Source organism: Pseudomonas plecoglossicida NBRC 103162 = DSM 15088, assembly GCF_000730665.1.
In the GTDB taxonomy this organism is placed as follows: Bacteria; Pseudomonadota; Gammaproteobacteria; order Pseudomonadales; family Pseudomonadaceae; genus Aquipseudomonas; species Aquipseudomonas plecoglossicida.
Window position 1 is genome coordinate 110,838 of record NZ_BBIV01000014.1, and the last position, 48,200, is coordinate 159,037.

General features: G+C 58.2%; 48 protein-coding genes (1 of these 48 only partly in view). 22 read left to right on the plus strand and 26 right to left on the minus strand.

What is annotated here, in order from left to right:
* The 4 genes from flgE to flgB all read right to left on the minus strand — a co-directional run.
* Positions 1-1,053 carry the 5' portion of a flagellar hook protein FlgE gene (gene flgE, locus PPL01S_RS10895; protein ID WP_028624989.1) on the minus strand. 135 nt of this gene lie to the left of the window's left edge, so 1,053 of the gene's 1,188 nt are visible here — the first part of the coding sequence; it begins with the start codon at positions 1,051-1,053; the stop codon falls past the left edge of the window.
* Between the two features lie 75 nt (positions 1,054-1,128).
* Complete coding sequence (locus PPL01S_RS10900) at positions 1,129-1,767, minus strand: flagellar hook capping FlgD N-terminal domain-containing protein (RefSeq protein ID WP_028624990.1); 639 nt, start codon at positions 1,765-1,767, stop codon at positions 1,129-1,131.
* A complete protein-coding gene (flgC, locus tag PPL01S_RS10905) occupies positions 1,767-2,195 on the minus strand; it encodes a flagellar basal body rod protein FlgC (protein WP_028624991.1) in 429 nt (142 codons plus the stop codon). The genes PPL01S_RS10900 and flgC overlap by 1 nt, the downstream gene beginning before the upstream one ends.
* A 5-nt stretch (positions 2,196-2,200) precedes the next feature.
* A complete protein-coding gene (gene flgB, locus PPL01S_RS10910; RefSeq protein ID WP_028624992.1) occupies positions 2,201-2,557 on the minus strand; it encodes a flagellar basal body rod protein FlgB in 357 nt (118 codons plus the stop codon).
* Positions 2,558-2,654: 97 nt separating this feature from the next.
* Here flgB and flgA point away from each other — a divergent pair, with 97 nt between their 5' ends.
* The 3 genes from flgA to PPL01S_RS24300 all read left to right on the plus strand — a co-directional run bounded on the left by flgA (position 2,655) and on the right by PPL01S_RS24300 (position 5,883).
* Positions 2,655-3,464 (plus strand): flagellar basal body P-ring formation chaperone FlgA, encoded by an 810-nt coding sequence (gene flgA, locus PPL01S_RS10915; RefSeq protein ID WP_156042649.1) that lies wholly within the window; start codon positions 2,655-2,657, stop codon positions 3,462-3,464.
* Positions 3,465-3,576: 112 nt separating this feature from the next.
* Positions 3,577-4,578, plus strand: coding sequence for a flagellin N-terminal helical domain-containing protein (locus tag PPL01S_RS10920; RefSeq protein ID WP_028624994.1), 1,002 nt, complete (start codon positions 3,577-3,579; stop codon positions 4,576-4,578).
* A 519-nt stretch (positions 4,579-5,097) separates the two neighbouring features.
* Positions 5,098-5,883 (plus strand): winged helix-turn-helix domain-containing protein, encoded by a 786-nt coding sequence (locus PPL01S_RS24300; protein WP_050483638.1) that lies wholly within the window; start codon positions 5,098-5,100, stop codon positions 5,881-5,883.
* Between the two features lie 47 nt (positions 5,884-5,930).
* Here the strand turns inward: PPL01S_RS24300 and PPL01S_RS10930 are convergent, their stop codons facing one another.
* The 17 genes from PPL01S_RS10930 to PPL01S_RS11015 form a co-directional block, all read right to left on the minus strand.
* On the minus strand, positions 5,931-6,839 hold the full coding sequence (locus PPL01S_RS10930) for an OmpA family protein (RefSeq protein ID WP_028624995.1): 909 nt from the start codon (positions 6,837-6,839) through the stop codon (positions 5,931-5,933).
* The gene (motA, locus tag PPL01S_RS10935; protein WP_028624996.1) at positions 6,836-7,708 is read right to left on the minus strand and encodes a flagellar motor stator protein MotA; all 873 of its coding nucleotides are present in this window, start codon (positions 7,706-7,708) and stop codon (positions 6,836-6,838) included. Before motA ends, PPL01S_RS10930 begins: the two co-directional genes overlap by 4 nt.
* A 2-nt stretch (positions 7,709-7,710) precedes the next feature.
* Positions 7,711-8,445: a FliA/WhiG family RNA polymerase sigma factor gene (locus tag PPL01S_RS10940; protein WP_016393573.1), complete on the minus strand. Its 735-nt coding sequence runs from the start codon at positions 8,443-8,445 to the stop codon at positions 7,711-7,713.
* A gap of 7 nt (positions 8,446-8,452) precedes the next feature.
* The gene (locus tag PPL01S_RS10945) at positions 8,453-8,920 is read right to left on the minus strand and encodes a flagellar basal body-associated FliL family protein (protein ID WP_016393572.1); all 468 of its coding nucleotides are present in this window, start codon (positions 8,918-8,920) and stop codon (positions 8,453-8,455) included.
* Between the two features lie 63 nt (positions 8,921-8,983).
* Positions 8,984-10,051 (minus strand): flagellar hook-length control protein FliK, encoded by a 1,068-nt coding sequence (locus PPL01S_RS10950; protein WP_050483639.1) that lies wholly within the window; start codon positions 10,049-10,051, stop codon positions 8,984-8,986.
* 3 nt (positions 10,052-10,054) lie between these two features.
* Complete coding sequence (locus PPL01S_RS10955) at positions 10,055-10,372, minus strand: hypothetical protein (RefSeq protein ID WP_016393570.1); 318 nt, start codon at positions 10,370-10,372, stop codon at positions 10,055-10,057.
* Positions 10,356-10,739 (minus strand): flagellar export chaperone FliS, encoded by a 384-nt coding sequence (gene fliS / locus PPL01S_RS10960; protein WP_016393569.1) that lies wholly within the window; start codon positions 10,737-10,739, stop codon positions 10,356-10,358. The genes PPL01S_RS10955 and fliS overlap by 17 nt, the downstream gene beginning before the upstream one ends.
* Before the next feature lie 9 nt (positions 10,740-10,748).
* Positions 10,749-12,074, minus strand: a complete 1,326-nt coding sequence (fliD, locus tag PPL01S_RS10965; RefSeq protein ID WP_028624997.1) for a flagellar filament capping protein FliD — start codon at positions 12,072-12,074, stop codon at positions 10,749-10,751.
* 742 nt (positions 12,075-12,816) lie between these two features.
* Entirely contained in the window at positions 12,817-13,251 is a 435-nt protein-coding gene (flgN, locus tag PPL01S_RS10975; protein WP_016393566.1) for a flagellar export chaperone FlgN, read from the minus strand.
* Positions 13,248-13,529: a flagellar biosynthesis anti-sigma factor FlgM gene (flgM, locus tag PPL01S_RS10980; protein WP_033743035.1), complete on the minus strand. Its 282-nt coding sequence runs from the start codon at positions 13,527-13,529 to the stop codon at positions 13,248-13,250. The genes flgN and flgM overlap by 4 nt, the downstream gene beginning before the upstream one ends.
* A 75-nt stretch (positions 13,530-13,604) precedes the next feature.
* Positions 13,605-14,042: a flagellar FliJ family protein gene (locus tag PPL01S_RS10985; RefSeq protein ID WP_028624998.1), complete on the minus strand. Its 438-nt coding sequence runs from the start codon at positions 14,040-14,042 to the stop codon at positions 13,605-13,607.
* A 24-nt stretch (positions 14,043-14,066) separates the two neighbouring features.
* On the minus strand, positions 14,067-15,386 hold the full coding sequence (locus PPL01S_RS10990) for a FliI/YscN family ATPase (RefSeq protein ID WP_028624999.1): 1,320 nt from the start codon (positions 15,384-15,386) through the stop codon (positions 14,067-14,069).
* Between the two features lie 3 nt (positions 15,387-15,389).
* Positions 15,390-16,070, minus strand: a complete 681-nt coding sequence (fliH, locus tag PPL01S_RS10995) for a flagellar assembly protein FliH (RefSeq protein ID WP_028625000.1) — start codon at positions 16,068-16,070, stop codon at positions 15,390-15,392.
* A gap of 10 nt (positions 16,071-16,080) precedes the next feature.
* On the minus strand, positions 16,081-17,136 hold the full coding sequence (locus PPL01S_RS11000) for a FliG C-terminal domain-containing protein (protein WP_028625001.1): 1,056 nt from the start codon (positions 17,134-17,136) through the stop codon (positions 16,081-16,083).
* On the minus strand, positions 17,108-18,769 hold the full coding sequence (fliF, locus tag PPL01S_RS11005) for a flagellar basal-body MS-ring/collar protein FliF (protein WP_028625002.1): 1,662 nt from the start codon (positions 18,767-18,769) through the stop codon (positions 17,108-17,110). The genes PPL01S_RS11000 and fliF overlap by 29 nt, the downstream gene beginning before the upstream one ends.
* A gap of 19 nt (positions 18,770-18,788) precedes the next feature.
* A complete protein-coding gene (gene fliE, locus PPL01S_RS11010) occupies positions 18,789-19,121 on the minus strand; it encodes a flagellar hook-basal body complex protein FliE (protein WP_028625003.1) in 333 nt (110 codons plus the stop codon).
* Positions 19,122-19,168: 47 nt separating this feature from the next.
* On the minus strand, positions 19,169-20,566 hold the full coding sequence (locus PPL01S_RS11015; protein ID WP_169740060.1) for a sigma-54 interaction domain-containing protein: 1,398 nt from the start codon (positions 20,564-20,566) through the stop codon (positions 19,169-19,171).
* A 450-nt stretch (positions 20,567-21,016) separates the two neighbouring features.
* On the opposite strand from PPL01S_RS11015, the gene PPL01S_RS11020 reads away from it, so the two are divergent.
* Genes PPL01S_RS11020 through PPL01S_RS11050 form a run of 7 tightly spaced genes read left to right on the plus strand, consistent with a single transcriptional unit; the run spans position 21,017 to position 27,284 of the window.
* Positions 21,017-21,856, plus strand: a complete 840-nt coding sequence (locus tag PPL01S_RS11020) for a FliM/FliN family flagellar motor switch protein (protein ID WP_028625005.1) — start codon at positions 21,017-21,019, stop codon at positions 21,854-21,856.
* Positions 21,853-22,224 (plus strand): flagellar motor switch protein FliN, encoded by a 372-nt coding sequence (gene fliN / locus PPL01S_RS11025; RefSeq protein ID WP_016393555.1) that lies wholly within the window; start codon positions 21,853-21,855, stop codon positions 22,222-22,224. The genes PPL01S_RS11020 and fliN overlap by 4 nt, the downstream gene beginning before the upstream one ends.
* Positions 22,221-22,988, plus strand: coding sequence for a flagellar type III secretion system pore protein FliP (gene fliP, locus PPL01S_RS11030; protein ID WP_016393554.1), 768 nt, complete (start codon positions 22,221-22,223; stop codon positions 22,986-22,988). Before fliN ends, fliP begins: the two co-directional genes overlap by 4 nt.
* Positions 22,988-23,260 carry a flagellar biosynthetic protein FliQ gene (locus PPL01S_RS11035; RefSeq protein ID WP_028625006.1) on the plus strand — a complete coding sequence of 91 codons (273 nt, stop codon included), beginning with the start codon at positions 22,988-22,990 and terminating at the stop codon, positions 23,258-23,260. Before fliP ends, PPL01S_RS11035 begins: the two co-directional genes overlap by 1 nt.
* Positions 23,261-23,285: 25 nt before the next feature.
* Entirely contained in the window at positions 23,286-24,065 is a 780-nt protein-coding gene (fliR, locus tag PPL01S_RS11040; RefSeq protein WP_033743039.1) for a flagellar biosynthetic protein FliR, read from the plus strand.
* Positions 24,055-25,185 carry a flagellar type III secretion system protein FlhB gene (gene flhB / locus PPL01S_RS11045; RefSeq protein ID WP_028625007.1) on the plus strand — a complete coding sequence of 377 codons (1,131 nt, stop codon included), beginning with the start codon at positions 24,055-24,057 and terminating at the stop codon, positions 25,183-25,185. Before fliR ends, flhB begins: the two co-directional genes overlap by 11 nt.
* A 2-nt stretch (positions 25,186-25,187) precedes the next feature.
* The gene (locus tag PPL01S_RS11050) at positions 25,188-27,284 is read left to right on the plus strand and encodes a flagellar biosynthesis protein FlhA (protein WP_028625008.1); all 2,097 of its coding nucleotides are present in this window, start codon (positions 25,188-25,190) and stop codon (positions 27,282-27,284) included.
* A gap of 42 nt (positions 27,285-27,326) precedes the next feature.
* Here the strand turns inward: PPL01S_RS11050 and PPL01S_RS11055 are convergent, their stop codons facing one another.
* The 5 genes from PPL01S_RS11055 to PPL01S_RS24630 all read right to left on the minus strand — a co-directional run bounded on the left by PPL01S_RS11055 (position 27,327) and on the right by PPL01S_RS24630 (position 34,372).
* The gene (locus PPL01S_RS11055; protein ID WP_016393549.1) at positions 27,327-27,596 is read right to left on the minus strand and encodes a hypothetical protein; all 270 of its coding nucleotides are present in this window, start codon (positions 27,594-27,596) and stop codon (positions 27,327-27,329) included.
* Between the two features lie 91 nt (positions 27,597-27,687).
* A complete protein-coding gene (gene tssM, locus PPL01S_RS11060; protein ID WP_028625009.1) occupies positions 27,688-31,365 on the minus strand; it encodes a type VI secretion system membrane subunit TssM in 3,678 nt (1,225 codons plus the stop codon).
* Between the two features lie 15 nt (positions 31,366-31,380).
* A complete protein-coding gene (gene tssA, locus PPL01S_RS11065; RefSeq protein WP_016393547.1) occupies positions 31,381-32,817 on the minus strand; it encodes a type VI secretion system protein TssA in 1,437 nt (478 codons plus the stop codon).
* Positions 32,805-33,488, minus strand: coding sequence for a type VI secretion system-associated protein VasI (gene vasI, locus PPL01S_RS11070; RefSeq protein ID WP_248694055.1), 684 nt, complete (start codon positions 33,486-33,488; stop codon positions 32,805-32,807). The genes tssA and vasI overlap by 13 nt, the downstream gene beginning before the upstream one ends.
* Positions 33,485-34,372, minus strand: coding sequence for a Clp protease N-terminal domain-containing protein (locus tag PPL01S_RS24630; protein ID WP_081833280.1), 888 nt, complete (start codon positions 34,370-34,372; stop codon positions 33,485-33,487). The genes vasI and PPL01S_RS24630 overlap by 4 nt, the downstream gene beginning before the upstream one ends.
* A gap of 401 nt (positions 34,373-34,773) precedes the next feature.
* Here PPL01S_RS24630 and tssB point away from each other — a divergent pair, with 401 nt between their 5' ends.
* From tssB to PPL01S_RS11140, 12 genes are all read left to right on the plus strand, one after another.
* Positions 34,774-35,274, plus strand: a complete 501-nt coding sequence (tssB, locus tag PPL01S_RS11085) for a type VI secretion system contractile sheath small subunit (RefSeq protein WP_016393544.1) — start codon at positions 34,774-34,776, stop codon at positions 35,272-35,274.
* 133 nt (positions 35,275-35,407) lie between these two features.
* Entirely contained in the window at positions 35,408-36,889 is a 1,482-nt protein-coding gene (gene tssC / locus PPL01S_RS11090) for a type VI secretion system contractile sheath large subunit (RefSeq protein WP_042155882.1), read from the plus strand.
* A gap of 10 nt (positions 36,890-36,899) precedes the next feature.
* Positions 36,900-37,328 carry a type VI secretion system baseplate subunit TssE gene (gene tssE, locus PPL01S_RS11095; RefSeq protein WP_028625013.1) on the plus strand — a complete coding sequence of 143 codons (429 nt, stop codon included), beginning with the start codon at positions 36,900-36,902 and terminating at the stop codon, positions 37,326-37,328.
* Positions 37,329-37,348: 20 nt separating this feature from the next.
* Positions 37,349-39,115, plus strand: a complete 1,767-nt coding sequence (tssF, locus tag PPL01S_RS11100) for a type VI secretion system baseplate subunit TssF (protein WP_028625014.1) — start codon at positions 37,349-37,351, stop codon at positions 39,113-39,115.
* Positions 39,079-40,098: a type VI secretion system baseplate subunit TssG gene (gene tssG / locus PPL01S_RS11105; protein WP_028625015.1), complete on the plus strand. Its 1,020-nt coding sequence runs from the start codon at positions 39,079-39,081 to the stop codon at positions 40,096-40,098. The genes tssF and tssG overlap by 37 nt, the downstream gene beginning before the upstream one ends.
* The gene (gene tagH, locus PPL01S_RS11110; RefSeq protein WP_016393539.1) at positions 40,095-41,462 is read left to right on the plus strand and encodes a type VI secretion system-associated FHA domain protein TagH; all 1,368 of its coding nucleotides are present in this window, start codon (positions 40,095-40,097) and stop codon (positions 41,460-41,462) included. Before tssG ends, tagH begins: the two co-directional genes overlap by 4 nt.
* Positions 41,459-42,181, plus strand: a complete 723-nt coding sequence (tssJ, locus tag PPL01S_RS24305; RefSeq protein ID WP_016393538.1) for a type VI secretion system lipoprotein TssJ — start codon at positions 41,459-41,461, stop codon at positions 42,179-42,181. The genes tagH and tssJ overlap by 4 nt, the downstream gene beginning before the upstream one ends.
* Positions 42,178-43,515: a type VI secretion system baseplate subunit TssK gene (tssK, locus tag PPL01S_RS11120; RefSeq protein ID WP_028625016.1), complete on the plus strand. Its 1,338-nt coding sequence runs from the start codon at positions 42,178-42,180 to the stop codon at positions 43,513-43,515. The genes tssJ and tssK overlap by 4 nt, the downstream gene beginning before the upstream one ends.
* Before the next feature lies 1 nt (position 43,516).
* Positions 43,517-44,422, plus strand: a complete 906-nt coding sequence (gene icmH, locus PPL01S_RS11125) for a type IVB secretion system protein IcmH/DotU (protein ID WP_028625017.1) — start codon at positions 43,517-43,519, stop codon at positions 44,420-44,422.
* A gap of 134 nt (positions 44,423-44,556) precedes the next feature.
* Complete coding sequence (locus PPL01S_RS11130; RefSeq protein WP_016393535.1) at positions 44,557-45,075, plus strand: Hcp family type VI secretion system effector; 519 nt, start codon at positions 44,557-44,559, stop codon at positions 45,073-45,075.
* A gap of 94 nt (positions 45,076-45,169) precedes the next feature.
* The gene (locus PPL01S_RS11135) at positions 45,170-47,299 is read left to right on the plus strand and encodes a type VI secretion system Vgr family protein (RefSeq protein WP_016393534.1); all 2,130 of its coding nucleotides are present in this window, start codon (positions 45,170-45,172) and stop codon (positions 47,297-47,299) included.
* Positions 47,296-48,171 (plus strand): DUF4123 domain-containing protein, encoded by an 876-nt coding sequence (locus PPL01S_RS11140; RefSeq protein WP_016393533.1) that lies wholly within the window; start codon positions 47,296-47,298, stop codon positions 48,169-48,171. Before PPL01S_RS11135 ends, PPL01S_RS11140 begins: the two co-directional genes overlap by 4 nt.
* The last annotated feature ends 29 nt before the right edge of the window (positions 48,172-48,200 follow it).

The window sequence follows — 48,200 nt, forward strand, 5'->3', positions numbered from 1 at the left end:
CCCGCTCCTCAGCTCCCCCAACACACCCGTACCCGGTGCACCGATCAGTGGCTTACCGGACTCGCCAGTGGCACTCCAGCGGGTGGCGTCCTCGTTTTTCAAACTGTTGGCATCGGCGAAACTGGCCAGCGCCACCTGCCCTTGCAGCAGGCGTTCGCCGTTGCTGAACGTGGCATATACCTTGCCGTCTTTTTCGATCGACACACCGGTGTTTTCCCCGGCAGCGTAGCCGGACGCATCGTTGGCCGACACGACGAAGCCCGAGGCACTCTGAGTGCTGCGCTGGTAGTCCATCGCGATTCGCAGTGGAGCAGCTCCATCGAGCGCGAATTCGATATTGACCGCCGCCATTGGGGCGGTCAAACGGCCCTGCATATCGAACCGAAGCTCGTGCGGTCCCGCGTCACGCCCATCAACGCGGTAATGGACTTGCCAGGTATCTGCATCTGTCTTGACAAAGTACTGGCTCAACGCGTGCTGCTTGCCTTTGGAGTCGTACACCGATGTGGTGTAGGTGTCGCTGTAGGTTGCAGGGTTTTGAGGGCCGAAGTTTCGGTTGACGATCCCGGGCTTGGTGTCATCCAGGTTGGCCACAAAGGTGACGGCGTCGGTGGCTTTGGCCGGCAGGTTGCCGCTTTGCAAACGCAAGTCATCGAGCGCCCCCACCTTCAGGTTCCAGTCAGCATCCACCGGGTAGCCCTGCAGGCGATGGCCGCTGGCATCGACCAGAACACCCTCACGATTCTTGCTGAAGGCACCGGCACAGGTGTAGGTGGTATCACCATTGCCGCTACGGGTGACGAACAGGCCTGAGCCGCCGGAGATGGCAAGGTCCAAATTGTTGCCGGTCAGCTCCAGGGCACCGCGCACACCCATGGACTGGGATTTGCCCAGCACGCTAACGCCCATCGCCTGGGCGCCAGCGTACAGGCTGCCGAATTCGGTTCTTGATGATTTGAAGCCGGTGGTACCGACGTTAGCGATGTTGTCACTGATGCTGTTGAGTTGTTCCGTGACCGCGCTCAGGCCGGTCTGGGAGATGCTGAAGCTCATGGTGTTGGCCTTGTGTAAATTGGCTGAGGGCAAGCCCGGACGGTCAGCGCCCGGCGCGTTGGCAGATGCGGGAACCTAGCTGAATCCGCTGATACGACTGAACGGCACCCGGCCGACTCCGGCCACATCGAGAACCGACTCGCCATTGTCCTGACGGACATTGCCGACTTTGCCTTTGACCAGAAGGTCAAAGGCTTCGCCACTGCTGGAATCGACCCTGATGTCGTATTTGCCTGGCGCGAGGCCCAGCTTCCGTGGATCGATCGCGAACGCCAACGGGCCTTTACTGCCGGCGGGTAATAGCATTTCGGCGCTGACGCCGTTAACGTCGGTCAATACCGCGCGCAGGTCATTGGTCGCCTGCCGCAGCTCGATCTCGGCGTGCACGGGCTCACCTTGAAGGTCCAGATGATCAGCGCATACCTTGACGGTCTTATCCACAAGGCCAACGGCGCTCATGTGGCGCAGATTTTCCAGCACCGCGTTGTTTTGCTTGGTCAGCGCAGCCATGTTTTCCAGGCTTTGCACCTGGGACATCGACGCGAACTGATTGAGAAACTCGCTACTGTCCACTGGTTTGGTCGGGTCCTGGTTACGAACCTGCGCCACCATCAATTTAATGAAGGTGTTTTGCATCTCACCAGCAGCCGAGTTGGGTTTGATCCGCTCATTGGCCTGGACATTGTTCGACGTGTCGTTATGCACTGCACTCATTACGCCTCTCCCAGCTTCAGTAAACCTTGCTGCATGCTTGTGACCCGATTGAGCACCTCGATAGCCGTCTCGAAACTGCGCGTAGCCGACATCATGTCGGTCATCTCTTCAATCTCGCTGATATCGGGGTAGTACACATGGCCGCTGCGATCGGCCAGCGGATGTTCCGGCTCATAGCGCTTTTTCGCCTCACGCCCGGAAGCCACCACATCCAGCACCTGCACATTCGCCCCGCCCAAACCAGTACCACGACTGAGCTGATGGTTCTGATAAACCGCGGCGAACACAGGCTTGCGCGCCTGGTAAGCCGTGCGGGTGTCAGCGGCTGCCGAATCAATATTGGCCAGGTTGCTGGCCACCGTCTCCAGGCGCACCCTCTGCGCATACATCGCCGAACTTGCGATTCGATAGATAGCGTCGAAAGCCATTGTCGTCAGCGCCCCTCTATGGCTTGCTTAAGGCCACGAAACCCTATGTTGAGAAAGGTCAGGCTGACCTGGAAATCCGCGCTGTTTTTGGCAAAGGCCGCCTGCTCCACGCTCAACTCAACCGTATTGCCATCCAGCGACGGCTGAGCGGGTACCCGATACTGGAGCGGGGCCGGCCGGGCATCGGCAGATGCCGGTGACGACTGGTATCGCGCCATTTGCGCGGCGAAATCCAAATCACGCGCCTGGAAGCCCGGGGTGTCTTCATTGGCCAAGTTGGCCGCAAGGATTTCGCTACGCTGCAGATGCAAGTCGAGGGCGCGCATATGCACCCCCAATGCTTCATCCATCCGTATACTCATCGCCATATACCCCTTGATCAAAGTTCGCTTCACCCCTTGATAGCAGCATTCATGCCAACGCCGAAAAAAAATTAACCTACTGATTTAAAAGAACTTAATGAATCGAAAGCCAATTAAAGAAGCAATTTCACTTCCGCTTTTTGCAATCATCAGAGCATGCCGGGGAAGTAACTTTTCCGCATCGCGCGAATTGATGGCCCTGCTGCTCATTACCCTGCCGACAACAACATGGGGTGACAGCGAACTCAATGTGCAGATCGAAGAGGCCACCAGAGGACACCTGGAGCAACGTCTTGGCGCCCAGGCGCAACGCGAGCACTGGCAAGGCATGCGCTTCACCCAGAAACTGCTTGCCTTACCGCCTGATGCGCCTACAGCGGCCTGTACTGCCCCCTTGACGGTTCGTGCGACCACTGAGAGTGCAACGCTCGCCGAGCGACAGCGCCTGGACCTGCTGTGCACGGCGCAGCCGGGCTGGCGCTTGACGGTAACAGTGCAGGTCAGCGTATTCGTTCAGGCGGTCGTTGCAGCCAAAATCCTGGAGCGAGGGGGGGTAATCACAGCCGACATGCTTGAACGGCGGGAAGTGAGCGTGAGCAAAAACAGTCGAGGCCTTTTCAGTCAAGCCGATGAAGTCATCGGCCTGAGCGCCAAGCGCCGGATTCGCAGCCAGCAGGTGCTCAATCAGGGCATGCTGGTCTCGCCCTGGCTGGTCCGGCGCGGCGAGCGCGTCAGGATGGTTGCCCGCCATGGCGAAATTCAGGCTGTCACTCAGGGCGAGGCACTAAAGGACGGACGCAGTGGCCAAGTGATCCAGGTGAAGAACCTTGCCAGCGGCAGCATCATTGACGCCCAGGTCACCGAGCCTGGCACGGTAACCAGCACCTTCATCCCTTCGCAAAAATAAATTCCGACAGCTATTTAAGTCCACCGCACAGCATGTCGCCTTGGGTAGTCAGGGGGGAGTGAACCTCTTCCCCACAACCCACTTACTGATTGACTAACAAGGGACACACCTCATGCCACTTTCGATTCATACCAACCATGGAGCACTTACCTCCATCAACGTTCTCAACAGGACCAGCCACGACATGGTCATCAGCCAGCAGCGCCTGGCCACTGGCTATCGCATCAATGGGGCAGCTGATAACCCCGCCGGCCTGCAAATCGCCAGCCGTCTAAACGCACAAAGCCGTGGCATGGAGGTCGCCGGGCGCAACATCGCCGATGCCACGTCCATGCTGCAAACCGCCGACAGCGGACTCGAAGAAGTCGGCAACATGCTGCTCCGCATGAAAGACCTGGCCACCCAGGCTGCCAACGGCACGAACGGTACCTCAGACCGCAAAGCGATGCAGAAGGAATACGACGAGCTGGGTAAAGAGTTGTACAACATCCTGGAGAATACCCGCTTCAACGACGAGCAGCTATTCGGCACTAAAGGCGGGGAAAGCAAGCTCAGTAAGGCGATCGATTTCCAGACTGGCGCCAGCGCTGACGAGAAACTGAAATTCGACGCTAGCGCTTTGCTTACTAATCTGCGCGAGACTTTGCTCCAAGCAACCGAGAAATTCGATCCGCAAAAGGTAGCCAACGACCTTCAGGCAAGAAAAACCCCGGCTGAGAATGCACTCGAAGCAGCGAGGCAGAACCCGAATCCAGATCCGGCAGCTATAGCCGCACTGGAAAAGGCACTGAAAGAGGCGAGCGCAGAAGCCGGCAACGAAATCAGCGACAACGTGAATGCCTCCAATTCGATCAGCACACTGACGAAGGCACTGGATTCTGTCGGCGAGATGCGCGCCTCGTTCGGTGCCAATCTCAACCGTCTGACGCACATCGACAACAACTTGAGCAACGTTAGAGATAAAACCGACGTCGCCCGTGGCCGTATCATGGATACCGACTACGCCCAGGAAAGCGCCAATAACGCCAAGAACATGATGCGGGCCCAGGCCACCATGTCAATGCTGCAAAATGACAGGCAGATGTCAGGCATGGTCCTCAACCTGCTTCGATAAACGCAGCCCATACGCCCTCGACGCGACTCGGGGGCGTTTTGAGCAAGGTGATCTACCACTACTTGCTCCTTCCAGCCTTAAATTCAGACCTCTGGCACCCTTAGTCCGTATTAAGAGCTACGCCACCGCTCCCTTTTCATAATTAGATGGGAGCGATACTGTACTTGCTTCTCCTCTCGCAACGCCAAGCGCGCCCCCCCAAAAAAGATCGACGCCCATCATGCATCCGGGTTTCTGGCCGCCCGTCCGTTCCGAGGAGGAAAAGAGCACGTCAGGCGAGGTGCGCCTTTTGAAACGGTCACTCGGTTATCCAGTACACAGGGCTCCGCCTCTATCCGCCACACGGAACCGCTACACAACAGCGCCCTGCCCGCCAGGCTCGCTGTACCCTCGAAAGCTCAAGAATTGCCTTGCAGTAAATTCAGCCAATTCAATAGGTAATTAAGAATTTCCTTGCATCAACCTCAGGCCATCCAATAAAAAAATAAGGCTCTTCCTACAACCATCTCGAACTTTTCCATGACCACATTTTTTCCGAACATAAGGACCGGTCACAGCGAGCACGCCGCTATTTTCTGCCCGGTGTTTCACACACTGACAGTACTCAAAGGAGAGGAAACTGAGAAAATCGAGCTGGGATATGCCGGCGGCCGTTTGCTGGCTCGGCTGATGCAGGAGCCCGGGCAGTTAGTACCTCGCGCAACACTGATCGCCCATGCCTGGAGTGACCGTATTGTCGGTCAGGGCAGCCTTAACCAACAGGTGTATACGCTGCGCAAAATACTCGGTGATGAAAAGAGCCGCCAGATCATTCAAACCGTCCCCAGGCGCGGCTACCTGCTCAACCCTGCCTTTCTGGTCGCCGCTGCTCCAGCGCCTGCGCCGGTTACTGAAACGTTCGAAAACCCGCTTGATGGCACTGCGCAGCGGCCAGCGCCAAACAATCAACCCGCGGTACGATCGAACACACGGCGCACGCGGACAGTGGCCATCGTATTGGCCACGCTCCTGCTGGGCTATTTGTACGCTGCATTGCCAAGCCAACACTTCCCCGAGCGCCTGCAGGGCACTGAGAATACGAACAATCGCCCACCCCAGACGCCGAAGCTGATCAGCCCCCCACAGACACTCACCGAACGCCTGATCAAACTTCAAACGGAGCGAAAAACCGGTCGCATTGGTGATACGTCGACAGGGAAGCCGTTAAATACCCCCGGGCAACCCAGCGAGAACTGCACCATCACCCTGCATGATAGCGTCCCCCCTGATCTGAGCGACAACCGGCTGCGCGAATGTGTCTATTGATGCACCCCGCCCAGCCTGCTTACCCAAAGCAGCGCGCATCGATCGCACTATTCAATTTTTTGCGCCCTGGGCGCGCCAGGTTCGACAAAATCGGCCGCATGGCCGGTGTAGCGTACATACCGCTCACTGAACAATTGCCGATACAAGGCCTCTGCTTGGCTGGTCAACAATAGCAATTCAATCCGTCGATTGGCACCGCTGAGCGGCTCATCGCTACGCAAGAGCATCTGATCGGCCTGGGCTGACACTTGCAGAATACCGGTCGCGGGCAAGCCGGCTGCGACCAGTACGGCGCGCGCCGACAAGGCCCGCTCGCCTGACAAATTCCAGTTGTCATAACCACCAGCGCCTCGATAGGGTGTGGCGTCGGTGTGTCCACTGATAATCAGTTTGTTCTCGACCTTGAGCAACTCCGTGGCCAAGGCAGCCAGCAGGGCACGAAAATGAGGATTTAACTGGGCACTGCCACGCTCGAACATGAAGCGTCGTTCGTCGTCCTTGATCAGGATACGCAAGCCCTGGGGTACCACCTGCACCTGGACGTTGGCCAGGGCGTCTGCGCGCTCGGCCAACAGACTCATCAGCCTGGCCAGTGTCTGCAACTCGGCTTCGCTGTCGTAGCGTTCTGCGGCCTGCCCGGCATCCTCAATATCATGGGGCTCTCTGGACCGCTCGGGATTTTGCACCAGACCGACGAAGTCGATCGGCTCTCGGCTGACACTGTCAAAAATACCAAGACCACCCTGCACAACCGTAGCGCCATGTTCAACCGTCGGTGTTCTGAGTTGCTCATCGATCTGCGGCTGGATGATCCACAACACCATGAACAGCGCCATCATCGCCAGGGTAAAGTCGGCAAATGCGACCTTCCAGGCACCAGACTGCTGCTCAGCATGGCCACGCTTGCTACGGCGCTTGACGATAACCCGTTCGCCTTGCTCGGCACGTAGGCTCATAGCGGCCCCCGCTCGTCTTCATAACTGGTGACCCATTTTTCCAGGTGTTTGAACGCTGGCTTGACATCCTGTTCAATCAGTTTCCGACCAGCATCCACAGCCAGCAGGGTCGGCTTGCCGGCAACATGGGCCACCAACGTGGTGCGGACACATTCAAGGGCCGAGAGCTCAGTGCGAATGCGCTGCGTCATGGCATTGCTCATGGGTTCCATCAGGCAATAGCAAAGGAAGATGCCCAGGAAGGTTCCCACCAGCGCAGCGGCCACATGAGTCCCGATCTCTGCAACTGACCCGCCGATGCTGTCCATGGTGGTGATGATGCCCAGAATCGCCGCCAGGATACCGAACCCCGGCATGGCCTCACCAACCTTGTGCAGCGAGCGCGACGGCAACAGCAGAGTGTCATGCATGGCATCAAGCTCCTGCTCCAGAAAGCCTTCCAGTTCGTGGGCTTTGATCTTGCCCATGGCCATCAGGCGGAAGTTGTCGGCGATGAACGCCATCAGGTTTTTTTCCTGAAGGATGAGCGGGTACTTGGCAAACAGCTCGCTTTGATCCGGCTCCTCGATGTGCGCATCCAACGCCCTGAGGCCACCGATCTCTACGGTTTCAAGCAGTTCATACAGCACCATCAGCAACTGACGCTGAAACTCTTCGCCGCGCCGCTTGAATGAGAAAATGCCTTTGATTTGCGAGCACATTTCCAGCAGTACTTCCTTCGGATTGCCGATGATCAGACTCCCCAGCGCCGCCCCCAGTACAATGATCACTTCTGCGGGCTGCCATAACACCGATACACCTCCCCCGCTCGTAACGAAACCGCCCAGCACGCAGCCGATAATAATTAAAGCGCCCAGAATTTTTTGCACGTTCAGTTACTCTTGGTTAGACAAGCACAAGCCTTTTCGATGGCCTGCTTACTCAACTGACAGACCCGGGCGTCACTGACGTTCAGCACCAAGCCAATTTCTTTAAGATTCAGTTCATGCTGGTAGTACAGCGTCAGCACCAAACGCTCGCGCTCATCGAGATGGTCCAGCGCCTGCGCCAACAAACGCTCGCCAAGTACCAGGTCCTCAACACTGGTACCGCTCTGAAGAAACCCTCGATCGGGATCCAGGAGCAGTGTATCGAGGCTTTCGATGGCTTCCGCCGCCTCGGCTTGCAGATAGGACTGGTACTGCGCATGGTTCAAGCCGGTGGCCTCGAGCACCTCTACATCCTTAGGCTGGCGGCCTAATCTGCGACTGAGCTGGCGTACTGCGTCGCGGACCTTGTGCGCCTGTTGCCGCAGCCGCCGTGGACGCCAGTCCTGCCGACGCAGCTCGTCGAGAATGGCCCCACGAATGCGCATCGCGGCAAACCGGGCAAACTGCTCATCGGGCACGCCATAGCGACGCAGCCCCTCGAGCAGCCCCATCAAGCCAATCTGCTCCATGTCGTCACGGTCGAGGACTTGGCTGGCCTGTATCGATAGCTGATTGACAATGCGCTTGACCAGCGGTAGGTAGTCCATCAACCAACGCTGCTCGGCGCCTGGCAACAATGGGGGCGACAAAGCGTCGCGGGGATCTGGACCGTAAGCGACCAACCAGTTGTCGTCCATGGTCGCTTTACTGCGCCAGCCACTTGCTGACCAGCACTCCACTGAAGGGTATCTGCATTCCCTTGGCGGTGAAATCCCTGGCCAGCTCAGCGTTCAAACGTTGCTGAACTTCATTGATCCGCATGGCTTTCAATTCGCCGAGCGGGAGGCTCGACAGCGAGGCGATCACCGAATGGCGCACCAGTGGCTCAAGCTGTTTGAACAGGCCGGCCTGCTCGTTCTTGTCCACCTGCAGCGCGAGATCAAGGACGAAGTAATGCTCGCGGTCCTCACCTGGCAGGTTCAACACGATTTTTTCCACAGGGTAGAACGCGTACTCGGAAATATCTCGCTGAGCAGGTTTGACGTCGCCCAACTCAGCCAGCGAAACCGCTGCAGGCATAGCGTTCAGATACAGGTAGACGAAAACTCCGCCGCCCACGGTAATTACCAGGTTCAGCCCGACCACTAACAAAATGACACGCGATATTGACATGAGTGTTTCTAATCCATTTAAAACTGAGTGGTGAATTTGGTGTACGGCTGACAATTACGCGTACTAAACCGTGACGAGCACATCGCTAGGCCGTTGCCTGTCCGTTACGGTCGAGGGTTGTTCCTCCGCACGGGCTGCGGAAATGGTTGCGTCGCGACGCGACTGACGCGGCTGGTCGCGCGACTGACGCCCCTGGCTATCGGAAACCTGCACGCTGACTGGCAGCGAACTCTGTTCCAGCAGATCCAGGCGCAAGCGCTCGCTCGTGGCATTCAGCAGACGCACAACATCACTTTGAGCTGCCGACAGATGAACGCTCAGGCGACCAGACTCATGAGTGATGAAAATCTCCAGGCTACCCAGTTCCGGTGGATCCAGGCGAATGGTCGCCTGTTGCAGCCGTTGTTGAAGCTGGACCTCAACCGTTTCGCGAAGCGCGTGCAGCATTTGCTCACCCCAACGCGCCTGCGGCGCGGCAAGCTTGAGCTGGCGGTCAAACACCTGCTCGGCAAGTGCATCGACAGTTGGCGCTCGGGCATCCACACTGACCGACTCAACGTTGAATATCGCGTCCATGTGCATAGCTGCCCTCGCCGGCGCCGGCTGAATGGACACTGATGACGCCAGCGTCGTCCGTGCCTGCTTGTCCGTCAGCTTGCCGAGCAGAAACCCCATGTGCACGTTTTCGTGCCCCTCGACCACCTCATTATCTGCAGCCTGGTCAGCAACCTGCAGCGTTGTTTCAAGCTGGGTCAGCGCCTGCGGGCCACCCCGCGCAAGAGGTGTTGAAGGCGGAGAGTCCCGGGCCTGCACCTGCAACGACTGCTGACTCAACATCATGGCCAACCAATGCTGCGGGCTCACTACCGGCACCGGTTCAGGTTCTGACTCAGCCTCAGACTCAGACTCAGCCTTACGCTCGACCTGCACTTGACCTTCATCGCTAGCGTCCATACTGCTGCTCACCAACCTCTGCGTTTCAAATGGCGCCGATGGCTCAGCAGAGACAGATATCTGGGGGTCTTGCAGCAACAACTCAAAGCTGTCGCCCGGCAGCGTCGTCTTCGGTAACACCTCGAACAATGGTTCGACCGGGGCGACGCCACCCATCAGCGGGAGTGAAACGCTCATGACCTAAGCCACTCCCTGGTCGCTGCCGGCCAGAAAGTAAGCAGTACGCCCTTCGCTGTGCTCGATATGCCGGTTGAGGACGCTGCGCAAACGCTCAGACTCGACACGACCGGCCTCCAGCACTTGCGTATACCGCTGTCTGAACAGCGCCAGTTGACTGACGACCTCGCCTGCAATTGCTCCGCGGCCCTGCAACTGCTGCAACTCCAGGCGTATCACGCCATCGAGTTCGCCGATCGCTGCCCAGTCACGCGCGAGCCACAGCTGACCCAGCCGAGACTGCAACAATGCGAGTCGATTACGATCATTTTCGGGCAGCATTGACACCCTCCCAGCCCTCGCGTAACTGCTCCAGCAGGTACACCACCTCATCCAGCCCCGGCAGCGACAGCGATACACTGACATCCACCAAACGGTGCAAACAGTAATCGTATAGTCGCGACAGCGACTGCACGACCTCGCCCCCCATGTCGTAATCAAGGCAGCTGTTGAGTGCAGAGAGGATGTTCATGCATTTCTCCAGCGATTTCCCTTTTTGGGCGTAACGCTGGGCCTCGATATGCCCACGCGCGCGACTCAACTCATCGAGCAGGCCGTCGAACAGCACCAGAACCAGCTCATAGGGCGACGCTGAGCTGGCCCGGACTTCCAGATCGACCGTGCGATAGCTTTCATAGCTCTCATTCATTTCTTGGGCTCAAAAATACATGGCAAAAGTTTGCGTCATTGCGTTGAGGGCCTGCTCCGTTGCAACCAATTGCTTGAGCTTGCGCCCATAAGAGGCGTTTTGTTCTGCTTCGATGCTTGTTCGCTTGTGCTGGAGTTCCTTCAGCCGTGTGGTGATGCTGTCTTTTTGCGCTTTCATGGAACCGCTGGTGCGATTGGTGTAGGGCGCAAGTGACTCGCTCAAGCGGTCGAGCAACTGGCCTTTACCAGTGATCAGCTTGTCCAGTGCTTGTGGGTGGCTATCCACCATCCTGTCGAGGACTTTGTCATCGAGGCTGAACTTGCCGTCGCGGGTCGCCCGCAGGCCGAAGTCCAGCAAGCTTTTGTTTTCTGCATCGGGGAAACTCTTGCGCACCTCGGTTCCGAGCAGATATTTAACCGCACGGATGATGGGGGTTCCGGCCAGCACCCCACGCCGCCCCTTTTCACCCCCTGGAGCCGACAGGCTATCAACGTCGCTCAACAGTTTGTTGATGGCGGTGATGAAGTCCTTGACCTTTTCCTTGGTGGCCGGCTTGTCACGACAAATATCCAGCATCAAGGGTGTCTCGCCAGCCTCATGGGCCTTGCTGACCGTCACACTGACACCCTCGACCAGGTCCTTGAACGTGTTCGAGTCTTGCTGGAACCTCAAGCCATTTTCATTGCCTAGGTAAACAACTGCATCTGCGCCTTCAGATAAAATCCGCCGCCCTTCAAGTGAAGCGATCAACTGCTCGCCTGCATTTGAAGACCTCAAAGTGAACTGTGAATCTGCCCCTGTTTTTTGCGACGTCAATACCACTGACACTTCACCCTGACTTCGAGCCAGAGTAGCCTTTACACCGCGGTTGTCAGGATGTTTATTAATAGCTGCGGCAAGTGCTTCCTGAGAGACTTGACCGTTACCTTCACTACCTACCGCTGCTAAATCAACCTCAAATTCCGCGCCATTTTGGCTAATCCACAAACTACCGCTGTCGCCCACATTTTCTCCCAGACCGCTGAGTGAGAGCTGATGGACGCGAGCGATCTGTCCGATGAATAATGAATAGGAGCAATCTTGCGCATTGGCACCGAGCGTCGCGCTGGCCATGCCGTCTTTGCTGAATGCAGCAGTGCTTACCAGCAGGCTTTTGCCCGGCCCCTGCATGCCCTTAACAACGCCCTCGAATGACTGGAGTGCATTGTCTAGTTCTAAGACAGCAGACTGCTCTGCCTTGCACCGTTCCGACTGTCGATTTACCTGGTCCTTGTTTATCTGGACCTGTTTCTTTACACAGTCCCACGCCTGCTCTTGGATTGACTGAATTGGCATATTGAATTCCTCCTCGCCATGCCAAATAGCAAAACCAATGCCAACATTTAAATCATTGTTTTTAAAGGAAATTATCTGATAACGAACGAAATAAGATTTCCCCTATTGCCTTGCTCATGATGGGTCGGCGGAAACACCTCTTCCGCACCACTGCTGTGCAACGCATGCCTTACAGACGCGAGCGGATTGAATTCATTAACTACGCCTCTTCACGGGCAGATAGACGCCGCGCTGAAACAACTTGATCATTTGAGCAGCGCTACAGGCAGGCGAACATGCGCTCGATGATTTTGCGCCGACCACGCTGGCTCGCTGGAGTACTGCCCTCGCTCAGGAGGGGTGGGGCATAGCTGATGTCACTGGCCTGGCCGCCAGGAACGAGGAAGAGCAACGGTGTTCCGTTGGCGGCGCAGAGCATGTGGATTTTGGTTATTAGGCCACCGCAACTGTGGCCTGGAGGGTGATCAGCAGGCTCGTCAACCCGCTTTTTGGCGACCGCCAGATGAGGCTCGGATTGCACGCAGAGCTGGCGAGCCAATCAGGCCTTGATCATTGAGCTTGCGATGGAATCGAAAGCACCCCACAGAACACCCGCAAGCATCAGCCGATCACTGGCGCGCGACCTGCCTGTAATGCGGGTTCCAGTGAGAAGTTCAGTGCCCCACCCTATGCTTCGCCCGAGGACTCATGAACCTCGATTCTTAAGCGGCGCAAGCGCAATGCGCGGGATTTCGTGAAGCACCTAGTAGGAAGGCTGGTAAATATGCGCAGGCTCTCGATCAAGTACCCGCTGGAGGATTTCACTCTGCATCGCGAGTAATTTGCCATTTCGCTCATTGAGGACGCGACAGCGTTCGACCTGCGCCCGCAGACCCGACCAGGCACTCAGCAACGCGGCCCGACGACCGGGCTCGAACAACCCGAAGAGTTTCTCCATCGCCTGCTCATCGACCGGCAAACGAAAGGCTTCCATGACCTTTCTCCGACGCTGAACACGCACTACTGCCGCATCCAGCAACGCGGTGATCTGCTGGTTGCTGATGTCGATCTGCACAGCGTCGCGCACAAGCAACAAACCATGAAGCCGATTCATAAGCTCGACCAATCGGTTATAAGCCTGGAAGTCCTCGCCCACGTCCCGCTCAATGACGCGCAGCAGTTGCTCGCGTCGACTCACCTGTCATCACCGCGATGAAAGGCCACCATCGCTGCTGCCAAGGATGAATTGTCGAGCGTCAACTCACCGGCCGCCAGCTCGCTCTGGATTCTCCCGACCTTTTCCAGGTCTACTTGCGGCATCCGAGCGAGCTCCTGCTGGATTTGCCCGAGCGCGGCCTGGGTCGACGCCCGCGGCACAGCCACAACCGGAGAAGCACTGGCGTGCTCGCAATGACTCGTCGCCCGCGCTTCATTGGTGTTACTCAAACGGATAGTGGGCTGCCCGGTGACTTTCATAATGACGTCCAGAATTGGGTATGAATGGAATAGGCGACCACTCGGACCGCGACTTAAATCGAATTTTCCATATTCTCAGAATTCGGATGAAGCCTTGAGGTTGCGCCACCAGACCTGGGAAGCCAAGCCATCCTGTCTGCCCTGTTCCTGACGACCCAACTCCGTTTGCCTGTCGCGCACCTTGACCTCAATGACCTGGGTGAGCACTTTCGCAACGCGCACCGCTTGCATCAGTTGGTTCTGCAAATGCGCCAGGTGTTCTTGCGCCACCGCCAGCTCCCGCACCTGAAGGTTGATCATGCCATGCAGAGTAGCTTTGTATTGCTGCTGATTCTGGCGCTGCACCGCCGAAGTGACGGTATTGTCGTACCCGCACAGGCGGTTCAAGCCGACGATATTCTCGCGATAACGATGACAAAGCATCTGCTGATAATCGACCCGTCCCTTCGCCTGGCGCACCTCAATACCGCGCAGTGTGGCAAGCCGGCTCAAGACATCTATACGATCTTTCATAGCCCACTCATTTTCAACGGCTGATTATTTAACGATGTGCTGCAAGGCCTCGATACTCAACGACAGTTCCGCCCTCGCATTGACGTCCTGGCGCAGAAAGCGCTCCATGCCGGGCCAGAGTTTGACGGCACGGTCGGTGCCTGGGTCCATGCCCGGCGTGTAGCCGCCAAGGGGAATCAGGTCTTGGATGCGCTCATAGATCCCGACATACTCCTTGAACGCTCGCGCCGCCTTGAGGTGCAGATGACTTCCCACCTGGTTCATGCAGCGACTGACTGACGCGGCAACATCAATCGCCGGATAATGGCCGATATCCGCCAGCTTGCGCGACAGCACGATGTGCCCGTCAAGAATGGCGCGGGCGCAGTCGACGATTGGGTCTTGCTGGTCATCGCTTTCGGCCAGCACCGTGTACAGGGCACTGAGGCTACCTTGAGCGCCTTCACCATTACCTGCGCTTTCTACCAGCTCCGGCAACATGGCGAACACCGAAGGCGGATAGCCTTTGGTCGCTGGCGGCTCACCGAGCGCCAGGGCGATTTCACGCTGAGCCATGGCATAGCGCGTCAGGGAGTCGACCAGCAACAGCACGTCCTTGCCCTGATCACGAAAATAAGCAGCGATGCTGTGGCACAGTTCCGCAGCCTTGAGGCGCATCAGCGGTGACTCGTTGGCCGGCGCGACAACCACCACCGCCTTGCGCAGCCCCTCCGGACCAAGCGATTGCTGAATAAATTCCTGCACCTCGCGGCCGCGCTCACCGATCAGCCCAACCACCACCACATCAGCCTTGGTCTGCCGGGTGATCATGCCAAGCAGGACACTCTTGCCCACACCACTTCCGGCAAACAGACCAACCCGCTGGCCCTTGCCCATGGTCAGCAATGCGTTGATCGCCCGCACGCCAACATCCAACGCTTCCGTCACCGGCTGACGCTTAAGCGGATTGACCCTGGGCAACTCGGTCAACAGTTCGTCACGCCCGGTCAGCTTGCCCAGGTCGTCCATGGGCTCCCCCAGACCGTTGAGCACCCGCCCCAGCCACGACTCATCGATTTGCAGCAGCGCCTCGTCCTTGACCGGAAAAACCCGTGAACCGGAGCTGAGCCCCACCGGCTTTTTGAACGGCATCAGATAGGTAATCTCCCGATTGAAGCCGACCACCTGGGCATCGAGCATACCGCCGCCCGCCTGCTCGACCTGGCAGCGCCGCCCGCTCACTCGCTGGCAACCCAGGCTTTCCAGAAGCATTCCCGACATGCGCACCAGCCTGCCGCTGACCGTGGCCAGCTGTACCGCATCCAGCGAACGCAGGGCTTCATCCAGTTCGAAGCGTTTGAACACGGACTACTCCTCGGTCAGTTGCAAATGACCGGACAAGGTTTTGACGCAAGCGTCCAGGCGCTGCTGACAACCGACGTCGACCTCAGCCTGGGGCGTGACGATGCGGCACTCACCCAACGCCAGGGTTTCATCAGCCACCAATCGCCAGGCCTCGGCACGGTCAGGCGCCAGGTCTTTGATTTGCGCATATTCCTGAGGGTGCAGCTGGATATACATGTCATCCATCTCCACCGCCATCCCCGCCAGCGCTTCTTCGACCAGGGCTAACAACTGTGCGGGATTGAGGGTCAACTCGCAGCGAATGACCTGTTCGGCGACTTTCTTGACCAGCGCCAACAATTCCTGGCGACGCTTGAGTTCGAAACTCTCGAAAAAGACGCTGAACTGGCGAGTGATCGCCTCCAGAGGCGCACTGGCCTGATCGAAGGCCTGACGCCCCTCCAGCCGCCCCTCCCGCAAACCATCCTCACGACCCGATTCAAGACCATCGCGCTGTCCCTGCTCGCGTCCTTGAGCGAGACCTTCCAGATAGCCCTTTTCGTTACCTTCCTGAAAACCGTCGGCGACAGCCCGCTGTACGGCGACCGGATCGTCCACCCACGCCTGTCCCTGGCGGTCCGGCAAGGGCGGAAAACGAAATGGCCGCCACTCACGGCACTTGTTCTTTACCACTTTGATCGACACGTGGTGCACCTCACTCGACGGTTTGTTCGCGGAACAGTTGTATGGCCAGACCACCGTCAGTCGCCATCTCACGAACCACGGCCATGATTTCTTTGCGTACCTGCTCAATCCGACTCAGCGGCACGGGCCCCTGGCGCCGATTCTGCGCTTCCATCTGCTGCATCTGGCGCCGCGGCATGGCCCCTTGTATCGCCTTGGTTAAGGCTGGCTCAGCCCCCTTAAGGGCCACGACCCACTCACTCAGCGGGATAACCTCCAGAAGGGTCTGCAGCACTTCCTGGCTCTGCCGCGACAGAATGAAGAAGTCGTACATCTCGTCTTCGATTTTTTCCACCAGCGTGTCATCGTGCCCGCGCAACATCTCGAACATCTGCGCCCGATCACCTTTGAAACGATTCATGATATCGGCAGCTTGCTTGACCCCCCGCACCTGAGAACCCTGGCTAGAAAGTACCGACACGCTGCGCTCGATCAATTGCTCGAGCTCCTTGATCACATCGCCGTTAACTTCGTTGAGGTTGGCGATCCGGTACAGCAGCTCGTCCTGACGCCAGCTCGGCATGCTTTCCAGCACTTCACTGGCCATGCCCGGCGGCAAGAAAGCCAGGAACACGGCCTGCATCTGCGCATGCTCTTTGGCAATCAGCGTGGCGAACTGTTTGGGGTCAACCCATTCGAGCTTGACCATCTTGGTACGGATTTCTTCGCCATAGATGCTATCGAGCAAGCTGCGGGTAATGTCGCTGCCCAACGCCTTGCCTAACATGCCTGCCAGGTAGCTGCGCGAAGCCCCCTTGATGCTGCTTTGCTCTTTGTAATCTTCGAAGAAACGCAAGATCACTTCCGAGACCATCGGTTGCTTGACGTTACTGAGCCTGGCCATGGTCTGGCTGATGATGACGATCTCTTCCCGCGAGAAGTGCCGCAACACACCGGCAGAGGCGCAGTCGCCCATGCTCAACATGAGAATCGCAGCCTGCTCAGTCGAACTCATCGATCGGGTTTGTGCTGTTCGCGCACGCAGCTGCTGCACGGCATCAACTGGACGGAGTGAGGGTACTTTCATTACGACCTATCCACTGCTTGATCACTTCCGAAACACGTTCGGGATCGTTGTTGGCTAACATCTGCAGGTGCTCGACCTGTAGCTCAAGACCTGAGCCCGGCGCCGGCAGACTGACTTCCGAGAGCGGGTTGAATCCGTCGAGCATGCTGGCAGCATTACGGCCAGTTTCACCCGCAGGCAGCAAATGCTCTTCGGTGCTTGGTTCGACCTTAACTTCATGCGCCAATGCAGGGGTAGATTCAGCAGTCCGCCCCATCAAGCGCGCGAGTGCCGGACGCACAACGAGCATCAGCAACAGCAAACTGATTAGGCTGAACACTCCGAGCTTGATAAGCGCGTAAATGTGTTCGTCCTGCCACCAGGCAGGTTGCACTACTGACAGGTCCGCGGCAGCAAACGGGAACACACTCAAGGTCAGTACGTCGCCACGGCTGGCATTGAAACCGGCTGCGCTTTTGAGCATTGCTTCAAGCTCGGCCCGCGCCGCAACAGGCCAGCCACCATCAGCTTCGCTCGTGGCATTAAGGACCACGGCGATACTCTGGCTACGCAATTTGAACGGCGAGTGTTTGACATGGGTAACGCTCTGATCGTAGTCGATCTTGCGCGTCGACTCTTTACGCAAGGAGGTGGCGCCCTTGTCGGCGACCGACAACTCGCTCCCTTGTTCAGGGCCCTGAGCAGTCTGCGGAATCGGACGATTGCTTAGTGATCCCGGCACCCCCAGGGCCAGTTGGTCCATTACGCTTTCATCCTGGAGGATCTCATTACGCAGGCGCGGTGTATCACCGAAAGCCTGAACGGTTTCCTCCTTTTGGCTGAAATCGATGTCGGCGGTCACGCTAATACGGTAGTTACCCAGACCTAGCAAAGGTGCAAGCACCTGCTCGACATTGGTCACGGTCTTCTGCTGGTAATCATCCACCACTTGCCAGCTCTGTACCGGTCCACCCGTGGCAGTGATGCCACGGGACAGGAGCGCGCCATACTGGTCGACCACGCTGACATCACCGACTTGCAACCTGGTTACGCTGTTAGCCACCAGGTTGATGATGGCCCCCACCTGCTCCGCACTGAGCTTTTTCCCCGGACTCATTTGCAATATGACCGAGGCCTTGGCGGGATCACGGTTGCTGATGACGAATGAGCTGTTTTCTTGCATCGCCAGATGCACGCGTGCACTGTCGATCCCCTTGAGGGTCATGATGGTACGGGCCAACTCGCCTTCCAGGCTTCGCTTGAGGCGCACATCCTGGACAAATTGGCTAGTGCCCAGCGGCTCTTCCTTGTCGAACACCTCATAGCCAGCTGGGACCGCCACCTGTACACCCTTAGCGCTGAGCAACATGCGTGAGCGCCCCAGATCGGTATCGCGCACCATGATCTGGCCACTTTGCGGGTGCACCTGATAAGGGATTCGCTCCGCATCCAACACCTGCATCACTTCGGCGGCCGGGTATGGCTCGCCAGCGCCATACAGCGGGCGAAGCGCCCCTTGGTCGCGCCACAGATATAAGACCACGCTGATAGCCAGCACAGCGGCTGAAGCCGCCATCAGGCCCAACGCCACACGCTGGTCCAGCTTAAAGCTGTCCCGCAGCATTAGAAATCGGTTATTGATCGCTTGCAGCACGTTAAGCACCTACTCTCAGTCACACCGGCATTCTCATCACATCATCGAAAGCCTTGGCAAATTGGTTGCGCACTTGCAGCAAGGCACTGAATTCAACATCGGCCTTCCGGCTCTTGATGATCGCCCCGGCCAAGTCGTCGCTCTGACCGCTATCGACCGCAGCCATGGCATTGCTGGCCAGGTGCTGCTGAGCATCAACCTCGCGCATCACCTGGTTGAAAGCCACGCTGATCCCACCCCTGACAGGCTGGTCAAACACGGCAGCCTGTCGAATGACGGGGGTGTGCATCTGATGCTTGGCTTGTTCCATCTGACCCAGCATCTGCTGCTGAACACTCAGGATTGAACTCATGGGCAATTCTCCACAGGGGTTGCCAAAGGAATGGTGGGTAAAAAGATTCAGAACGCGGGTAGTTGCACGCCTTGCTCGCGCATGGCGCTCAGGCGATACCGCAAGGCACGTGGCGTCATGCCCAGACTTTGCGCAGCCTTGCTTTTGTGCCCATCGAACTTGCGAATAGTGTCGAGGACATGTTGGTACTCAGCGCACTTGCCCGAAGCCCGCAACGCTGCCCTGCCGTCGAACGGCGCCGATCGCTCCGTAGGGGCCGCGCGCGCCCCTGCCGGCAAGCCCAGATCCTGAGCCTGGATAAACAACCCCTTGCGCATGACCAGCGCACGCTGCAGGGTGTTTTCCAGTTCGCGGACATTGCCCGGCCAGTCGTGCAATAACAGCGCACGGCTAGCCGCGTCGGTCAACAGATCGTCAGCCTGTTCTTGAGGCGCATAACGGGCAATAAACCGCCTGCTCAACGGCAGGATATCGTCCGGGCGATCCCGCAACGGCGTAATGTGTAAAGGCAGCACGTCCAGGCGGAACATCAGATCGGCGCGAAACCTTCCTTCGGCTACTTCCAGTGTTAAATCCCGGTTAGTGGCTGCGATAACGCGGACATCCAGCTTGATCTGCTTGTGCCCACCCAGGCGCTCGACGCACTGCTCCTGCAGCACACGCAGTAACTTTGCCTGCAGGCCCAACGGCAGCTCGCCGATCTCATCGAGCAACAGCGTGCCGCCATTGGCCATTTCGAACTTACCCGACTGGGCACTGACCGCCCCTGTGAATGCGCCACGCTCATGACCGAACAACAGTGACTCGAGCATTTGTTCGGGGATGGCTGCGCAATTGACAGCCACAAAAGGCGCTTTGTCTCCGGTGGCAAATTGATGGATGTAACGCGCCATCATTTCCTTACCCGTGCCGGTTTCACCCGTAATCAGAATCGGCGCCCTGGTGACTGCCACGCGTTGCGCCATCGCCAGCAATCGACGTCCGGCCTGGGAGCACGAGACAAAGCTTTCCTGGACGGCAACAGACGCCTCCTGACGCTTTAACAGGCCAGTGATTTGTGACTCGCTGAACGGTGCCAGCAGATAGTCCACACAACCATTGTCCAATAATGCGGCAGCACGACTTTGCTCGGCATATGCGACGATCGGAACCACACTGACATGCGGTACCCGGCCAATCAAAAGATCAGCTTGGAGGCGCAATGCATTATCGGAAAGTCGACTAACAAACAAAAACACCAACGCACCCTGAGCCAACAGCTTCGTATCAATTTGCGAGCACGTGTCATAGCAAGCAATATGACAACACTGCGAACGAAGCGTGTCTACCAATAGGGCGTAACCACTATCATCGCCACTACCGACCACCACAACTGTCGACGGCCCAGCAGGACTGCCAAGCGCTTCAGTGCGCGAATAATTAAAAGTCTGACCGACCGTTCTCACCGTTTGTACCTGCCATATAGATAGTGCGGGCGAAACTCGTCAACCGATAACGCGAGGACTGCCACCCTCGTTGCATAGGCGATATTGCTGACTCGTCGCGATGGGGTTCGCCGTCGTTGGCATGGGCATTCGGGCCACGTGAAACGGCACGACCTTGTGCGCAAGCAAACTCTAGAGGCAATGAGGAGTACCGGTAAAATCAGATACCGTCAAAAACGCGCAAACCCCTATGAAAGCGCAGCTTTGACAGCTTTTGATTTAACCTGGCCGCCGCCAACCCTTACACTTGGAATGCTCTCAAAGCGATGCCTCCGGCCCTTGCCGCACGCGAAAGGTCAAAGGTCTTGGTGCCAGTGACTCGTTATTCACCTATCCGAATCCGCTGCCCGTGTTACACGACCCGGTGTACAGGGACGCAACGCGGCGTCTACTAGGAAAACAGCATTTACCATGATCGGTCACAAAAAAGTTCTGCACAGGGTGCCTGTAGAGCACCTCACATTTTTGAAGCCAGATAAGCTTGGTCGAAACTACCATAAGGTACCAGAGCATATAAAATGGATGACAGGAAAGCACCCAAGAGCGATCACCGATTATGTGTTGAGCCATTACAGAATCAATGTAGACATGCGTGACATCCGGATTCAGGAACACTTCACTGAACTACCTGAATGCCGCTACCGCTCCGCCATCGGTAACGTCGGTTTCAGCATTGAGCGCCCGTTACTGGCTGAATTTCTGGAAAGTTACTACGGTGGCACCACCCTGCTTTTGCAAGATACCCCGCCTGTCAGTGCTTCGGAAAACCGGATGCGTGAGCGCCTGGGTGTCGACATTGCAAAGATCTGCGTACGCCTTCTGCTCAGCGGCACACCACTTGACGATTTCGACGCGTCCATCAGCGCTTACGAAGAAGTGCTCTGGAGCTATCGGATCGAGTTTGTATGTTGCAGCCTGGCTACCGGAGCGGAGTCGTCCATTTACCTCTACCTGGACTCGCAGGTTGCGGATGAGTTGACCCGGCGACTGACCGACGAACCTTCGACCCTAGCCAGTGATGGCGCTGGCCGGCGTATCACCCAATTGCCCGTGCAACTGGATTGCGTACTGGCCAGTACGCAGATGCCACTTTCTGACGTCCTTGCCCTGCAGCTTGGTGACATCCTGATGGCGCGTCTGCTGGATCGCTGTGAGGTGCACATCAAGCAACAAAAACTGTTCTACGGGGCCATCTCCGAAGATAACGGTGCCTTGTTTCTAACCTCCCTGGACAGCGTGAAAAACCAATGAAATCCACCCTTTCCGATAGCGAACTCGACAACTTGTTTGATGACTCCAACCTCGATCTGGAAGCCAGCATCAACGAAACCCTCTGTACACCACCGGCTGAGCCGCTGGCGCAGAAGGATTTGAAATTCTTCGGCAATATCCCCGTCAGCGTCACGCTGGAAGTGGCCTCCACAGAAATTTCTTTGCGCGAACTGATGGATGTCGGCACTAGCAGCGTCATCGCGCTCGACAAGCTGGCCGGGGCGCCACTTGATGTGAAGGTCAATGGTGCACCCTTCGGCAAGGCTGAGGTGGTGGTAGTGAATGGCAACTACGGCCTGCGAATCGTTGAGTTGAGCGGCTCCAACCTGAGCGACCTGGCCGGATGAACATCAAACGTTGGCCGATTGCTTGCGGCCTGATACTGAGTACTTGGCTTGCCCCGCAAGCGGCGTTCGCCGTCGGTGGGGATATTTCCCTGTTCAACCTCAACGACAGCGACAACGGCCAGGTACTGAGCATCAAGGTGCAGATCCTGATCTTGATGACATTGCTGGGGTTTCTACCGGCAATGCTGATGATGATGACCAGTTTCACGCGCTTCATCATCGTTCTGGCTATTCTGCGCCAGGCCCTCGGACTGCAGCAAAGCCCGCCCAACCAAATCCTGATTGGTATCGCGCTGTGCTTGACCATGCTGGTGATGCGACCGGTTTGGCAGGACATCTATCAGCATGCCTATGAACCGTTCCAGAACGACGAGATCTCTATGGAGCAAAGCCTGCAGTTGGCCAAGAAGAGCCTGAGCGGGTTCATGCTCGCTCAAACCAACAAGGCTTCACTGGAGACGATGGTGGCCCTGGCTCATGAACACTTGCCGGAAAACCTTGAAGAACTGGATTTTTCCCTGTTGCTGCCCGCCTTCGTGCTCAGTGAGGTCAAGTCAGCATTCCAGCTGGGGTTCATGATCTTCCTGCCGTTTCTGGTTATCGATCTGGTAGTCGCGAGCGTACTGATGGCGATGGGCATGATGATGCTCTCGCCGATGATGATTTCCTTGCCCTTCAAGTTGATGATTTTTGTCCTTGTCGACGGCTGGGCTTTGTTGATGGGCACCTTGGCTACCAGTATCCAGCCCTTCGGAGGTTCCTGATGTTGACGCCGGAAGCCGCGGGGGACCTGGTGATCAATTCCATTCTAATCACAGTACTTATCGTCTGTGTACTGGTGGTGCCGAGCCTGCTGGGGGGGCTGCTGATCGGCGTGTTTCAAGCCGCGACCCAGATCAACGAACAAATGCTGAGCTTTTTACCGCGCTTGCTGATCACTCTCGGCATGTTGATGTTCAGCGGACACTGGATCATGCGAACCCTCAGCGATCTGTTCATCGAAAGTTTCATGCAAGCTGGGAAACTGGTGGGCTGACGCCATGAATGTAAATGTGCCCCTGATGCAGGCGGGCGACTATCTGCATGCGCTACAAGGTTATTGGTGGCCTTTCTGCCGCCTGATGGCGGTCTTCAGCATGGCGCCCTTGTTCAATCACAAGGCGACACCCAATCAGACCCGGATTCTGCTGGCGCTTGGAATCACTGCCGCCATTAGCGGAGCCCTCCCCAGCCCTCCCCTGATCGATCCCCTGTCGGCCAAAGGCCTGCTGACCGCATTGGAGCAGGTCACCTTCGGCCTGGTGCTCGGCTTGTCGCTGCAACTGGTGTTCACTGTCTTTAGCGTGGTCGGCGAAGTGGTGTCTACGCAGATGGGCATGAGCATGGCCCGCTATAACGATCCAGTTAACGGTGTCTCCTCGTCCTCGATCATCTATCAGCTCTACTTCGTCTCGCTGGCGCTGCTGTTCCTGTCCATCGACGGCCACTTGCTTGTCGTCAGCGTACTGTACAAAAGTTTCATCCTCTGGCCCGTCGGCAGTGGCTTGAACTACCTGAGCTTCATGATCTTTGTGCAAGCCAGCGCCTGGGTCTTCAGCGCAGCCGTGCTGATGACCCTGCCGATGATTTTCTGCATGCTCCTGGTGCAGTTCTGCTTCGGCCTGCTCAACTGTATTTCGCCGGCAATGAACCTGTTTTCCCTTGGCTTCCCTAGCTCCATCCTGGTTGGTCTGTTGTGCGTCTATATGACCATCCCCAACCTGCCGGAGAACTACTTGCACCTGACCTGGGAATTGCTGGACAACATTCATCGCATGATGGACGCCCCGCATGTCCAATAACAACGCAGAGGAAAAAACCGAAGGCGCATCAGAACAGAAATTGCGCAAGAGTCGTGAGGATGGTCAGGTTTCCCGTTCCAAGGATCTGTCTACCGCCGTTTCCCTCCTGGCGACGCTATTAGTGCTCAAACTAAGCGTCACCTCACTCTACGGAGAACTACAGCGAAACTTCCGCCTATCGTTCTTGAATTTTCACACCAGCGAAATCTCCCAGGACGATCTGGCGTTGGTACTGACTCACAACCTGGGGTTGTTTGTAAAAATACTGGCTCCCTTGCTGGTGGTCAATGTGATGGTAGTGCTGTTTTCGCTGGTACCCGGCGGCTGGCTATTTGTTGCTAAAAACTTCTACCCAAAATTCGAAAAGCTAAACCCGATCACCGGATTGGCGCGGATCGTCTCTGCGCAAAGCTGGACGGAACTGCTCAAATCCCTGGCCAAAGTTACCGTACTGCTTGGGGTGGCCTGCGTGTTAATCAGCGATGCCATTCCCCAGCTGATCGCGCTGCAACGCACCAACCTGACAACAACGATCGGCGCAGCCATGGCAATGTTGTTCAACACCATGCTGGCCCTGCTGGGCATGTTCGTTGTCTTTGCGGTAATCGATGTGCCCATTCAGAAATACTTCTTCCTCAAGAAACTACGTATGAGCAAACAGGAGCGTAAAGAGGAGCGAAAAAACCAGGAAGGCCGACCGGAAGTAAAGGCCCGGATCAAGCAGGTCCAGCGTCAGATGGCCCAACGTCAGATCGGTAAAGTCATCAAGACCGCCGACGCTATCATCGTTAACCCTCAGCATTATGCGGTGGCGCTGAGGTATGACACGCAAAAGGCCCAGGCCCCCTATGTCATCGCCAAGGGGGTGGATGAAATGGCCCTGTACATCCGCAAGATGGCGGTGGCCAACAAATTGGAAGTCATCGAGATACCACCACTGGCGCGGGCGATCTATTTCACCACCCAAGTAAACCAGCAAATCCCGGCTCCGCTTTACACTGCCGTGGCAAATGTATTGACCTACGTTTTAAAACTCAAAGCCTACAGAAATGGCCTACGGGCCAAACCTGAGCAGCCGAAAAACCTCCCAATCCCCGAATGCATGGCGAACAAGGCGTAATCATGAACGTACTGCACAACCTCCTTCCAACCTTGCGAAGCGGACGGATCGGGATACCGGTCATCATCCTGTCGATTCTGGCAATGATCATACTGCCGTTGCCGCCGCTGCTGCTGGATATTCTGTTTACCTTCAACATTGCCATGGCCATTCTGGTACTCATGGTGAGTGTTTCATCGAAAAGTCCGCTGGATTTCTCGCTGTTCCCCACCATTATCCTGATCACCACCTTATTGCGTCTGACCCTCAACGTGGCATCGACCCGCATTGTCCTGCTAGAGGGCCACACCGGTACCGGTGCGGCGGGTAAAGTCATCGAGGCATTCGGCGAAGTGGTCATCGGTGGTAATTTTATCGTCGGTATGATCGTGTTCGTGATTTTGATGATCATCAACTTTATGGTTGTGACCAAAGGTGGTGAACGTATTTCGGAAGTCACTGCGCGCTTTACCCTCGACGCCCTGCCCGGCAAGCAAATGGCGATCGATGCCGACCTCAATGCCGGCTTGATAACCCAGGAACAAGCACAAAAGCGGCGTCAGGTCATCGCCAAGGAGGCGGATTTTTACGGCGCGATGGACGGCGCCTCCAAGTTCGTTCGAGGCGACGCGATTGCTGGCATCCTGATTCTGGGCATCAACCTGTTCGGTGGCTTTGCCATTGGCATGCTCGTCTACGAATTGCCTGCAGGCCTGGCTTTCCAACAGTTTGCCTTGCTGACCATCGGTGATGGTTTGGTCGCCCAGATTCCTGCCCTGCTGCTGTCGACCGCAGCGGCATTGATTGTCACGCGTATCAATGAGTCAACAGAAATAACCACCCAGGTACGTCGTCAGTTGCTGGGGTCACCCAGCCTGCTGTACACCGTCGCAGGCATCCTGCTGGTACTGGGTATCGTCCCCGGCATGCCCCATGTCGCGTTTCTCTGTTTTGCCGCCACCGTGGCGTTTCTGGCGTGGTGCGTGATGCGCTTCCAGCCGCCCGCCGAGGCCATAGAACTTGAAGCTGTCGAGGCCCTTAGCGATGCCATGCAGCAAAAGCACGCTCAGAATCTGACTTGGGAAGACATACCCCAGGTCGAGCGGCTCTCGGTTTCACTTGGCTATAAACTAGTCGGCCTGGTAAATGAGGCCGCGGGCGCCCCCCTGACCCAACGGATACGTGGATTGCGCCAAAATCTCTCGCAGAGCCTGGGGTTCCTGCTGCCGGAAATTCAGATTCGCGACAACCTGAGACTCAAGCCAGCCCACTATTCGATTCACATCAATGGCGAGCACATCGAAGGCGCGGAACTCCACACAGAACGCCTTATGGCGATCCCTTCGGCCGAACTTTATGGTGAGGTGGACGGCATTCTGGGTATTGATCCTGCCTACAAAATGCCAGTGGTGTGGATTGAAACATCACAAAAAAGCCGGGCGCTGAACCTGGGCTACCAGATCATCGACTGCGCAGGCGTGATTGCCACGCATCTGAACAAAGTGATCCGCGATAACCTGATGGATATCTTCAAGCACGATGACGTCGACCATCTGATGCAACGTCTGACAGAACTGGCTCCTAAACTGGCTGACAGCTTGAGAGGGCAGCTCACCTATACCCAACAGCATCGGGTATATCGGCAATTGTTGCTGGAAAACATCTCACTTCGCGACATTGTGAGCGTCGCGACTGCAATGCTGGAAGGCAGTGAGAACACCAAGGACCCGATACTGCTGGCAGCAGATGTACGTTATGCACTACGACGCGGCATCGTCGGCAAACTCATCGGCGCACAGGAGGAGATCAACGTCTTCGTACTCAACAACGCGCTGGAAAATACATTACTGAGCGCCTTGAGCATCGCCCAGCAGGCCGGCGCTGTCAGTCTGGACAGCGTCCCTGTGGAACCTAACCTGCTCAACCAGCTTCAAAACACAATGCCGGTCGTCAAAGAAAAGCTGCGCAAGGAGGGCCATCCCCCCGTGTTGACAGTGATGCCACAGCTGCGTCCGTTACTGGCACGCTACGCAAGAGTGTTCAGCCCTGGACTCCATGTGCTGTCACAAAACGAGATTCCGGAAAACGTCAGCGTGAACATCGTAGGGGCACTGGGTTAATTACAGTATCCAGGCAGGACGCCAAATTTCCCTCAAGGCTTATCATCTTAGTTTGTCTGCGGCGGGCAGGACGAAGGTGATTTCATCCTGTGGAGTGAGCAGGACCAGGGTGAAGTCGCCCTGGTACCGCATGCGCCGCACGCTCATGCCCTCGAAACGGCCATAGACACCCCCGATGACGATGCCCTCCGCCAGGCGCGGCATGTCGGCGTAGAGGTTGCCGTGGAGCTGGGTGAACAGCGCAGCGAAATCGTCGCTGCGCATGTTAGCGCAGCGGAACATGAACTGCTTGCGGATTGTGCCGGCGGACACCGTGGCGAACACCTTGGGCTGGGACGGGACAGGCACGCTAGCAGGTGTGCATGACAGGGGCGTGACGAATTGGGCTAATACACGCTACGCCCTACACTTCAGTTCGGGCTCGGAGGCCTTCGTGCAGCAAGGTCTGAGGCAATACGAAGCCTTTGAAGAGCGTCTGCGTAAACGGATTGTTTGCCTTCTCCGTACTGATGCGATAGCGCATCCCGCCTTCTGGCACGGAGAACATGATGTCCACGCTGGTACTGGTTGCACCGTTCAGACGCGCCTGACTCAGCAGACGGTAGAGCGACCAGGGCCCGCGATAGACCAATCCATGACTGCTGCCGCCTGCGTTGATCAGGGTGACTCGGCTTTCGTTGCTGGACGCCAGGGTATTTGGCCAAATGAGCCCAGTACTGGTAGTGGGCCCATGGTTGTATGTGATCAACTGCCCTTCGACACTCAGCGAGCTGCTGCGTTGGCTGGGCGCCAGGCCCAAAGGCTCGACATAGAACTGCACGCCAAGCAGACCGCGGCTGTTGAAGAAGGCATCGCGGATGCGATCGGCCGATTCAAGTTGCGAAAGAACATCGGCACGTACCAGGTAGCCACCCAGGCGCTCGACGTAAAGCGCTTCGAGATTTTCTTCGACGAAGAGGTTCAAGTACTGATTGCGAAATTGTTGCAGCTTGCCTTGAGGGCCGAAGAACACGGTGAAGTCCTCGAGTGAAGCCTCTTCCCGACTGGCAGGATTGAACGGATAGCGGTTTGCCAACCGTTCACGGTAGAACCGATGGACGTCGGCGTCCCAGCGCCGTTCCAGTTCACGCAGAGCCTCCACCAGAATGACCCGCGAGGACTCATTGGCCAGTTTCGCCACCTGATGGTTAATCGGCTCAGGTAAATTGATGGCAATGCGTTGAAGGTTGGCAATGGGATCAGGGCCCTTCAACGAGAACCGCTCCAGCACGATGGCCAGAGCAGCCCTGCCACGGTCGGGACTGTCGTGAACAATTCGTACCGTGTCCTGCACGCTGCCGATAGCGATCATTGTTTCATCCAGAAACGTGCCCCGCTGCCCTTTGCCTTCCAGGAGCTGGGTCATGGGTGCGAAGGCTCGAGCGATTTCCATGACCGGTGGTGCCGACTCCGTGCCAGGGGTGTTGTAGGCGTTCTTGTCGACCTGGGCTGCCTTGTCGATATGCGTTTCTGTACTGCCCTTGATCGAGGCCGGTCTGACGCCGAACTCACTGTTGTCGCGTACTGTCTCCACCAGTCGCTGCAGGGGGGCTGCGGGGCTGACGACGCTACCCAGAACGCTGATCGCTTGGGAGATATCCTGGAAATCGCGCACCTCCAGTTGATTTAGATTGCGCTGCCAGCTGTCTACATAGTCACGACTGTAAATTGCTCGGATACGTTCTGCCAGGGCGGCCTTGTCAGCATCCGAATAATCGATTCCGTTACGCTCGCCGAGCGCCCACTGGTCGATCATTGCCAACTCCGTCAAGTCCTTGGCATGGGGGGCGAAGAAGTCCTGATAGCCCTTGGCGGTCAACAACGCATCAATACGACCGTTGGCTGACGACTCGGCGCCTTCGTCGTTGCTGGCAAGCTGAGGCTCGTAGACGATGTCGAAGGCAGGACCGATTTCGTTGCGCAGGTCCAGTGGAGAGCGCAGGGACATGCCTGCCTCTCGGCGCATGGTCATGTATACGCGTTGCGGCAGCGGAATCTGACGCAATTCTCTCTGCGCTGTTTCCACCCGTGACTGGTACTGGGGCAAGCGGGTATCGGCGTATTTCATGGCGTAGTCAAGATGCCTCGTCAGCGCACGCCGAACACGGACTTCCCTGGGGAATGCATCTTGCCAGTGCGCAGCCATCCAGCTTTCCACGATCGGCGGGCGGCGATTCTCACGATCTTCCATCATCCGGTACACGCGCAGGGCGGCCAATCGGGCGTCGCCATCGGTGTCAGTACCATCGAGCGCCGCCATCACCCCGCTGGCCAAGGCCGGCAGAAAGCGTTGCGACAACAGCGCCAGGTAAGCCTCATCGACCTTGGGGCCAATTGCACGCCCTTGATACAACCCCATGTCGGCCAGCACAGGCCAGGCATCGCGGTAGTCGCCATAGACAGCTACCGCGCCACCGATCTGGTTCAGCGGTTCCAGCAGATTGCGCCCGGTCGTATCCAGCTGGCCATCAATGGCATGGGCGCTGAAATCGCGGCTTCGCTCGAGGACATTGAGTGTTTTGTCGAGGTTGACGCTGTAGTAGTGATGCCAGCCTCCGATGATCACCATACTGACCAGCGAGGCAGCAGCGAAACGAAGGGCCAGCGCATGCTTTTTCTGTGCGAGGACCCGAGGATTATCACCGGCCAGGCCCGACTCGGGATAGATGATGCGCTGGAACAGGTTCTGGGCAAAATACACCAGCGCTCGTCCGCTGGGCTGCAGGTGATTGACCGGCTCACGAAGATCGTAGGACTGAGCCGCCGAGGCGATGAAAGTGTTGTTGAGCACCCCCTGCTGATAGACCGAGGAAAAGAATGCGCCGCGGGGCAAGGCAGGCGTCGCGAAGCGATCGCTGCCCATCACATCCTCCAGAAAGCCCAACAGCACCGGCCCGAGCCCCGACAGTTGTCTCACCAAAGAGTAGAGGGATTCACGCTGCACGGTTTCGCTGGCATCCGCCATGGCATCGAAAACCTTGTCGTTCAGCCGTTCGAGAAAGGCGTCATAGCGTACGCCCAACTCCTCCAGCCAAGCGTCGTAGTCGTGCAGGGAATCCAGCGTGAAGGTGAAACCGAAGACGTCCTCTCGTACTGATTTGGGCAGACGCGCGAACAAGGCGTCAAACCCCTCGAGCAGGTCGAACATGCTCAACACGACATACAAGGGCGGGCGCGTCCCCAGCTCCCGGTTGAGCTCAATCAACCGCGCACGCAGAACCACTGCCAATGCCTTGCGGTCGCTTGGTTTCTGGTTCAAGAGCGTAACCAGACTGACCATCAGCACGACGCCATTGAGCGGTCGGCGACTTCGATTGCGCCCCAGCCAGCTCACAAAGCTGTCCCAAAGACGCGCATGAAGGTCCTCGGGCAGGTTTGCCGTGAGTCGCCGCGCGGGGACACCCTGGGCGGCAGCCGCTTCACCCTGCCCGTCTACCTCGATCCGAGCCTGGCTGACAAGTTCTCCCGGTGGGTCGATCAAGACCGCTTGCTCGCCCATCCACCAATCGATGGTGTAGATCTGATCGGGATCCTTCTGCAGACGTCGGCTACCCGCTTTCACCTCCCCGGTCAACGAGAAACGCTGGTTGGAGCGATTGACGAAGCTGGTCTTGCCCGAGTTCTCCTGCCCCAGCACCAGGTACCAGGGCATCTGGTACAGAGCATTACGCCCTGTGAGATTGGACCGCAGCAGTGCCAAACTTCGGTCCAGCCCCCGCTCCTGAGCTTCCACGTAGCGCCGACAGGGATCAACCCGCAGTGCCTCATCATGCTGCCGCTCGGCTTCGAACAACCGGGTGCGTTGTCGAAGACGCAGCGCCCAGGTAAGCAGTGGAATGAACAACAGCACAACCGTTGCAAGGGCCCGAGCGGCCACACTGGCGAACGGATGTCGCTCGCTCACTGCCAATTGGGGCCCGAGCCACCAGATGGCAGCCACGGCCAAGCCCAAGAGCGTCACCAGCACCAAAGGCATTCCCGCTTTGAACTGGCGCGGCAGCGGGCGGCCGTATCGTTGGAGGTAGGACCAGATTTTCCACATGGCAATGCTCCCTGTTCAATTCTTGGATTCGACGCCAACCGACGCATGCCGCGCCAGGAGGTTGAAGAGCTCAGGCTCCCAGGCGCGTGCCGTGGCGCCTTCCATGACGCTGTGTGCTCGGGCATACAAGCCTTCGGCCAGCCATTCCAGTCCCCGGGATGCCAGAAGCTCGGCGGCAATGGCCATGACATGACAGCCATGGCGCACATCGTTCTTGCGCTGCTTGAGTGACTCCAGGGACCGGAGCATCACTTCCACGCCACCGGAGGCGAGCAGCGTGCGCAGCTCGTCGGCCACAGCCGAGTACTCCAGGCCAGATGCCACATATGCGTTTTCCGCCCCCTGCTCGGAACCGCTCAACCAGGCTTGGGTATCCCCATCGACGAAGGGCCGGCCATCAGCGAATTCCAGTTTGGCCAAGGCTGGTAGACGGGTGACGAATCGCTCGGCGGCCAGGCGAATGGCTTCGGCCACCCGTGGCATCTCCAACTGACCTGCGATCCGCGCCGAGAGGAAGCTTCCACGCAGCCAGTACGGCGATGCTGCCACGCTGCGCTCCACTTTCTGCAAAAGTGCCGGGTCGATGTTGCCGGCGCTCAGCACCTCGCCATAGCGGTCCGCAATATCTTTTGGCACCGCCATCAACTCGGTACGGTTGGCCTTGCGGGTCGATGGCGCCTGCGTCAGGTGCGCCCACAGCGCAAAACGCCGCAGCAAGTAGCCTGTCGGGTCATAGGCATCTTGCCTGGTGATGATTTCCGCAGCCGACAACAGCGAGCGACGGTTTTCTCGTTCGTTGCCCGGATGGGCCTGGAGAGGCACGAAAAAGGCATCCGTCACAACCTCGCGCTTGGCAGTCAGGTCAACGACCTGCTCGACCAATTCCGGCGCACGTTTGGATTCGGCATGCTGCCTCAATTTCGCTTCCAGCCGACTCAGTTCCGCCACATCGAGCTTGGTCAGTTCTGCGCAGGCATGGAGGGTGTCGAGCGCCTGTTGGCCGGCCTGATGGTAGTTTTCGGCATAGCCATCCAGCGACTGCAAGCCAGCACCCAGTCGCTCCAGGCATTGGGAGACCAGGCGGCGCTTGTTCAGGTAACCCGCGGCCCCTGGCTTGGGGTACCCGGACTCCCAATAGCGCTCCACCATGCCGGCCAGCACAGCGGCGGCGTCAGCCCAGCCATGCCAGTTGCACAAGCGCAATCGCGCCATTATCAGGTGGCCAGCCATGCGAAAATGCTTGCATTGATGGCTCAAGAAGCGTTGGGCACCTTCGTCGACAAAGGCCCAATCGATACTCCGCTCCTGCAAACCACCAAGCTTGATCATTTCGTCATCGATGCTATTGAACAGCTCATCCTCGGGGTCGAAGGCGCCCGCCGGGTGTCGATCATCCAGCGGGGCCATCAGGGCCTTGAGGTCGAGTGGGGGAAATTGCTTCACCAGCGACATGCCTCCCGCTGCTGCACAATCTGATGGGCCATCACGCTGACGTCGAAGCGCACGCCGTCGAAAGGGCCATGGTCGCTCTCGATTTCCAGCACCTGGCCTGGATGTGTCAGATGGCGCAACTGCTCGATGGCAACCAGCCCGCGGCCAGCGTCGATCACAGTGCCGTCGTCGAGTACCTGCCAAGGCCGGGCGTCGGTAATTGGCCGGCCATCCAGCAGCAATCTGATGCTCACGCGATTTACCGGCAAGGGCTTCGGTGCCAGCAACTGCAGCCGGGAAATGTTCGACAGGCAGCTGATCGCCAGGTACGGACGCGGCAAGGCGCCGCCCAGAGCCGGCGCGGAAATCACGACTTTTTCCTGCCCCGGCAGAACATCTGCGGCTCGGTTGACGAGCGATGCCGTCTGGTCGCTGCGCCGATCAGCTTCATTGGCACGGACCAGCACGACAATCTCAGGCGTCCTGTCGTCAGGCGCGACAGCCGCCGGTGCAGCGACAGAGGGCACTTGAAATGGAAACGGTGGCGTTCCGGCCATGGCGTCGAAGCAAGCGAGCCGCTCGACGGAAGATACGATTTGGGTGCAGTCCTGACTGGCTGCGCTGGCTTGCTGGTATGCGTCGCAACCTGATAACCCCAAGGCAGACACCATTGCCAGACTTTGCAATTTCATACGCTGCAATCCTCTGCGTCCAGACTTCTCTCACCACCCAGGCGCATCGTGTATGAGTAGGCCAGATTCATCGCCTTCACGACGCCCTCCTGCCCAACGACGCCGAGAACACGCCGTCGGCCCAAGCCACCACCACTTGCTCGATCTTTTCCCCGCGAGACAAGCAGTTGAGGACAGCCAGGGACAGCGGTGGAAGCAATTCGCCATCGATGCTCGCATCGAGCATGCGCGGTCTTGCGCCGGCGCGAGAGGATGTCGACCACCAGATCAATTTCCACGTCTCGACACAGAACAGGGTCTATGCGGCCATCGCGAGCCTGATCAGTGAAACTATGTCCGTACTTGACAAGCGCACTGTCATGCACCGTCGCATTCGCCGAACCGTCCGGCTCCGCGCCAATTCCAACAATTTCCGCAGGCCCTGATAGCAGCGTGGAAAAGCCTTTGCGCAGTGTTTCGCGATTGATTTCGGCGAACAACCGGATGGCCGCCAGAGGCAAGTAACGCGCGGGGTTGAGCAAGCTTGCCAGGAAAATTGCACCGCTTCGGACATGGGCCAGCCGGAGTTCGACCGAACTGAGCAGCCAAGCCTCCTGCAGCACTTCGATCAACAGCGGCGAGAACGATGGGTACTGGCTGTGAGAGCCGCCACGATCAGCGAACGCAGTGGACAAGGATTGCCTGGCCGCATCGACATCAAGCCCGGCTGCAGCCAGCGTAACGCGAACATCGCTCCCAGGCCGGTCGAGGAATGCCGCCAGCAGATGCGCAACGGTCACCTCCCCTTGGTGATGTTCGATACACAGGCTTCCTGCTTCCTCCACAGTGATCCTGCAGAAGGGACTCACACGTTCTAACAGCGCCGCCAAATCAACCGTGATCATTTCATGAAGCCCATTTCAAAGAGATAGCGTTTCCCTGTTCCGAGCAGCTCTATTATTCGAGCAGCCAACACCGACACGCGGAAGGTCATGTTCTGCGCACACTTCTAAAGTTGAGCGCGTGCGGAAAATGACGCCAGAGAGAAACACTCTTGAATACCCATTGCACATGGGAAATATCTCAAAGAAACAAAGAAAAATCCTCACGGCATCCCATCTAACGGAGCCAACTTACTTGACGCTGACTTTGGGAAATTTCCTATTCCTTTGACGTCTTGCCGCCATCTAGCCTCGAACCTCGTTGTCAGCGTGAGCATTCCACCGAGCAGCACGTTTTGGTTTTGCACCCGCGCCATGTCAACTGTGAACAACAAAATCATCTCGAACTTCCGAAGGAGTGGCTCATGGCAAACCAGCAGGGATCCGTTGCCCCAGGGGAGCGCATCAATATCACCTACGTTCCAGCGACCAATGGCCAACAAAAGGAAGTGGAACTTCCTTTACGCCTTCTGGTTACAGGTGACTTCCTGGGGCGTGAAGAAGAAGTGGCACTCGAAGATCGTATGCCGGTTCGCTTCGACAAGGACAACTTCAACGACGTGATGGCCGAACAGCATCTCGGCCTGAAGATGGACGTTTCCAATGTGCTTTCGGAAGGTACCGCCGACCTGCATGTCGACCTTGGATTCCGCTCTATCGACGACTTCAATCCAGATGCTGTCGCCCGCCAGATCCCCGAACTGAAGAAACTGCTGGAACTTCGCGAAGCGCTGGTCGCCCTCAAGGGACCGCTGGGTAATGTTCCCGCGTTTCGCAAACAGTTGCAGGCAATTCTCAGCGACAAGAGCGTGCGCAGCGAACTGGCAAAGGAACTGGAAGCAGTGCTGGGCGAGCGCCAGCCCTGATGCCGCCGTCTGCGTGTACACGCCTGGCTGAGCCACTGGTCTCGAGCACATCGTCAGATACAGGTATCGACACGGGCAGGACTGACGGCCACACGCACAGCCTCTTCACATTCAGGTTTCCAAGGACATGACCATGACGCAAGCGCAATCCACCGTTGTCGATAAGCCAAATCCCCAGCCGCAAGGAGGCCTGCTGGCCCAGATACTCGCGCAAACGCGCATCGAGCCCAGCCAGGAAGGCTACGCCGTCGCCGAGAGAGGTGTCGCCGCATTCATCGCCGAAGTGTTGAAGTCGCCTGATCGCGAGCAACCGGTCAACAAACAGCTGGTCGATCAGATGCTGGCTCGGATTGATGACACGCTGAGCAAGCAATTGGACGTTGTACTGCACAGACCGGAACTGCAAGGACTCGAAAGCAGCTGGCGCGCGCTGAAGCTCCTCATCGATCGCACCGATTTTCGCGAAAACATCGTGATAGACATGCTGCATGTCACCAAGTCGGAATTGCTCGACGACTTCGACAGCGCCAGCGACGTCACCCGCAGCGGCCTGTACAAGCATGTCTACACCTCGGGCTTCGGCCAGTTCGGCGGTCAACCGGTCGGATGCATGGTCAGCAACTACACCTTCGGCCCTTCGGCCCCTGACATCAGGCTGCTTGGCTATGTCGCCTCGGTAGGCGCGATGGCGCATGCGCCGTTCCTCGGTGCCGCAGGCCCCGAAATGCTCAATCTGGACTCCTTTCAGGACATCTCGAACCTCAAGGAAGTCAAGGACATCTTCGATGGCCCGCGCTTCTCCAAATGGCGTGGCCTGCGAAACTCCGAAGATGCTCGCTACCTGGGTCTCACCATGCCGCGATTCCTGCTGCGTCAGCCGTACGACCCACTGGAAAACCCAACGCGTTATTTCGACTACCGCGAAACCATCGACGGCAATCACGACAACTACCTCTGGGGCAATACATCATTTGCGCTCGCAAGTCGCATCGTCGACAGCTTTGCCAAGTATCGCTGGTGCCCGAACATCATCGGCCCGCAGTCTGGCGGTACTGTTGACGATCTGCCAATCCACCTGTACGAATCACTCGGCCAACTCCAAGCCAAGATTCCCACCGAGGTGCTGGTCTCCGACCGGCGCGAATTCGAACTGTCCAGCGAAGGCTTCATTCCGCTGACCATGCGCAAGGACAGCGATAACGCGGCCTTCTTCTCCGCCAACTCCGTACAGCGCCCCAAGCTGTTCCAGAAAACCCCCGAAGGCCTGGCGGCACAGACGAACTACATGCTCGGCACGCAGCTGCCCTACATGATGATCATCAACCGACTGGCCCACTATCTCAAGGTGCTGCAGCGCGAGCAGATCGGCAGCTGGAAGGAGCGTCAGGACCTCGAGCGCGAGCTCAATACCTGGATCCGTCAATACGTCGCCGACCAGGAAAGTCCTTCCTCCGATGTGCGCAGCCGGCGACCGCTGCGTGCAGCCAGGATCGAGGTGCAAGACGTCCAGGGCAATCCTGGGTGGTACCAGGTCTCGTTGTCGGTACGTCCGCACTTCAAGTACATGGGCGCCAACTTCGAGCTTTCGCTCGTCGGGCGACTCGACAAGGAGTGAGCCCCAACCCATGCCTCGATCTCCAGTACAGGGAAGTTTGTTCGACCGGCTTACTGCAGATCCAGCACAGCGGTGTTCTCGCACGCAGCAGTCTGCGGCAGGAGAGCGCATTCGAGCCATCAAGAACAACCTCGAGCAATTGCTCAACTCGCGTCGGGGAGGCTCGCAAAGCTGCCCCGCGCTGGGGCTGCCCGACATGAATGACGCCGCTGCGGGGCAGTTGGAACTGCGAAACCAGATCTGTCGGGAAATCCAGGAATTGGTGGCGTCCTTCGAGCCCCGGGTCCTGGTCACCGACGTCCGCCCGCTCGCTGCCGGTGAGCATCCGCAGGGGTTGTGCTTCCGATTGCACTGCCGGGTTCCGCTCGAGGATGCCGCCGAGCAAGTGGAGATAGATCTGCTGGTGCACCAGCGACAACAACGGATTCAGGTGATGTGACCCATCGCCAAGGGGGCTAGATGCCACTGAAAAGCAAGTTTCGGGAAGAATTGGACTACCTTCGCCGGCTCGGGCGAGTGTTCGCGCGCAACAATCCACAGCTGGCAAGGTTCCTCGGCGATGAGGCGACCGACCCGGACGTCGAGCGGCTGCTCGAGGGCTTTGCCTTCCTGACCGCCAAGCTGCGCCTGAAAATCGAGGATGACTTCCCCGAACTGACGCATCCGTTGCTGCAGTTGTTGTGGCCCAACTATCTGCGACCACTGCCCAGCAGCACGATCATCCAGTTTGCGCCAGCGGACCGCGCCATTACCGTGCGTCACCGCATCGCAAAAGGGAGCCGCATTCTGTCGCGCAAGGTCGAAGGGATGCGCTGCGAGTTTCGCACCTGTGCGGACGTCGATATCTACCCACTCACGATCCTTGAAGTCAGCGATGCGCACTCCTTGGAGAAGTCGACGGTGCATGTGGATCTCGCCTCGCTGAGCGACAATCCTCCCAGCACTTACGACTGCGACCGGCTGGACTTCTACCTGAGCGGTAGCGATTACAGCGCCATGACCTTGTATCTGTGGCTGTCGAAATACCTGGGCGACGTTCGCCTGGAGTGCGATGGCGTTGTCAAGCACATACCGGCCAACCACCTTGTATTCCCGGGTTTCGACTCCGAGCAAGCACTCCTTCCATACCCGCAGAATGCACTGGAAGGCTACCGAATCCTGCAAGAGTACTTCCTGTTCCCACGCAGATACTTCTTCTTCGGCATCCCCGGATTGCAATCGCTCTGGCCGAATCACCGCATCGAACGCATACGACTGGAGTTCAATTTCAACCGTCCCTTGCCCAGCGACATGCGGGTGCATACCGGTGACCTGGCGCTGCACTGCGCACCTGCAATCAATCTCCTGAAACACGAAGCTGAGCCTGTGAGGTTGAACGGGAAGACCGTCGACTATCGCCTTCGGCCTTCAGGACAGAGGCCGGACGCCTACGAGATTTTCAGTATCGATCGCGTCGAAGGCTGGAAGAGCGGAACCTCGGGTCACCCGGGTACCTGGCTTCGCACCTATCAGTCTTTCGAGTCGCTTCGCCATCAAATCGACTTCGAGCTCGGCAACACCGTCCTCTACTACCGCACTCGGCTCGCACCCGCGATGGTGAACACTGGCGTAGACCATCGGGTGTCATTCGTACGCGGCGACGAGCAGCACTACATCGGGCGAGAGGAGACCGTCTCCTTTTCCCTGACATGCACAAACCGCGACTTGCCGCTGGCATTGGCGGTAGGCGACATCTGCGTCCCTACACCCGAGATCCCGAACTTCGTCTCCTGTCGCAACCTGATCGCGCCAACACCGTCGTATCGCCCTGTACTCGACGGGGACCTGCAATGGACATTGATATCCAATCTGTCGCCTACCTACCTGTCCCTGGCATCACCTGCCTCGCTGAAGGCAGTGATTCGTGCCTACGACTTCGCAGCCCATCATGACATCCAGCGCGCTCGCGCTACCCAGATGCGGCTGGACAGCCTGCTGGAGGTGACTTGCACCCCGGTCGATCGCATGTTCAAGGCGCTTCCTGTGCGTGGACTGCGCACCCTCGTCAAGCTCGATCAGGACGGATTCTCGTGCGAAGGCGACCTCTATCTGTTCGGCACGGTACTGAGTCACTTCCTGGCGGTTTTCAACAGCATCTCGTCATTTCACGCGCTGGAAGTTATCAACATCAAGAATCAGGAGCATTACAAATGGCCGTTACGCACCGGCACACAGCCTCTGACTTGAACGACCAACTGCTTGACGAGGCCCGCAGTCACGACTTCTTCAACCTGCTCGAGCGCCTGCACGGCTTGCATGGCGAAGACCTGGAATCCGGCGATGCCTATGCTGCAGAACGGCAGCTCATCCGCTTGAGCAACTACGCGGGCATGGGGTTTCCAGCCTCGGATGTATCGCTGGCGCGCCGTCTCGAGGAGGGCTTGCCACACCAGTATCTGGTTCAGGCAACGTTCTTCGGCATGCATGGTCCAGACTCTCCGCTGCCTTCGTACTATCTGGAACGTCTTGCCTTCGAGGCCGGTCAGGGTGACGGCGTTCGGCCGGCGTTCTTCGACTTCTTCAACCACCGTCTGTTGACCCTGCTGCATCAGGCCTGGCGCAAGTACCGCTACTACATCCGCTTTCGTGCCGGTGCCACCGACCAGATGTCCCAGTATCTCTTCGCGCTGGTGGGACTCAAGGATGAAGCCGTCCGAGGTATCACGCCCATCGCCTGGAGCCGGCTGCTCAGCTTTGCCGGTGCCGTCGTCCATCGCAGCCGTTCGCCCACCATGGTGTCAGGCCTGATAGCGCACTGCTTCGATTTGCCGACAGTGACCATCCGCGATTTCGAGCTCCGCTATACGGACATCGCCATGGAGGACCGCACACGCCTTGGACAGCATAACGGCCAATTGAGCGAGAGCTTTCGTATCGGCACAAGCGTACGAACGCGTCACTGCAAATTCACCATCGTCATTTCCGACCTGTCGGAAAGTCGGCTTCGAGCGTTTCTACCTCAGGGGGAAAACTTTGCGCGGCTACGCATGTTGATCACCTTTCTGCTCCGCGACGGAACGCCTTGCGACCTCGAACTGGGACTGTGCGAAAACGAAGTCCCGCCCTTCAACCTCGGACAGACCACCGGCTCCCAATTGGGCTGGACCAGTTTCCTCGAGCAGCCTGAACTGCGCAGTCCTCCACGAGTTCGTCTAACGGTGTGCCCATGACTCCTTCCAACTTCGAACGGCTTCTGTCCCTGGTCGTAGAGAATCCGCAGGCGCTGCAGCATGGCAGCCAACCACGGCACAGCTTCGGTAGCGATGGCGGCACCATCGGGAGCCAGGGCGCGGACTGGGAACTTCACGACCTAAGCAGAAGCGTGCACCGCCAGCACTGCGAAATCCGCCATGAAGATGGCGGCTTCCTGGTGATCGACCGCTGTGGCGAGACGCTCGTCAACGACCAGATGCAGCCGCTTGGTCCCAATGCCAGCGCCAGACTGCGCCATGGGGACAAACTGCGTATAGGTCCATTCTGGATCGGCGTTCATCTGGACAACGATTTTCATTCTCTGCCCGACCCCGCCCGATCGCTCGCAGAGCACGACCTGGGGGAGTTCCTTCACGTTCCCACGCACTACGTCGATTCGACGCGGGACGACACTCCATACGACATCGAGGGTGAATGTCGGCAACGGCCGGGATGGGCCGAATTCCAGTCATTGGCCGAACCATTGTCACCCAAGGGACTGCTCGACCCGCTAGAAGCGCTCGATGCGGTTCGCAACCTGACCCAGTCGACCGACAGCAACTCGCCAGCGATCGACCCGCATCACTACGGACATACCTTGCTGGCCGCTCAGGCGGATGCCAGTACCACCCCCTTCGAAGCCATCTATGGCTCGCCCACCCCTGACACAGGAGCTTGTCCCATGCTGGAACAGGAGATTCAAACCCCGGCGTCCCGAGAATGGCTACAGCGTCAGCTCTCAGACGGTGCAGATCCTGCCAGCCTGGTCGAACCCCTGCTGGAAGGTCTCGGCGCACCGCTCGGCAGCGTCGACGGGGCTGAAGTCCATGCTCTGTTACACGAAGCAGGCCGCACCCTCGGTGCGCTCATTCGCGGACTGTCTGCCCTGAACGTTCCCCTGCCGGGCGAACAGCAACGAATTTCCCTCGCTGGCCGCACGCTGCAGCCTATCGAAGACAACCCTTTGCGTCTCGGACAGAACTATCAGGAAACGGTTCGTGCGCTGTTTTCTGCACAGCGTAGCGCCGTCCACCTCTCACCCTCGGCGGCGGTAGAAGAATCGCTGGAACATATCCACCGGCAACAGGTTGCCGTGTACAAAGCCATCACTGCCGGGCTCGGCGCGCTGTTGCAGGCATTCTCGCCAGAACAGCTGCAGCAGCGCTTCCAGCGCTATCGCAACGGTCAGACAGGACAGCCGCCAGCAGACGACTGGGCCTGGCGCATGTACGAACACTACTATGGCGAACTGACCTCGGGCCGCCAGCAAGGTTTCGACAAGTTGTTCTGGGAGGTCTTCGAACCAGCATTCGATCAAGCGCTGCGCGCGGAGGTGGGATGAGACCCGCCATCGTGCTCATGCTTGCCGTGCCCCTGCTGGCCGGCTGCAGCACCGTGGGCAATGTCTTCAAGAAGACGGCGCAGATCATGATGGACCCGACTATCGCGGTCGGAAACCCGCAAGACCAGCCCACGCAAATTGCCCTGAGCCTGTACGCGAGCGCGGATGTGAACCCCAACCCGGTCAGCATCCCGGCAGTCGCGCCCCCCGAGGACAGCACGCCGATGGAGCGGGACACCGCAGAAACGGATGCACACGTCCATCTGGGCGTGGGGCAATACAACCGCGCAGCGAGCATTGCCCCAACGCCCAACGCGCGCAGGACCGCTGTCACCGCCACACCGATTGTCTTTCGTGTCTTGCAGCTCAAGGACGACTCCATGCTGGAGAACGCGCCCCCTGAACTGCTGCAAGACAATCCCGAGAAGGCTTTGGGCAGCACGCTCGTGGCGATGGACGACTACGCGCTGGTTCCGGGGCAATTCAAGTTCATCGAGTTCGCGTCCATCGAGGAAAAGTCCCGCTACATCGCCGTGGTCGCCCAATTTCACGACCCCAGTGCCGAACGCTGGTACGACGTATTCCGCGTCGAGCCACGCGGGCGCAAGTACCCCCTGATGGTGATGCTGCAGACCACCCGTGTCGCCATCACCGACGAGCGTTTCCGGCCTGCGCAGGACGACCTCTGCCTGCCCCCTCCTGCGAGTACCTACCGATGACCACACGCAACCCCGTCGCCTGGAGCGAAGGCCTGTTCGTCAAGCCCCAGCATTTCCAGCAGACCACCCGGTATCTGGAGCACTACATCAACGCACGCCATGCCAGCCGGTACGGGTACGGCTTTTCCGAACTGGAGCTGAACCAGGAGTTTCTTGCCTTCGGCAAGATTGCCATCGTACGCGCACGAGGCATCATGCCCGACGGTTCGCTGTTCAACATTCCCAACGACCAACCGCCTCCTCAGCCCTTGACCCTCTCGGACGCGGGCCTGGCGAACCAGACGGTCTACCTCACCCTGCCACTGCGATCGGACGGCATTGCCCAAGTGCGCTGGCCAGACACCCATGGCAATACCCGTTATGTCCTGCATACGGAGGAACTACTCGACACGCACAGTCATCAAGGCAGCCACGCGCCAGTGGCCCTGGCCGTACCCAGCCTGCAACTGGCACTGCAACGCGATGACCGAAGCGCCTTTACCAGCCTGGCCTTGGGGCGCATCCTCGAGCGCAGGCCCGACGGCCATCTTCTGCTGGACACTGCGTTCTACATTACCGGGCTGTACCTCAGCGCCATCCGTCCGCTGGTGCAGTTCATCGAAGAAGTGTTCTCCCTCATGCAGGCGCGGGCCAAGAACATTGCACAACGCATCGGCTCCCCAAGCCAATCCGGTGTCGCTGACTTCAGCGACTTCAATCTGCTTCAGGCCCTCAATCGTTGGCAGCATCAGTTTCGGCACATGGCACAAGATCCGGACGTCAGTCCACTGGACGCCTACCTGGCTTGCGGCCAGGCCTGTGGGGAACTGGCCACCTGCATCGACCATTCAAGGCTTGCCCCGGAGTTTCCTGCCTATCAGCACGACAACCTCAAGAGCACCTTTCAGATGCTCGAGGATACCTTGCGCCGCCTGTTGGGTACCGTGCTGCAGCCGCGCGCGGTTTCCGTGCCGTTGGTCAAACAGGGGCACGGCATCCTCACTGCGCAGGTTACGGATAGCAGCTTGATGGACAGCGCCGACTTCATCCTCGCCGTCCGCGCCCGGATGCCACTGGACCAGATGCGGCAACTGTTCCTGCAGCAAACCAAGGTTGCGTCCCAGCAATCGCTACTGGAGCTCATTCGCCTGCAACTTCCGGGCATACCTCTGAGCCCGCTGCCAGTGGCGCCGCGGCACCTGCCGTTCCATGCCGGCTTCACCTACTACCAACTCGACCGTACCTCCACCGCCTGGCAGAAGCTGATACCCCGGGGCACCAACAGCTTCGGTTTGCACATCAGCGGTGAATTCCCGGAGCTGCAGTTGCAGTTCTGGGCCATCCGGAGCCAATGACATGAGCACCACCATCTGTAGCGAAAACGGACTGCGCGACCGCCGCTTCAATGCTGTGGCTGAGGCATCTGCGGCCAACGAGCAGAACGGCCTTCCCTCCGACCCGCCGAGGGATGACTTCTTGCGAACCGCACCGACTGCAGGCATCCCCGACAAGACCAGCATCGTCTACGACACAGTATTGCGGACTGACGATGACGCCGACCTTCAGTTCCAGCTTCGTGGCCATAGTCTCAATCCCTTGATCGACGCCGCTCAACCTCTCTTTGGCCTCGTCATACGCCTGCGCCGCCTGGAGCGCTGCAACGACATACCCAAGCTCTATGCAAGCGTGCGCGACCAGATAACAGCACTGTCTGAAGAGATTCGTCAGCACGGCTACGACGCCGCTACGCAACTGGCCTACCGATATGCCCTGTGTGCGTTCATCGACGAGGCCGTCATGGCCACCGAGTGGGGCAGACAATCCGTGTGGCGCGAACGCTCGCTACTGAGCTACCACCACAACGAAACCTGGGGCGGGGAAAAGTTCTTCACCGTGCTCGCTCGGATGCAGATGGACCCGACCCGCTACAAGGACGTACTGGAGTTCAAGTACCTCTGCCTTTGTCTGGGCTTCATGGGCAAATACGGCCAGCAACACAACAGCAAGGACTCGCTCAATACGCTCATCCTCAAGCTGCATCGCATGCTTCGCGCGCAACGTGGAGACACGCCCGAGCACCTGACCGACACACCTGACAACGTCGCATCGCGCCATTACCGCCAGGCCCGGCAATGGCCGCTCTGGACCCCTTGGGTCGTCGCCACAATCGTGCTGGTTGCGACCTATCTCTATTTCTCCATCAGCCTCGACAGCAGTACCGAGCAGGTGTTGCTGAGGCTCGAGGGCATCCTCAAGCCCTGAGCCTGATGCAACACCCAAAGCACAACACATGACGGCAGGAGGGCAAGCAACCCAGACAAAGAACATCCACTCCTACACCTATGGCGAAACGGTCTCTTTCGGCCACTCAAATCAACGATACAAGGAAGATTTACATGGCAACTCCCGCCTACATCAGCATCAAGGGTAAAACTCAGGGCCATATCACCCAGGGTGCCTTCACCGCCGAGTCGGTTGGCAACATCTACCAGGAAGGTCACGAAGACCAGATTCTTGTCCAGGAAATCGAACACCTGATTTCCACGCCAACCGACCCGCAAAGCGGTCAGCCTTCTGGCCAGCGCGTGCACAAGCCGTTCGTGTTCACGGCAACGCTCAGCAAGGCCACTCCCCTTCTGTACCAGGCCTTGGCCTCCGGCGAAATGCTGCCGGAAGTTGAAGTGATGTGGTACCGCACCTCTTCCGAAGGCAAACAGGAATACTTCTTCTCCACCCAGCTGGAAGACGCCACGATCGTCAGCATCAACACCGTCCTCCCCCATGCCCAGGACGAGGCCAAGGCTTCGTATACCCAACTGGTCAAGGTAGCCATGGCCTACCGCAAGATTACCTGGACCCATGTCATTGCCGGTACCGAGGCCTCGGACGATTGGCGCAAGCCCATGGAAGGCTGAACCGATAGCCACCTCCGGCAACCGGCGTGGCAGGCGTCGGTTGCTCACCACCCGGGATCATCGAGCCCCACACTAAGTCCGGTAAGGATTTCATATGGCAGCCCAATCCGATTTACGCTTTACCTTCACTGCGGGCGAGGACGGCGTCTACGACTTCGAGGTCGTCGAGTTTCACCTCGTCGAAGGTCTATCCGAAACCTTCCGGCTCGACGTGGACCTGAGTTGCGCGAACTCCGCCGTAGATTTTGGCCTGATACTTGACCATCAGGCGCTACTCACCCTCTGGCAGGCGAACCGGCCTGTACGCTACCTGCACGGCTCGGTGTCCTCATTCCAGCAAGGCGACACGGGCTTCAGGCGGACCCGCTATCGCGCCACCGTGGAGCCCCGTCTGGCACGAATGCGCCTGGCTTCGGACTGGCGCATTTTCCAGGGCCCCAACGCGCCCGAAATCGCCAAGGTCCTGCTCACGAAGCATGGCCTCACCCTGGATTACGAGCAGCGTCTGACCCACACGTATCAGCCCCGGGAGTATTGCGTTCAGGCCGGCGATACCGACTACCACTTCGTCGAACGCATCATGCGCGAGGAAGGCTCCTTCTATGGCTTTCTGCACAGCGCTGAAGGACACCGCCTCATTCACTGCGATCGCCTCTGGGTCTTCGGCAAGCAACCAGGGCCGCCGCTCGAATACAACCCCATGGCAGGCGGCGATAGCCCGGGACCGGCGCTGCACAGCTTTGTCTATACCGAAAATGTGCGTACCGCGTGCCAGACCCAGCGCGACTACAGCTTCAAGAACCCCATGTACAACCAGGAAACAGAATGCAAGGGAACGGACCTGGATCACCAGTCGAACAGCTACGAGCGCTACGACTACCCAGGGCGCTACAAGGGTGAAACGGGCACCGCATTCACGCGGGACCGTCTGAGGGGCCTGCGTTCAGATGCGCGTATCGTCAGAGCGCAAGGCGATGATGCTCGCCTTGTACCGGGTATCTGCTTCGATCTGATCGGCCATCCGCGGCAGGACATGAACCGCAGCTGGCGCCCTATTCGCATCGAACACCATGGCAAGCAATACACCAGCCTGGCCGAGGAAAGTGCCGAAGCCGAACGTGGCACGCACTACAGCAGCACCGCCATCCTGGTGCCGGACGATACAGAGTGGCGCCCCTCTCCCTTGCGCAAACCCCGTATCGAAGGGCCGCAGCAAGCCACAGTGGTCGGCCCGGCCGGGGAGGAAATCTACTGTGATCGGTTTGGTCGCGTGAAGGTGCAGTTCCCCTGGGACAGGGAGGGAAACAATGACGAGCACAGCTCTTGCTGGATTCGCGTTTCCCACAATATCGCCGGTGCCCTCTGGGGCCACATGGCCATCCCGCGCATTGGCCAGGAGGTCATCGTCGGCAACTTCGATGGCGACCCGGACCAACCCATCATCACCGGCCGAAACTACAACGCCAACCAACTGCCCCCCTACGAACTTCCTGCCCACAAGACGCGGATGACCATCAGGACCCAGACCCACAAAGGCGAGGGCTTCAACGAAATCCGCTTCGAGGACGAGGCCGCTCAGGAAGAGATTTTCATCCACGCCCAGAAGGACCAGAACAACATCGTCAACAATGACGAGACCACGATGGTTGGGCACGACCGCAGCGAGCGCGTCGAGAACGACGAGACCCTTGTCATCGGCCACGACCGTACCGAATCCATCGGCAATGACGAACAACTCACTCTTGGCAGGGACCGTCGACAGGATATCGGCCAGGACGACCACCTCACCATTGGCCGTAACCTGGCAGTCGTCACGACCAAGGATCGCATCGAAGAGGTGGGTAACAACCGACACGACAAGACGACAGCCAACCAGTGGATACAGATTGGCGGTCACCTGGAAAAGCGGGTTGAAGGTCATGTACTGCTGAATGCTGGGCAGCACATCAGGCATCTGACTCAAGACTACGAGATTCTTGCTTCAAGAAGCGTAACCCTCAAGGCCCCCGGTGGAACCCTACGCATCGACGACAGAGGCATGACACTTGATGGCCTCTCGATTCGGATGCTGGGCGCCGTGGCGTTGAACTCCGAGGGCAGCAACAACAGCATCGCCGCCAACGGCGTTGCTACTGCGGCCGAGCCCGTTTGCCTGGGTTGCTTGCTCAAGGCAATTGCAGAGGGCCGCAGCCTGGTTCGAATGGAAGGAGCGCCCGACGCATGACACCCTTCGCTACCGAACTGGTGGAACAACTGCGACAGGCGCCAGATCATCGATTGATGGCGATTGTCGAACTGGCTCGGCTGCAGGACAGCGAGCGTCAACAGCTGCAAGACCGTTTCACCGACGACGCACTGCCAATCCTCTACCACGAGCAGTTCACCCATCTCAGGCACATTGGCCCCTGGCTCTTTTCCCCTGGTCAGCAGACCGATCTGCAAAGCCAATACGACTTCCATTGCACACTGACCGAGATGGCAGGCGATGCACTTTGCGGCTGGTTGGTGAGCGCCCAGACACCTTCCAGGCTCGTCCATCATCTTGGCCAAGGCGTTACCGCCTGCGGACCGGATGGCGACACCTTCCTGTTGCGTTTCTACACGGAGCAAGCCTTTCCCATATTGCATGCTCGCCATGACCTGCCAGGTATCGCCCATCTACTGGCGCCAATCCGCTCCTGGTGGATCATGGAGCCTCATTCCGAACATAAAGCCTGGCGACACTTCGCGGGCTACGACCTGCCGCAGTTTTGCGGCGTCCCTCTCATCCAGCTCGACCAGACATGCTGGGATGCGTTGGATGGAGACCCGATGAGCTATCACCTGGCCGACCAACTCCAGGAGCTCCTGGGCGCCAGCCTGTCAGAGAACTGCCATGGAGCCCGGATTGGCCATGTACGCAAAATGGTGACCGAGGCCCGGGAGAAAGGCCTGACCCGCCCGGGGGACCAAAGTGAGTACGTAACGCTCCTCACCCAGCGCGGTCCCGACCTGCTTGCATCGCTTGCCTGGCAAGAAGCTTTGGCAGAAGCCCGCGACCACGGCCGTCCACTTGCAATCGCGCTCCAGGCGCGCCTGCTCTCGAATCCTGACTGAGGCCCGCCATGAACAGTTGGCAAGCCATC

Excerpts from the sequence above, each read along its gene's own strand:
- PPL01S_RS10900 (WP_028624990.1), bottom strand. The coding sequence starts at position 1,767 with ATGAGTGCAGTGCATAACGACACGTCGAACAATGTCCAGGCCAATGAG.
- flgC (WP_028624991.1), bottom strand. The coding sequence starts at position 2,195 with ATGGCTTTCGACGCTATCTATCGAATCGCAAGTTCGGCGATGTATGCG.
- flgB (WP_028624992.1), bottom strand. The coding sequence starts at position 2,557 with ATGAGTATACGGATGGATGAAGCATTGGGGGTGCATATGCGCGCCCTC.
- flgA (WP_156042649.1), top strand. The coding sequence starts at position 2,655 with ATGAATCGAAAGCCAATTAAAGAAGCAATTTCACTTCCGCTTTTTGCA.
- PPL01S_RS10920 (WP_028624994.1), top strand. The coding sequence starts at position 3,577 with ATGCCACTTTCGATTCATACCAACCATGGAGCACTTACCTCCATCAAC.
- PPL01S_RS24300 (WP_050483638.1), top strand. The coding sequence starts at position 5,098 with ATGACCACATTTTTTCCGAACATAAGGACCGGTCACAGCGAGCACGCC.
- PPL01S_RS10930 (WP_028624995.1), bottom strand. The coding sequence starts at position 6,839 with ATGAGCCTACGTGCCGAGCAAGGCGAACGGGTTATCGTCAAGCGCCGT.
- PPL01S_RS10940 (WP_016393573.1), bottom strand. The coding sequence starts at position 8,445 with ATGGACGACAACTGGTTGGTCGCTTACGGTCCAGATCCCCGCGACGCT.
- PPL01S_RS10945 (WP_016393572.1), bottom strand. The coding sequence starts at position 8,920 with ATGTCAATATCGCGTGTCATTTTGTTAGTGGTCGGGCTGAACCTGGTA.
- PPL01S_RS10950 (WP_050483639.1), bottom strand. The coding sequence starts at position 10,051 with ATGAGCGTTTCACTCCCGCTGATGGGTGGCGTCGCCCCGGTCGAACCA.
- PPL01S_RS10955 (WP_016393570.1), bottom strand. The coding sequence starts at position 10,372 with ATGCTGCCCGAAAATGATCGTAATCGACTCGCATTGTTGCAGTCTCGG.
- fliS (WP_016393569.1), bottom strand. The coding sequence starts at position 10,739 with ATGAATGAGAGCTATGAAAGCTATCGCACGGTCGATCTGGAAGTCCGG.
- fliD (WP_028624997.1), bottom strand. The coding sequence starts at position 12,074 with ATGCCAATTCAGTCAATCCAAGAGCAGGCGTGGGACTGTGTAAAGAAA.
- flgM (WP_033743035.1), bottom strand. The coding sequence starts at position 13,529 with ATGAAAGTCACCGGGCAGCCCACTATCCGTTTGAGTAACACCAATGAA.
- PPL01S_RS10985 (WP_028624998.1), bottom strand. The coding sequence starts at position 14,042 with ATGAAAGATCGTATAGATGTCTTGAGCCGGCTTGCCACACTGCGCGGT.
- PPL01S_RS11000 (WP_028625001.1), bottom strand. The coding sequence starts at position 17,136 with ATGAAAGTACCCTCACTCCGTCCAGTTGATGCCGTGCAGCAGCTGCGT.
- fliE (WP_028625003.1), bottom strand. The coding sequence starts at position 19,121 with ATGAGTTCAATCCTGAGTGTTCAGCAGCAGATGCTGGGTCAGATGGAA.
- PPL01S_RS11020 (WP_028625005.1), top strand. The coding sequence starts at position 21,017 with ATGATCGGTCACAAAAAAGTTCTGCACAGGGTGCCTGTAGAGCACCTC.
- fliN (WP_016393555.1), top strand. The coding sequence starts at position 21,853 with ATGAAATCCACCCTTTCCGATAGCGAACTCGACAACTTGTTTGATGAC.
- fliP (WP_016393554.1), top strand. The coding sequence starts at position 22,221 with ATGAACATCAAACGTTGGCCGATTGCTTGCGGCCTGATACTGAGTACT.
- PPL01S_RS11035 (WP_028625006.1), top strand. The coding sequence starts at position 22,988 with ATGTTGACGCCGGAAGCCGCGGGGGACCTGGTGATCAATTCCATTCTA.
- fliR (WP_033743039.1), top strand. The coding sequence starts at position 23,286 with ATGCAGGCGGGCGACTATCTGCATGCGCTACAAGGTTATTGGTGGCCT.
- flhB (WP_028625007.1), top strand. The coding sequence starts at position 24,055 with ATGTCCAATAACAACGCAGAGGAAAAAACCGAAGGCGCATCAGAACAG.
- PPL01S_RS11050 (WP_028625008.1), top strand. The coding sequence starts at position 25,188 with ATGAACGTACTGCACAACCTCCTTCCAACCTTGCGAAGCGGACGGATC.
- tssM (WP_028625009.1), bottom strand. The coding sequence starts at position 31,365 with ATGTGGAAAATCTGGTCCTACCTCCAACGATACGGCCGCCCGCTGCCG.
- tssA (WP_016393547.1), bottom strand. The coding sequence starts at position 32,817 with ATGTCGCTGGTGAAGCAATTTCCCCCACTCGACCTCAAGGCCCTGATG.
- vasI (WP_248694055.1), bottom strand. The coding sequence starts at position 33,488 with ATGAAATTGCAAAGTCTGGCAATGGTGTCTGCCTTGGGGTTATCAGGT.
- PPL01S_RS24630 (WP_081833280.1), bottom strand. The coding sequence starts at position 34,372 with ATGATCACGGTTGATTTGGCGGCGCTGTTAGAACGTGTGAGTCCCTTC.
- tssB (WP_016393544.1), top strand. The coding sequence starts at position 34,774 with ATGGCAAACCAGCAGGGATCCGTTGCCCCAGGGGAGCGCATCAATATC.
- tssC (WP_042155882.1), top strand. The coding sequence starts at position 35,408 with ATGACGCAAGCGCAATCCACCGTTGTCGATAAGCCAAATCCCCAGCCG.
- tssE (WP_028625013.1), top strand. The coding sequence starts at position 36,900 with ATGCCTCGATCTCCAGTACAGGGAAGTTTGTTCGACCGGCTTACTGCA.
- tssF (WP_028625014.1), top strand. The coding sequence starts at position 37,349 with ATGCCACTGAAAAGCAAGTTTCGGGAAGAATTGGACTACCTTCGCCGG.
- tssG (WP_028625015.1), top strand. The coding sequence starts at position 39,079 with ATGGCCGTTACGCACCGGCACACAGCCTCTGACTTGAACGACCAACTG.
- tagH (WP_016393539.1), top strand. The coding sequence starts at position 40,095 with ATGACTCCTTCCAACTTCGAACGGCTTCTGTCCCTGGTCGTAGAGAAT.
- tssJ (WP_016393538.1), top strand. The coding sequence starts at position 41,459 with ATGAGACCCGCCATCGTGCTCATGCTTGCCGTGCCCCTGCTGGCCGGC.
- tssK (WP_028625016.1), top strand. The coding sequence starts at position 42,178 with ATGACCACACGCAACCCCGTCGCCTGGAGCGAAGGCCTGTTCGTCAAG.
- icmH (WP_028625017.1), top strand. The coding sequence starts at position 43,517 with ATGAGCACCACCATCTGTAGCGAAAACGGACTGCGCGACCGCCGCTTC.
- PPL01S_RS11130 (WP_016393535.1), top strand. The coding sequence starts at position 44,557 with ATGGCAACTCCCGCCTACATCAGCATCAAGGGTAAAACTCAGGGCCAT.
- PPL01S_RS11135 (WP_016393534.1), top strand. The coding sequence starts at position 45,170 with ATGGCAGCCCAATCCGATTTACGCTTTACCTTCACTGCGGGCGAGGAC.
- PPL01S_RS11140 (WP_016393533.1), top strand. The coding sequence starts at position 47,296 with ATGACACCCTTCGCTACCGAACTGGTGGAACAACTGCGACAGGCGCCA.